This is a genomic window from Bacteroides sp. AM41-16 (genome assembly GCF_003603495.1).
GTDB lineage: Bacteria > Bacteroidota > Bacteroidia > Bacteroidales > Bacteroidaceae > Bacteroides > Bacteroides uniformis.
On sequence record NZ_QTNE01000017.1, the window covers coordinates 56,574 to 114,244 of the forward strand.

At 42.9% G+C, this 57,671-nt stretch carries 58 protein-coding genes and 1 pseudogene (2 of these 59 cut by a window edge); 5 read left to right on the forward strand and 54 right to left on the reverse strand.

Features of this window, described 5'->3' with window-relative positions; genetic code table 11:
* The 43 genes and pseudogenes from DW896_RS14750 to DW896_RS21585 all read right to left on the reverse strand — a co-directional run.
* Positions 1-137 carry the 5' end (the start) of a helix-turn-helix domain-containing protein gene (locus DW896_RS14750; protein WP_008777759.1) on the reverse strand. 160 nt of this gene lie to the left of the window's left edge, so only the first 137 of its 297 coding nucleotides appear in the window; the start codon lies at positions 135-137; the stop codon falls past the left edge of the window.
* A gap of 15 nt (positions 138-152) precedes the next feature.
* Positions 153-470, reverse strand: coding sequence for a helix-turn-helix domain-containing protein (locus tag DW896_RS14755; RefSeq protein ID WP_119993468.1), 318 nt, complete (start codon positions 468-470; stop codon positions 153-155).
* A gap of 215 nt (positions 471-685) precedes the next feature.
* Entirely contained in the window at positions 686-1,102 is a 417-nt protein-coding gene (locus DW896_RS14760; RefSeq protein WP_025833677.1) for a hypothetical protein, read from the reverse strand.
* Positions 1,103-1,408: 306 nt separating this feature from the next.
* Positions 1,409-2,719 (reverse strand): sigma-54 dependent transcriptional regulator, encoded by a 1,311-nt coding sequence (locus DW896_RS14765; protein WP_005644210.1) that lies wholly within the window; start codon positions 2,717-2,719, stop codon positions 1,409-1,411.
* A complete protein-coding gene (locus tag DW896_RS14770; RefSeq protein ID WP_036657605.1) occupies positions 2,694-5,006 on the reverse strand; it encodes a hybrid sensor histidine kinase/response regulator in 2,313 nt (770 codons plus the stop codon). The genes DW896_RS14765 and DW896_RS14770 overlap by 26 nt, the downstream gene beginning before the upstream one ends.
* A gap of 225 nt (positions 5,007-5,231) precedes the next feature.
* Positions 5,232-7,505, reverse strand: coding sequence for a Helicase associated domain protein (locus DW896_RS14775; protein WP_005644214.1), 2,274 nt, complete (start codon positions 7,503-7,505; stop codon positions 5,232-5,234).
* Positions 7,506-7,829: 324 nt separating this feature from the next.
* Positions 7,830-9,176, reverse strand: coding sequence for a sugar phosphate nucleotidyltransferase (locus tag DW896_RS14785; RefSeq protein ID WP_098032687.1), 1,347 nt, complete (start codon positions 9,174-9,176; stop codon positions 7,830-7,832).
* Positions 9,177-9,194: 18 nt separating this feature from the next.
* Complete coding sequence (locus DW896_RS14790; RefSeq protein WP_036657607.1) at positions 9,195-10,139, reverse strand: GDP-L-fucose synthase; 945 nt, start codon at positions 10,137-10,139, stop codon at positions 9,195-9,197.
* A complete protein-coding gene (gene gmd, locus DW896_RS14795) occupies positions 10,136-11,224 on the reverse strand; it encodes a GDP-mannose 4,6-dehydratase (protein ID WP_098032686.1) in 1,089 nt (362 codons plus the stop codon). The genes DW896_RS14790 and gmd overlap by 4 nt, the downstream gene beginning before the upstream one ends.
* Positions 11,221-11,991 (reverse strand): glycosyltransferase family 2 protein, encoded by a 771-nt coding sequence (locus tag DW896_RS14800; protein ID WP_008777768.1) that lies wholly within the window; start codon positions 11,989-11,991, stop codon positions 11,221-11,223. The genes gmd and DW896_RS14800 overlap by 4 nt, the downstream gene beginning before the upstream one ends.
* A gap of 242 nt (positions 11,992-12,233) precedes the next feature.
* Entirely contained in the window at positions 12,234-13,151 is a 918-nt protein-coding gene (locus DW896_RS14805) for a glycosyltransferase family 2 protein (RefSeq protein WP_229035879.1), read from the reverse strand.
* A 15-nt stretch (positions 13,152-13,166) separates the two neighbouring features.
* Positions 13,167-13,805, reverse strand: coding sequence for a thymidylate kinase (locus DW896_RS14810; RefSeq protein ID WP_098032685.1), 639 nt, complete (start codon positions 13,803-13,805; stop codon positions 13,167-13,169).
* Entirely contained in the window at positions 13,798-14,964 is a 1,167-nt protein-coding gene (locus tag DW896_RS14815; RefSeq protein ID WP_008777771.1) for a glycosyltransferase family 4 protein, read from the reverse strand. Before DW896_RS14815 ends, DW896_RS14810 begins: the two co-directional genes overlap by 8 nt.
* Complete coding sequence (locus tag DW896_RS14820) at positions 14,961-15,491, reverse strand: DapH/DapD/GlmU-related protein (protein WP_098032683.1); 531 nt, start codon at positions 15,489-15,491, stop codon at positions 14,961-14,963. Before DW896_RS14820 ends, DW896_RS14815 begins: the two co-directional genes overlap by 4 nt.
* The gene (locus DW896_RS14825; protein ID WP_098032682.1) at positions 15,488-16,612 is read right to left on the reverse strand and encodes a glycosyltransferase; all 1,125 of its coding nucleotides are present in this window, start codon (positions 16,610-16,612) and stop codon (positions 15,488-15,490) included. Before DW896_RS14825 ends, DW896_RS14820 begins: the two co-directional genes overlap by 4 nt.
* Positions 16,609-17,280, reverse strand: a complete 672-nt coding sequence (locus tag DW896_RS14830; RefSeq protein WP_034530101.1) for a hypothetical protein — start codon at positions 17,278-17,280, stop codon at positions 16,609-16,611. Before DW896_RS14830 ends, DW896_RS14825 begins: the two co-directional genes overlap by 4 nt.
* A gap of 16 nt (positions 17,281-17,296) precedes the next feature.
* Positions 17,297-18,337, reverse strand: a pseudogene (locus DW896_RS21890) (acyltransferase family protein).
* 3 nt (positions 18,338-18,340) lie between these two features.
* Positions 18,341-19,390, reverse strand: coding sequence for a glycosyltransferase family 4 protein (locus tag DW896_RS14845; protein WP_098032679.1), 1,050 nt, complete (start codon positions 19,388-19,390; stop codon positions 18,341-18,343).
* Positions 19,390-20,349 carry a glycosyltransferase family 2 protein gene (locus tag DW896_RS14850; RefSeq protein WP_098032678.1) on the reverse strand — a complete coding sequence of 320 codons (960 nt, stop codon included), beginning with the start codon at positions 20,347-20,349 and terminating at the stop codon, positions 19,390-19,392. Before DW896_RS14850 ends, DW896_RS14845 begins: the two co-directional genes overlap by 1 nt.
* Position 20,350: 1 nt before the next feature.
* Positions 20,351-21,259: a hypothetical protein gene (locus DW896_RS14855; protein ID WP_119993470.1), complete on the reverse strand. Its 909-nt coding sequence runs from the start codon at positions 21,257-21,259 to the stop codon at positions 20,351-20,353.
* Between the two features lies 1 nt (position 21,260).
* Positions 21,261-22,190 (reverse strand): acyltransferase family protein, encoded by a 930-nt coding sequence (locus tag DW896_RS14860; protein ID WP_119993472.1) that lies wholly within the window; start codon positions 22,188-22,190, stop codon positions 21,261-21,263.
* Positions 22,190-23,017: an acyltransferase gene (locus DW896_RS14865; protein ID WP_077154668.1), complete on the reverse strand. Its 828-nt coding sequence runs from the start codon at positions 23,015-23,017 to the stop codon at positions 22,190-22,192. The genes DW896_RS14860 and DW896_RS14865 overlap by 1 nt, the downstream gene beginning before the upstream one ends.
* Before the next feature lie 124 nt (positions 23,018-23,141).
* The gene (locus DW896_RS14870) at positions 23,142-23,849 is read right to left on the reverse strand and encodes an acyltransferase (protein ID WP_008777780.1); all 708 of its coding nucleotides are present in this window, start codon (positions 23,847-23,849) and stop codon (positions 23,142-23,144) included.
* A 3-nt stretch (positions 23,850-23,852) separates the two neighbouring features.
* Positions 23,853-24,911 (reverse strand): alpha-1,2-fucosyltransferase, encoded by a 1,059-nt coding sequence (locus DW896_RS14875; protein ID WP_243634829.1) that lies wholly within the window; start codon positions 24,909-24,911, stop codon positions 23,853-23,855.
* Between the two features lie 8 nt (positions 24,912-24,919).
* A complete protein-coding gene (locus tag DW896_RS14880) occupies positions 24,920-26,251 on the reverse strand; it encodes a hypothetical protein (protein ID WP_008777782.1) in 1,332 nt (443 codons plus the stop codon).
* 2 nt (positions 26,252-26,253) lie between these two features.
* Positions 26,254-27,690: a lipopolysaccharide biosynthesis protein gene (locus DW896_RS14885; protein ID WP_119993474.1), complete on the reverse strand. Its 1,437-nt coding sequence runs from the start codon at positions 27,688-27,690 to the stop codon at positions 26,254-26,256.
* A 22-nt stretch (positions 27,691-27,712) separates the two neighbouring features.
* On the reverse strand, positions 27,713-28,483 hold the full coding sequence (locus DW896_RS14890) for a hypothetical protein (protein ID WP_098032673.1): 771 nt from the start codon (positions 28,481-28,483) through the stop codon (positions 27,713-27,715).
* Positions 28,484-28,649: 166 nt separating this feature from the next.
* Entirely contained in the window at positions 28,650-29,144 is a 495-nt protein-coding gene (locus DW896_RS14895; protein ID WP_119993476.1) for a hypothetical protein, read from the reverse strand.
* Between the two features lie 741 nt (positions 29,145-29,885).
* The gene (locus DW896_RS14905) at positions 29,886-30,425 is read right to left on the reverse strand and encodes a hypothetical protein (protein ID WP_008777786.1); all 540 of its coding nucleotides are present in this window, start codon (positions 30,423-30,425) and stop codon (positions 29,886-29,888) included.
* A 117-nt stretch (positions 30,426-30,542) separates the two neighbouring features.
* Positions 30,543-31,259: a tyrosine-protein phosphatase gene (locus DW896_RS14910; protein ID WP_098032671.1), complete on the reverse strand. Its 717-nt coding sequence runs from the start codon at positions 31,257-31,259 to the stop codon at positions 30,543-30,545.
* A gap of 2 nt (positions 31,260-31,261) precedes the next feature.
* Positions 31,262-33,658: a polysaccharide biosynthesis tyrosine autokinase gene (locus DW896_RS14915; protein WP_119993478.1), complete on the reverse strand. Its 2,397-nt coding sequence runs from the start codon at positions 33,656-33,658 to the stop codon at positions 31,262-31,264.
* A gap of 9 nt (positions 33,659-33,667) precedes the next feature.
* Entirely contained in the window at positions 33,668-34,465 is a 798-nt protein-coding gene (locus DW896_RS14920; protein WP_008777789.1) for a polysaccharide biosynthesis/export family protein, read from the reverse strand.
* 12 nt (positions 34,466-34,477) lie between these two features.
* Positions 34,478-35,623, reverse strand: coding sequence for an MraY family glycosyltransferase (locus DW896_RS14925; protein WP_098032669.1), 1,146 nt, complete (start codon positions 35,621-35,623; stop codon positions 34,478-34,480).
* A gap of 10 nt (positions 35,624-35,633) precedes the next feature.
* Positions 35,634-36,170, reverse strand: a complete 537-nt coding sequence (locus tag DW896_RS14930; protein WP_098032668.1) for a UpxY family transcription antiterminator — start codon at positions 36,168-36,170, stop codon at positions 35,634-35,636.
* Positions 36,171-36,632: 462 nt separating this feature from the next.
* Entirely contained in the window at positions 36,633-37,841 is a 1,209-nt protein-coding gene (locus DW896_RS14935; protein ID WP_009276712.1) for a site-specific integrase, read from the reverse strand.
* Positions 37,842-38,340: 499 nt separating this feature from the next.
* Positions 38,341-39,129, reverse strand: coding sequence for a PRTRC system ThiF family protein (locus DW896_RS14940; protein WP_005644258.1), 789 nt, complete (start codon positions 39,127-39,129; stop codon positions 38,341-38,343).
* Entirely contained in the window at positions 39,126-39,827 is a 702-nt protein-coding gene (locus DW896_RS14945; protein ID WP_005644259.1) for a prokaryotic E2 ligase family D protein, read from the reverse strand. Before DW896_RS14945 ends, DW896_RS14940 begins: the two co-directional genes overlap by 4 nt.
* Positions 39,828-39,832: 5 nt before the next feature.
* Positions 39,833-40,741 (reverse strand): hypothetical protein, encoded by a 909-nt coding sequence (locus tag DW896_RS14950; RefSeq protein ID WP_225549662.1) that lies wholly within the window; start codon positions 40,739-40,741, stop codon positions 39,833-39,835.
* A 38-nt stretch (positions 40,742-40,779) separates the two neighbouring features.
* The gene (locus DW896_RS21745; RefSeq protein ID WP_225549661.1) at positions 40,780-40,947 is read right to left on the reverse strand and encodes a hypothetical protein; all 168 of its coding nucleotides are present in this window, start codon (positions 40,945-40,947) and stop codon (positions 40,780-40,782) included.
* Between the two features lie 5 nt (positions 40,948-40,952).
* Positions 40,953-41,174: a PRTRC system protein C gene (locus tag DW896_RS14955; protein ID WP_005644262.1), complete on the reverse strand. Its 222-nt coding sequence runs from the start codon at positions 41,172-41,174 to the stop codon at positions 40,953-40,955.
* Between the two features lie 4 nt (positions 41,175-41,178).
* Positions 41,179-42,129 carry a PRTRC system protein E gene (locus DW896_RS14960; RefSeq protein WP_005644266.1) on the reverse strand — a complete coding sequence of 317 codons (951 nt, stop codon included), beginning with the start codon at positions 42,127-42,129 and terminating at the stop codon, positions 41,179-41,181.
* Between the two features lie 37 nt (positions 42,130-42,166).
* Complete coding sequence (locus DW896_RS14965) at positions 42,167-42,385, reverse strand: hypothetical protein (protein ID WP_005644267.1); 219 nt, start codon at positions 42,383-42,385, stop codon at positions 42,167-42,169.
* A 384-nt stretch (positions 42,386-42,769) separates the two neighbouring features.
* Positions 42,770-43,006 carry a hypothetical protein gene (locus tag DW896_RS21585; RefSeq protein ID WP_172986019.1) on the reverse strand — a complete coding sequence of 79 codons (237 nt, stop codon included), beginning with the start codon at positions 43,004-43,006 and terminating at the stop codon, positions 42,770-42,772.
* Between the two features lie 19 nt (positions 43,007-43,025).
* Between DW896_RS21585 and DW896_RS21590 the strand changes: the two genes are divergently transcribed.
* Positions 43,026-43,199, forward strand: coding sequence for a hypothetical protein (locus tag DW896_RS21590; protein WP_173022524.1), 174 nt, complete (start codon positions 43,026-43,028; stop codon positions 43,197-43,199).
* Between the two features lie 5 nt (positions 43,200-43,204).
* On the opposite strand, the gene DW896_RS14975 is transcribed toward DW896_RS21590, so the two are convergent.
* From DW896_RS14975 to DW896_RS14985, 3 genes are all read right to left on the reverse strand, one after another.
* On the reverse strand, positions 43,205-45,301 hold the full coding sequence (locus tag DW896_RS14975; protein ID WP_207820225.1) for a type IA DNA topoisomerase: 2,097 nt from the start codon (positions 45,299-45,301) through the stop codon (positions 43,205-43,207).
* 98 nt (positions 45,302-45,399) lie between these two features.
* Positions 45,400-45,666: a DUF4099 domain-containing protein gene (locus DW896_RS14980; RefSeq protein ID WP_005644272.1), complete on the reverse strand. Its 267-nt coding sequence runs from the start codon at positions 45,664-45,666 to the stop codon at positions 45,400-45,402.
* Positions 45,667-45,708: 42 nt separating this feature from the next.
* Positions 45,709-47,469 (reverse strand): DUF3945 domain-containing protein, encoded by a 1,761-nt coding sequence (locus DW896_RS14985; RefSeq protein WP_005644274.1) that lies wholly within the window; start codon positions 47,467-47,469, stop codon positions 45,709-45,711.
* A 946-nt stretch (positions 47,470-48,415) separates the two neighbouring features.
* Between DW896_RS14985 and DW896_RS14995 the strand changes: the two genes are divergently transcribed.
* A complete protein-coding gene (locus tag DW896_RS14995; RefSeq protein ID WP_005644277.1) occupies positions 48,416-49,672 on the forward strand; it encodes an ATP-binding protein in 1,257 nt (418 codons plus the stop codon).
* Positions 49,673-49,858: 186 nt separating this feature from the next.
* Here DW896_RS14995 and DW896_RS15000 read toward each other — a convergent pair whose 3' ends face one another.
* From DW896_RS15000 to mobA, 8 genes are all read right to left on the reverse strand, one after another.
* On the reverse strand, positions 49,859-50,149 hold the full coding sequence (locus tag DW896_RS15000; RefSeq protein WP_005644280.1) for a DUF4120 family protein: 291 nt from the start codon (positions 50,147-50,149) through the stop codon (positions 49,859-49,861).
* Positions 50,150-50,160: 11 nt separating this feature from the next.
* Complete coding sequence (locus DW896_RS15005; protein WP_009276708.1) at positions 50,161-50,658, reverse strand: hypothetical protein; 498 nt, start codon at positions 50,656-50,658, stop codon at positions 50,161-50,163.
* A gap of 11 nt (positions 50,659-50,669) precedes the next feature.
* Entirely contained in the window at positions 50,670-50,924 is a 255-nt protein-coding gene (locus DW896_RS15010) for a hypothetical protein (protein WP_005644282.1), read from the reverse strand.
* 10 nt (positions 50,925-50,934) lie between these two features.
* A complete protein-coding gene (locus tag DW896_RS15015; protein WP_009276707.1) occupies positions 50,935-51,201 on the reverse strand; it encodes a hypothetical protein in 267 nt (88 codons plus the stop codon).
* A 24-nt stretch (positions 51,202-51,225) separates the two neighbouring features.
* Positions 51,226-51,762: a DUF4326 domain-containing protein gene (locus DW896_RS15020; protein WP_009276706.1), complete on the reverse strand. Its 537-nt coding sequence runs from the start codon at positions 51,760-51,762 to the stop codon at positions 51,226-51,228.
* A gap of 223 nt (positions 51,763-51,985) precedes the next feature.
* Positions 51,986-54,013: a conjugal transfer protein MobC gene (gene mobC, locus DW896_RS15025; protein WP_098032663.1), complete on the reverse strand. Its 2,028-nt coding sequence runs from the start codon at positions 54,011-54,013 to the stop codon at positions 51,986-51,988.
* A 34-nt stretch (positions 54,014-54,047) separates the two neighbouring features.
* Complete coding sequence (gene mobB / locus DW896_RS15030; RefSeq protein WP_005644299.1) at positions 54,048-55,301, reverse strand: conjugal transfer protein MobB; 1,254 nt, start codon at positions 55,299-55,301, stop codon at positions 54,048-54,050.
* Between the two features lies 1 nt (position 55,302).
* Complete coding sequence (mobA, locus tag DW896_RS15035) at positions 55,303-55,761, reverse strand: conjugal transfer protein MobA (RefSeq protein WP_005644301.1); 459 nt, start codon at positions 55,759-55,761, stop codon at positions 55,303-55,305.
* 608 nt (positions 55,762-56,369) lie between these two features.
* On the opposite strand from mobA, the gene DW896_RS15040 reads away from it, so the two are divergent.
* The 3 genes in view from DW896_RS15040 to DW896_RS15050 are tightly spaced (at most 7 nt apart) and all read left to right on the forward strand, a layout consistent with a single transcriptional unit that may run on beyond the window.
* The gene (locus tag DW896_RS15040) at positions 56,370-57,122 is read left to right on the forward strand and encodes a ParA family protein (RefSeq protein ID WP_005644302.1); all 753 of its coding nucleotides are present in this window, start codon (positions 56,370-56,372) and stop codon (positions 57,120-57,122) included.
* Between the two features lie 7 nt (positions 57,123-57,129).
* On the forward strand, positions 57,130-57,549 hold the full coding sequence (locus DW896_RS15045) for a DUF3408 domain-containing protein (RefSeq protein ID WP_005644303.1): 420 nt from the start codon (positions 57,130-57,132) through the stop codon (positions 57,547-57,549).
* Between the two features lie 2 nt (positions 57,550-57,551).
* On the forward strand, positions 57,552-57,671 hold the start of the coding sequence (locus tag DW896_RS15050; protein WP_005644304.1) for a DUF4122 family protein. Its footprint extends 669 nt past the window's final position; the window shows 120 of its 789 coding nt (coding positions 1-120); the start codon lies at positions 57,552-57,554; the stop codon falls past the right edge of the window.

The window sequence follows — 57,671 nt, forward strand, 5'->3', positions numbered from 1 at the left end:
ACCTCCTGGTTGTCCAGCCAGTTTTTCAGGCCGAGATCCTCGACCGGACGGCACAGGCGTGTCACCCGGTCCTCAAATTCGCAAAAACGGACACGCAGTTCTTCAAAAGTCTGTTTGTCAATACATACAAGTTCCATATTCTTTCATTTATATTAATTTTCCATCTGTTTTTTCAGTCTCGCCGGCAAACGCCTGCCCTTTTGGTTGAGGAACGCCTCGAGCTCGGAGGACTTGTAATAGGTACGCCCGTCTATCATGTAATAGGTCACGAGTTTCTTCTGGCGGTACCGCGCGAGAGTGCGTTTGGTAATGCCGAGCAGCTCGCACATGTCCTGGTTGTCCAGCAGCTTGTCTCCGTCAAGCGCGGAGGTCTGGCGGTTCATACGGCTCAGCCTGTCTTCAATCCTGTCGAACCTTTCCATAATCTGATGAAGCATCATCTGGAAGGTCTCACGGTCTGTCTGTATCATAATACGGTCTGTCTTTAAAGTGTAAATAATTGACTGGTTACACCTTGTCGCGCAACAGGTTATATTATGATATAGGGCTAACGGCGTGCCAATGGCTCTGTATTTCACGAAATAACATAGCTATTCCGTTGAAATACAGTACAATAAAAAATAAAGGAGAAATATTTGATGGGAAATTAACCTTGCAGGATGCAAGGATTCTCGCAATCTGCAAGTTACATCCTGCAAGGATTACGATAAATCAGACGGCAGATGCCACCAGGCAGGACAACGGCCTTGTGTAACTGCCATTGCCGGACGGGAAAGATGGCCTGTATGGAATTCCCTTTGCCGGCGGAATAAGGAAAAAGGTAGATAATAAGTTCTTCCACAAGATTGTAATGGAAGAGGCCACGCAGGAGATCCAATGTTTCTGCATCAGAAACTTCTGCCAGGTAGATAAAGGAATCGCCTTTAGTGTCTTTTTCACAAAGAAGGTCTAGTATGTAATGGGGTAAAATCCGGGCATCACAACGCTCCCGCCAACGGGCAAAACCTTTCCTGTGGTTCATTACCCATCGCATCAGCACGTTGTCGGTTTCCGGCAGGAAGCCGTCCAGTGTCATCGCCGTTACAGCTTGGACTTTTGGCATAAATTCTGTTTTGATACCGGACCGTAAGCCGTCAAAAAAAGAAGCGTGCAAACACGCTACTTCTAATGGAGGCTCTGGAATGCCTTTGAAAGGAATAGGTGAATGCACGCTATGCGTAGGCATAGCATAAGCAATCACGCAATAGTTCCTTTCAATGTTAATTTTCCAGATTCCCATTAGAAACACCTTGCGGTCTTATGTCATATACAGTCAGCAATTGTCTTAGAGACAATATGTCGATTTTTCTCTATTTGTTTGCAAATGTACACATATTCAGTGAGATTTGCACTAACGGCAGGCTCATTTTTATTTCACCCCATATTTCTTCATCTTCCGGTACAGTGTTGCCGGGTTGATGTTCAGCAGTGCGGCAGCCTGTTCCCGGTGTCCGTTGCAAGCTTTAAGAGCATTGATAATATTCATTTTCTCCAATGACTCATCCTTCAACGGCTGAATTGCCGGGGAGTGCGTATCTCCACTTTGGCGGATCTCAATATCCAATCCTTCCATATCCAGCATCGGAGTCTCCGCAATCAATACAGCACGTTTGATCCGGTTCTGTAAGTCCCGGACATTGCCCGGCCATGAATAGGTAAGCATCCTGCGCTTGGCATCTTCCGTAAAGCCTTGTGTTTCCCTTTTCAGTTCTTTCGAATGGCGTTCACGGAAAAACTCAGCCAAAGGGATGATGTCTTCCGGACATTCCGCCAATGAAGGCTGACGTATCTCGAATTCGCAAAGGCGATGGTAAAGGTCTTCCCTGAACCGCCCTTCCTTGATGGCCAGTTGCAAATTCTCATTTGTGGCGGTAACGATACGCACGTCCGCTACCCGTTCCTTGTCACTGCCTATCGGAGTATAGGTATTTTCCTGTAACACGCGCAGCAGCATGGACTGAATCTCATAGGACATTGTACCTATCTCGTCCAGAAACAGTGTTCCACCTTTCGCCATGTCGAAATATCCGGTCTTGGCGGTGTCGGCACCGGTAAATGCCCCTTTCTCGTGACCGAAGAACAACGAGGCGGCCAGTTCACGTGGCAGTGCCCCGCAGTTCACCGCCACGAAAGGCATCTCCCGGCGTTCGCTACTCAGATGGATGCTCTGTGCCACCGACTCCTTCCCTGTACCGTTGGCACCAAGTACCATCACTGACATTTCCGATGGAGCTACCAGTCTGGCAAGTTTCTCCACTTGCAGGATCTTCGGACTTGTACGGTGAAACAGTACCTTTTCCTGTTTCCGCACCGTAACCATGGGGCGGAACACATCTTCTGCCAGTTCCAGCAGATGTTCCTTGCGTACCGGCTTGGGAAGGTAGTCTATCGCTCCCAACTTAATAGTGCGTACCACATCGGGAACCGACACATACTCGGTCGTGATGATGAAAGGAATATCCTTTCTTTCCTTGCGCAGCCATTCCAGTAGAGATATTCCGTCCCCTTCGGGTAGACGTACGTCCGATAGAATCAGATCAAATTGTATTTTGCGTATCAGTGAACGGGCTATCGGTTCGTTCATAGCTGTCACGACATCATAACCAGCTTGTGCAAACCAGTCCTTCTGCATCTGAGACAGGCTGATATTGTCTTCAACTATCAGTATTTTCCGTTTCATTTGTCTGTCTTTTTATTTCATTTTTTGCTGCTGCCATCAACATATCGGTATGATTTATTATCCGTTGAGTATATTCTTTTAAAGCAGTGTCACTGGCCCTTTCATCTTTTAAAAGGGAACGATAAGCAAACAACATTTCTTCATTATGTAATAATTCCCACATCGGCAGCATACGGTGAACCGTTTCACGCAATTTCTTCCTATCACAATTTTCTATGGCCGAATTGAGTTCTTCAACATCTTTTTTCGACTGGTCAATAAAGGAACATAATAATTTTATCTTATCGCTCACCTCACACAACATCATGCTGAAATCTACATCATGCTTTTTGTCAGGGCAACCTCTTTCTATAGTTGACAACAGACCGATCAACTCTGTAGATGAGAACGGCTTATAAATACAGGCTGTAAATCCGGCATTCAAAAAAGCATCTTTCTCCTTCTCTCCACGTGCAGTCATAGCGACAATGGGTATAGTCTTTGAATTGCCAATACTTGAGTTACGTAACAAAGTCAACAATTCAACCCCGTTGGTGTAAGGCATCAGGATATCTGTAAGCAACAGGTCATAATCTTTTTCCCGCATGGCTTTTACTACCTCTTTGACTGTGGTACAAGTTGTACAGGCCATGCCATTACGCTCTAACATTTCTTTAATGACAGCTTGCAGCATACTGTCGTCATCAATAACAAGTACATTGTGATGCAGGTGTGTGGAATGCGTCGGGACATGTTTTTCGCTTTCCAACGGTTCATCCGTTTCCGGCATGGGAAGGGTCACACGAAATGTGCTTCCACAATTAATCAAACTTGTTACTTCTATTGTCCCATCAAGAAGATTGACAAGTCCTTGCGTGATCGGAAGCCCCAATCCGAATCCGTCCGCATTGGTTGCAGAGGTCTGGCGTTCAAAAGGACGAAAGATACGGGAAAGTGTCTCCTCACTCATACCAACACCGGTATCCACTATTTCCATGACCAGCAGTCCATTGAGATAGTGCACATTGAAATTGATTGTGCCGGTCTCCGTGAACTTAACTGCATTGGTAAGCAGATTGTCTATAATCTGTTCTATGCGGTCTGCATCACCATATAACTTGACTTCCGTATCCTTAAAATCACAATTGAACAGGATACCCTTATTATTGATTATATGAGAAAAACCGGCAGCGGTACGTTCCAATAATTCATGCAGGTCGAATGGGACATCGTTCCGTATTTCTTTCGCCTCGTTTAACCGGTACACATCCAACAGGTTGTTAAGCAGATGTACCACATGCTTGCACACCCTCCTTATGTTATTCAGATGGATATTCCTCCGTTTCTTTTCACGTGTATCCATTGCCAGATCGGCACTGCCGTCAATGACATTCAAAGGGGCACGTATGTCATGCGATATGGTCAGGATAATATTCTTGCGCATTTCCAACAGCGCAGTGTTTTGTTGTATCGTATCTTCCAAACGCTTCCTTGTTCTTGCCTTTTCCCGTAAATCTTTTTGAATAATCAGATAGGATATGACAAGCAGAATAATGGCGGAGATAATCAGCCAGGAGATGACACATATGGAACGGTTGTAAGATTCTCTAAGATGACATTCCTTCGCTTCAAGTACACGTTCTGTCTGGTTGTTCATCGTGGTTATCAGATGGCGAAGCTTTCGGTTAAGTTCCTTGTTGTGGTTGCGGAGGCTATCGGTATAAGCATTGATACTTTCCTGCCGTTCTTCCTGCATGGATAGCAATTCCTTGTTCAATGTCTTGAGAATTGTAGATGCGGAAGGAACTATCTCCAGAGTTTCTTTTGCCCCTAAAAATCCTGTAAAACCTTTCTTTTTACGAATAACAGTACGCGGTTGAGCTTCCGCTGGTAAATGAGAGAATTGCATACCTTCCTGACTGTTCTGACTATGGAAAAGTTGCATAATTTGGTATAAATGCTCTTCTTTACTGGATAATAGATAGCGCAGCGAGTCTATTTGACTTTGGCTGACAAATTCCTCATACCCCTTGTGCATGGCCTGCAACATGGAATCGATATGCAGACGAAGAGAATGATAGTTCGCAAAATCCTCCTCTTCCCAAGAAAGGGCTGTTTCACCATAAGTTGAGAGAATCGTGATGTGATGCTGGACTATATTTCCATTGTGTTGAACCCGATGAATTGTTTGTGCCTCAGTTTCAATCACCAAAACCCTATTCCGCTCACGTACCATGATTATAATCATACCGATTATAGCCACAATCAACACCATATATCCAAAGATGATTTTATATTGAATACTCATTTATCAATATTTGCTGTTTATTTAGACACTATATGTATGTGGAAAGCAACCAGTCCTTCTATCCGAAATTTAAGGGTGGCTTGTATAAACGGTAATATGTCTGTTAGTACGAAAACGATTGGGTATATTGTATTCTAAAATCATAGTGTACTTTGAACTGCGATAATAAGGCTGCGGAAACTCTATTGTTTCGTATGAAATGAGAGTATTTCCATTTCTTCTGTATTACTTGTCTCCTTTCAAGGGTATAAATCCTATTTGTTCCAATTGGGCGATTTTTTGATCCGACAAGCTTCCTCTTCGATAATTCCGTCTTTGAACCGTACACCAACGCCCCAACGCCCCTTCACGACATCCAGGCCACCGTCCATTTTGGACATGAAACTGGTGCAACTGTTCCAAGTAGCTTCGCCAGACCTGCTCCACCGACCAGACAAATCCTATTCGATCTAATAGTGTTTGACGATTAGGGGAAAGTTTCCCTTGCTTGCGCATTTTCCGCTGTGTACTGCACCACTCGCCCAAATAGCCTTCGGCTGATTTGGGAAAGCGCTGCTGTTTGTCGAGAAAGATTTTCAACGCTTCATAATTTTTCATCCATTCACCGTTCAAGTCCTGACTCCACACAAATCCGATCTCATCCAACACACGAATGCGTTCTTTGCTCAAACGTCCTTTCTTACGTCTTTCCCGTTGAGTATAACACCAGGTAGCCAAGGCACCATCCTCCCGTTTGGGCCAGCGACCTTGAGTCGCAAAGAAGACTTTCAATGATTGGAATTCCTTCATCCAGTTTGAATCCAGCAGGTTCCATTCAAAGCCGACAGACTCCAGCAGTTTGTAACGCTCCTCCGAGAGTCTGCCCCGTTTGTAAGCCATGCGCTGCGTATTGCACCACAAGCCCAGCTTCCCCTCTGTAACCGAAGGCCAGTCATTTTCTTTCTTACGGAACTCAATAAGCCTCTCATACATGATCTGCCAAGGTTCCAACTCTGTCAATATCTCCTCAATACGAAGCCGTATGTCTGATAGGAAACCTGTGGTCAGAAAAGAGGTCACCCCTTCAAATCCCTTGGGTGAAGGCTGACAGGCAAGGCGTTCCATGTGCAAGGCCATCATGTCATATACAGATTTGCCCGATAGGTTGTTCACAAAATCCAATACGACAGGCTGTTTCCCGCTTCCGGCATCCAAGCAACGGCCCAGCTGTTGCAGGGTAACAATATAGGATTCTGTCCGCCGTAGAAACATGACGGCATCTATGCCCTCCACATGCAGTCCTTCTATCAGCATATTGACAGAGAACAATACATGCAATTTCCCAGATTCTTTTTGGAAAACCTTTAGTATTTGATTATTAGTCCGTTCGCTTTGAGTGTGATGGATCTCAAATGGTATGATTACCCGTCCGGCTTGTGTCAGCCAGCCACACACCTCAGGAACCATCTGTTTCAGATCGGTAAGATCACGGCAAAAAACCAGCAGTTTACATACATCTTTGGGCAAGAACTTTCGGATTACCTCAGGAGCTCCTAACGCCCCTTTAAAATCAACGCGAGCCACATCCAGTTTCTTTTGGACTTGTTCTTTTCGTCGAATTGAACATCCGCTTCGATCCAATCGCTTTTGTAAACGATTCAGTTCACCGTCTAATCCATAGGCACTTTGTACCAGGATTGGGACTGGTAAAATACGGTAATACCAAGCCTGAGGTAAGGTAAGTTCATAAAACAGATTTCCCTCGAAATAAAGATCCACCGTATCAATCATTCCCTCCGGGCGAATAGGAGTCGCCGATGTTCCTAATATATAGGCCTGCGGATTGGATTCAATTACCTCCTGCAAAGCAGCCCCCCATATTTCTGCACCGAAATGATGAAACTCATCAATCAAAATATGATCTGCTTTGAGTTGTTTATCATTTTTTCGATAATATATCAATGACTGAAACGTTCGATAGCAGATATAAGGAGAGGTAAAGCCTACCGCTTTTTTGATCTCCTCCAGGATTGTGACATTTGGAGCAAATACGCAAATTCGTTCTGTGGCATGGTCTGATATATAACGAGCCAGCAGATATGACTTTCCCGTCCCGGTCGCTTGCACAACGGTACCGATACGATGCTGTTCAAAGCCTTTTATAATAGCACGATAAGCTTTCTCGTTATGCGGGTAAAGTTCTACATGTCTGCCGGAATTAAGGCTTCTGAGGTAGTTGTCGTCAGAAACAGTCAAACCATGCAACTCATAAGCCAACGCCTCTTTCAGAAATCCACCATGAGCTACAATCCGAAAATAAAGACTCCCTTTACCTTGGGTTAATACTGTAAACTCCTCATAATATCTCTCAACATCCGTTCGGGTCAAGGGGCGAATATTCCAAACCTCTTTAGCAATAAAATGTACCATTCCCGGCTTGAATCCGACCCATAGGAAGCCGTCCGATTCTATTACGTGATAAGCAAGTTTTCGATAATAAACCGATAACGAAGAAACCATGTTATACAATCAATGTTTTCAAGATATCAAAAGAACAAAAAGTGATGTACAAGACGCAGTTTGTTCCAACACTTCTTGTTCTTTCTTCATTCCCATACGAAATAGCATAAGATAAATTCTTAATGGATTAACACCGGAATATTTTGATACTATCCACTGAACATTTGCATTTTTGGAATGCAATATAAATTTTGATTCTCCCATAAACTCGATTTTCATAATCAATGGAAGAATCACAAAAGCCCTTGCCTTTTATAATACTGAATTTTGTGTAAAATATTTAATCGGATTTGATTATCTGAAAGTTCTAGCCAAACTTTGTATCTACTTTTGCCAATTCCAATCAAACAATTCCACATCATCTTCAAGAAGATCGCTTCCGGTTTGCGTTTCTATCAGGGTCAAGTCATTTATGGCTTTTAGACCGTGGCGCATATCTTGAAGGATACAAACAGTATCTCCCCGTTTAACTGGGGTAATTTTTCCTTCTATAGCCAACAGTCCCTCTCCGTCAACAACCGTCCATACCTCTTTCCGTAGATGATGAGCTTGATATGTGAGACTTTTTCCTGCCTTTATAATCAATTGCTTCGTCAACGACTGAAAGCCATCTGAATATTGAACATTATGAATAATCTTGTATTCTCCCCAATGTCTTTCCTCATACATTGGACAACACTGTAGCCGGTCTGCATATTTTTTTATGTTCTCGCTCTTGTTCTTTTCGGAAATTAAAATACCGTCATTCGATGCTGCAATCACCAAATCTTTGGTTCCTATACACATAATCGGAAGATCCAATTCATTAATGATATGTGTATTTTCCGCCTCTCCATCTGTGATAACATTACCTATTACATGGTCTTCCAACTCATCTGTAAGTGTATTCCAAGTCCCTAAATCTTTCCATTTGCCAGAGAAAGGAACTACTGCTACCAATTTGGCCTTTTCTGCCACCTCATAATCGAAACTGATTTTGGGGAATTCACTATATCTGTTACGGATTTCCGAAAAAGAAACAGTCCGGATATATTGCTCCACAATATTCATCATATATCCCAACTTAAAAGCAAATACGCCACCGTTCCAAAATGCATTTTCTTTTATAAGATATTCCGCTGTAGCTACATTTGGTTTTTCCGTAAACCGTTTGACCGAAAAGATTCCACCTTTCAGTTTCGATTCATCAGGCACTACATATCCATATTTAGCAGATGGATAGGTTGGAGTAATCCCCATAAGAACCAGCTCGGCTACATTGTCATCCACCGCATGCACCATCTGCTCAATAACTTTGAAATATCCAGCTTCCGTAAAAGGGTCACAAGGCATAACAACAACTACTTCTTCATCGGCACATGATTTCTCATATTTCAGATATGAAGCTGCCAAAGCAATGGCTGGAAATGTATCACGTCTTTCCGGCTCCACCACTACATCGATGTATTCACCCAGCTGATTGTAAATAACATCAGCCTGAGACAAGCTGGTAGCCACGGTTACATGACCTTTTAAATCGGATTCTCCCAATTGACGAATAACCCGTTGTACCATCGACTCTTTTTGACCATCGGGAGAATTGAGTAATTTTATAAACTGTTTGGAACGGCTGTTATTTGACAGAGGCCAAAGGCGTTTCCCAGAGCCTCCGGATAATAAAAGAATTTGCATAAATAATGTTTTAAATCGTTACCTTTCTGCACGCATGGGATTATGCAAGAAATCATCATAAGCCAATCGGATACCATCTTCCAATTCAGTTTGGTAAGACCACCCCAAAGCCATGGCTTTCGATACATCCAAAAGCTTTCGGGGTGTACCATTCGGACGTGTCGTATCCCACTTGATTTCGCCTGTAAATCCTACAACCTTAGCCACCAATTCTGTAAGATCTTTAATGGTCAATTCTTTACCGGTTCCTGCATTCACAGTTTCATTCCCCGAATAGTTGTTCATCAAGAACACGCACAGATTAGCCAAATCATCTACATATAGAAACTCCCGGAGCGGGCTGCCGTCACCCCAGCAAGTCACTTCATCCAGACCCGCCTCTTTCGCCTCATGGAAACGGCGAATCAAAGCAGGAAGTACATGACTATGTTCAGGATGATAGTTGTCATTGGGACCATAGAGGTTAGTCGGCATCACGCTGATGAAGTCTGTGCCATACTGTCGGTTCAAAAATTCGCAATACTTCAACCCCGATATTTTAGCCAAGGCATACGCCTCATTCGTTTTCTCCAGTTCTGATGTCAGTAAACAAGATTCCGGCATGGGCTGAGGGGCTAAACGCGGGTAGATACATGAAGAACCTAAGAACTCCAATTTTTTACATCCGTTCTTCCAAGCTGCGTGAATCACGTTCATCTCCAGTATCATGTTGTCATACATGAAATCAGCCAATGCAGATTGGTTGGCAATGATGCCACCTACTTTGGCAGCAGCCAAAAAGACATATTCCGGTTTTTCTTCCGCAAAAAACTTTTCCACAGCTTCTTGCCGTGTCAAATCCAATTCTGCATGAGTACGAGTGGTAATATTCATATACCCTTGCCGATGCAACTCACGGACAATGGCAGAACCCACCATTCCACGGTGTCCTGCCACATATATTTTTGCGTTCTTATCCATCATTTTACAATCCCTTTCTCCAGGTATTCAGCTAAGTTGGTATGCATTACACTGGCTACATGCTCCGCTGCCACCTTCCGCATATCATGTGCGACCATAATTTTCACCAGTTCCTCGAAAGAAGTAGATTGCGGATTCCAACCCAATTCATTCTTAGCTTTCGTAGGATCGCCCCACAAATTAACAACATCCGTAGGACGATAGAAATCTTCACTGACAGCTACCAGTACTTTTCCTGTTTTCACATCAATACCTTTCTCTTCTATACCTTCACCTTCCCAACGCAGTTCAATGCCGGCATAGTGGAATGCCAATGTAGCAAATTCGCGAACGGTATGCTGTACACCTGTTGCAATAACGAAATCCTGCGGTTTGTCCTGTTGAAGAATCAACCACATACATTCTACATAATCTTTAGCATATCCCCAATCACGTAGGGAATCCAGATTACCCAAATACAGACAATCCTGTTTCCCTTGTGCAATACGGGAAGCAGCTAATGTAATCTTGCGCGTTACAAAGGTTTCGCCTCTGCGTTCCGATTCATGGTTGAACAGGATACCCGAGCAGCAGAACATATTATAAGCCTCGCGGTACTCTTTTACAATCCAAAAACCATAAAGTTTAGCGATAGCATAAGGACTATAAGGATGAAACGGTGTATTTTCATTTTGAGGAACTTCTTCTACCTTGCCATAAAGTTCGGAAGTTGAAGCCTGATAAATCTTACAGGTTTTCTCCAGATGATTGGTACGAACCGCCTCCAATATGCGGAGCACTCCTACAGCGTCCACATCAGCTGTAAATTCAGGTGCATCAAACGACACCTGTACATGGCTTTGAGCAGCCAAATTGTAAATCTCAGTAGGCTGTACTTTACCCACTAATTTCACTAAAGACATAGAGTCCCCCATATCCGCATAGTGCAAGTGAAAATGAGGTTTCCCCTCTAAATGAGCAATACGCTCCCGATAATCAACTGATGAACGACGGATGATACCATGAACATCATATCCTTTGTCCAATAGAAATTCTGCAAGAAACGAACCGTCTTGCCCGGTAATTCCGGTGATTAAAGCTGTTTTCATCTTGTTATTTTTGTTAGTAATACTTCATGAATTTTATAAATATACCTCAATGATTCCAAAAAGGCATTACTGTATATGCCATTACGTTTGAATGCTTTTTGATGATCGGATATAATTTGTTTATGGCTGGCAAAGCCACTGGTGGAAGTCCCTCCTGTGCGCATGGTTACAAAATCCATTGGGATATATGTTGTCTGTATTTTATGTACGAAAATAAACCGTAAAAGACATTCAAAGTCGGAAGCAATCTTATAAGACAAATCAAAGCCACCATACTTATCATATATAATTTTGCGGCAGTAGAAACTTGGGTGTGCAGGCATAAAGCCAAGTCGCATCCAGCTACGGTGGAAAAGTCTTGACGAATAATAACGGACACATTTACCCAGGTCATTGCCATCCACGAAATGAATATCTCCATATACTGCATCCACTCGGTTGGTAGCAAGCTCTTTCTCTAATTTTTCCACTACATCCGAAGAAGTATAAAAATCATCCGAATTCAAGATACCAACCACCTCCCCCGTGGACATCCGAATCCCCTTGTTCATAGCATCATAAAGACCTTTGTCCGGTTCACTTATAAACCGCAATCGTCCATTATAACGAGGTTCATACTCCCGGACTATTTCCATCGTATTGTCTGTACTTCCCCCGTCCACGATGATATGCTCTATGTCGGGATAACTTTGGCTGAGTACACTATCCAAGGTCGTGCAAAGTGTTTTACCGCTGTTCCATGTAGCGGTAATAACTGATACTTTCATGTAAGTTATAATGTAATGTTATGTTTTGGGCTTCTATGCGTTCTCTCTTCTATATTGTTAAGTATAACTAACAATGTCGGTATATTTGCCATAATTTATAAATCATACTTAATAATAGAATACATGAAACTGCCCCAAATATGTCGTCAGCCTTGATGAATGGACGATAGGCAGCAATTACGAAGGAATCCACCACATTCATTTGCTCGATTTCCTGCAACGGCAGGAGTTATAAACCTATATTACTCCAAAGATATGCCATAATGATCTTTCAAATATTGGCATATCTTTTTCTTGTCATTTCCACAAGCTCTTTTTATTTCAAAGATCTTAGCATCCACCAAAGTACGGTACCACCAACCTTGCAAGAAGTCCCAGAGGAATCCTTCCTTGCCATCTAAGAACCCCAACTTTATGATATAACGATAAACAAAGTAGCCGAAAGCCCTCCAAAATAAAGGCATCTTCGCATATCGGTTTTTCTGTGCCCGCTTTCGTTCAACCTCTTTCCCATGATCTTGTGATACGATTTGAGAACCCGTCAAATGAAACTCTGCATCCAGCAACAAAGCCGCTTCCCGCGAAGCATAATTATTATGCTTATCTGTAAACTGCCCGAAAGTCATTCGGTTGTCATCCACAAATTGATGTTTCAATTCTGCCGTCTCGCCGTCCAATATCTCCAAATGCTCATCCATCAACCGCTGCTCATAACGAGCCATTCCTTTCCGGAAAACACGCACGATCTTGACATTATTTACAATGCCATGATGTAAGATCTTACCACAATAAGCGCGCGCGCGAGAGAGAGAGAGGGCTGAAACGCCCTCCGGCATTACAGGTAATCTCTCTTTTAATTCTTCAACCAATTCGGGTAACAAATACTCATCCGCATCCAGACGAAGAATCCATTCGGTCTCTATCTGCAATGTATCCAACGCCCAGTTGAACTGTTCGGCTTGATTACCCGGATACTTATGTACCACTACCTCCACATTCTCAAACTCCCGGCAAATCTCTACTGTCCTGTCAGTTGAAGGCGAGTCAACCACAAATACCTTCTTGGCAAAAGGTGTTACATTCTCCAAGCACCTACGGATATGTATTTCCTCATTATAGGTGAGGATAATTACCGTAATATCCAATGTCTTATTCAACATAACTACATTTACATGTTACAATTTTTCTTTTGTTCTTATGGATTCTATAACCAGGGAAACGCTTTTTTCGATACTTCCTGTATTATCTATTTTTATGACTTCTGGCTTTTGAGCTATCTTTTGATATAACCTAAACCGATAATCAAAAGCCTCATTAAAGGTGTTTTCAATTCTGCAATTCAAAACATCTTCTCGATTACGGCTTATCACAAACTGAAAGCTATCATTAGGCAAAAGCCGTTGGTATAATTTATACCATTTGCCGTCAAGTATGTCGAGGTTATGAGTTTCACTTCCCATATCAATGATTATGTCATTTACCCATCTGTCACAGATTACATAATCAGTTCTTAACTTAGTTGGTTTTTTGCGAGCAAACCAACTATCTATATAAGAACTATATAAGTAGAACCAGCAAAACAAAGGGCTTTTATAGAAATAGTGCAACCACATTTCTCCCATTGCGGTATTCTCCTTTTTACTTAATCCTGTAAGTTTAGCTATGGCATGCATTATTTTTATCAATTTATGATGATAACGCATCCAAATATATCCAACAGTCTTACCTTCTGCTTCCAATTGGGCACGCACACCTTCGATGACTGTAGTTTTTCCACTGCCATCCACGCCTGATATGATGATGTATTTAGTCATTTTGTTTCAATAAGTTAATCCATTCCATCCCCACTTGACTCCATGTAGGATGCGCATTCATTATTATTTTACCCTTATCAGACCTTGAATTTCTCAAAGCAACATCGCTCCAAGCCTTTTCGATTGTAATGGCCAATCCTTTGATTGACTTATCAGCAGTCAGCAGTCCATACTTAAGATATTCCGTAGTACCTCCATTGACAAAGGTGATTACAGGTGTACCGCAACTCAGCAACTCAAAATATGTCAAAGGCACCTCACTTGGAATCACGATGAAAGGCAGAATTGCATACCAAGCAGAGCCAAAAAAAGCCCTAAGCTGTTCTCTCGTCAGTCTATCCTTGATAATCTTTACTCGTTCCGGATGTTTCAGTCCGGACAATGTCTTTTCAAACCGCTTATATTGGGAACCCACATCCGTACGCATCAACATGACAAGCCGGACACCATCATCCTTCACGCTGTCTAAAGCCTCCAGCAACACCTCTGCCCCACGAGTAGGTGCAGGAGCGCCACTAAATAGTAGCCATTTTCTTCCCTTCAAATCATATTTATCCAAGACACTGTTGTCTGGTACAATTTCATCAAACGAATCCTTGCCAGGGTATATGGTTGTCACATTTTTAAAGCCGCCTCTCTTCACTGCTTTGGCACTCACATCGGTCAAACCAATCACATGGCTCACACCAATATTTTTCAATGTATGAGCAAAAATGCACTTGGACGTTATAGCCTCCATCAGGTAAGGCTTTGCAGCGGCTAAACCACCGTTCTTCTTCAGCAGCATTCCACTCTTCAGGTCATACACCCCTCCTGTCATGTAACCAATCTTCTTGCAGTTGATTTGAGCAATCCACTTGGCTGGTGTCAGCCCATCACGAAAAGTAAAAGGGATGAAAAGTATCTCCGGTTTTAGTTCCGTGCATTGGACAAAGATTGCCTCATTATTCTTTATCACGGAACACACATGGACAGGTTTCGACGAATCGCTTCCTGCCCAATCATAATCAATGACATCCTCACTGTTGCTGCAAGCATTCAAAATGCTTGCCTCATAGCCGTATTCCACCATCACCTTGGCAACCTCCAATATTGTTCGCCAAGGCATGAGATGTTCCCTTCCCTTAAAACAGTCAATCGTAAAGAATATAATTTTCATTTTCTCATTCTGATTACATTTGCAGGATTACCTCCTACAATGGCGTAATCGGGAACATCATACGTTACAACGGCACCGGCAGCCAAAATAGATCCAGTACCAATGTGCCTACGTTTCGAAATGATGACATTTGCTCCAATCCACACATCGTCTCCTATGATGATGTTCGAGTCCTTGGTTTTTTCCACGTGACCTTGGAAGCACATCGGGGTTGATGTATCAGACACCTCATGTCCAAAAGTAATGCAATACAGGAACGGCCCCATCATTACATATTTACCTATATGGATGTCATTGGGAATGCTACAATTGGCACCAATACCACTATAATCACCTATCACGATATCCTTTCCGTTCCCAAAATAAATATTTCTGTTTATTGTTGATACTTTCCCGCACTCCTTAAATATGCGCTTGCACAGGAAAATACGGATTCGATTACTTACCCCCCCCAATACAGGAGTGTACGAATCTGGCAAATGGTTTGCGAAACCATAAAACAAGACCAGCCAAAACTTTCTCATCATATTTTGTTTTGATTTATTGTTGCATTCTTTAATACCTCACACAACTTCTTTTTCATTATATCCTCCGTAAAGTTTCTGAGGAATCTTTCACGTGCATCATGTCCCATCTTCTTTCGTAGGGATTCCGATTCGATAAGTTTCACAAGAGCATCAGCAATAGCTTCCGAATTCCTCGCCGGCACAACAAGAGCTTCCTTCCCATCCTCGACCGTTTCAGGGTTGCCACCTACAGAGGTACATACAATAGCCTTTCCTGCCCGCATTGCTTCCAGTAATGCAATGGAATGATTTTCTTGAAGAGAAGGCAGACAGAATATGTCCCATGCTTTTAACCAAGCAGGTACATTATCCTGATATCCCTCGAAACAGATTAACTCCTCAACTCCAAGTTCTCTTGCCAAATTGCGCAAAGCCTCCTCCTCTGGACCGTCACCAATGATATAGATGTGGAATTTTTCATCCACACGCTTCCTGACTTCCGGGATAGCTTTTATTAAGAAATTCAATCCCTTGATAGCGTCCAGTCGTCCGGCCATTCCGATGCTGACCCCATCGGATTTTAGCACAACAGGTTCTAGGGCAGGCTCGTTTTCCACAATACCATTATACACCACTTCCAGTTTGCTTTTGGGCACTTTGCGCTCCAACAGGTACAGTCCGCTATATTCCGCCACCAGAACCACCGTTCGTGCAAATCTTTTATACATCCAGGCTTGCAATTTATTAATGGCGTCTGCAATATACCGCCTGCCCTCAGTCGGAGGATTGTACAGACCATGGTAAGTACATACCATCGGCACCCGAAGAGACCGCTCCAAACATGCTACCAGCTTGATGACCACAGGCCCGTTAAAACCATGACAGAACACAACATCAGGCTTTACTTCGCGGGCAATGCCGCCCAAACGTTTCACCCAACTCATATCTTTTCTGTTTTTTATGGCGATTACCCGTATTCCGGCCTCAGTCAGAGGTTTTCGGTCATACTCACAATTCTGTAGGTCAATGCACACAGAAGAAATCTGCAATTCGAGGTCATATTCTCCCAGTGCAGCATAGGTCAGAAACAACTTGCCTATACCACCCGTACCAAATGCCCAAATAACGTTTAAAACTTTCATCCTTTATAATCTTTTCTATATGTTAAAGGATTTGCTTTCAAGGCTTCGTATGAATCACCTTTCATATCATAAAAACTGTCATACTTATTATATGCTATTATTGGATGCTCATCCTCGCGCATCTCCTTACGCAGATAATCCTGGCTGTCAACAATCTTCAAATCCATTGGAATTTTGTACTTCCAGATACCGACAGCCCTCAATTTGATACCTATTAAATACGTTTTCAAGCTTGAATAATCCTGTACAATGCGCAGGTCAAAATCACTACGGTCATGGTACATGTGTCGGCAGATACTTCCGTATATAGTAACAGCACCGATGTTATCACAATCTTTCAGTTCCTCAACAGCCCAATCTACATAATCTATTACTGACTGTATGCCCTTACCTTTGAAACCGGTATAGACTTCACGGAACCCTACCAGCCATGTAGAATCAAACAGCCAGAATAACGTATGTAGCACTACAAATAGAGCCAAGGCCACCCACCACGAATAAATACAAACTGAAGCCAATGTCACTATTACTGCAACGGGTATCAGCTCCAATCCTATACGAAAAGCTCTTTCTTTCCTGTCCAGGACATGTACCGCCTGCAATGTCCAGCTAACGGGGAACCATCTGAAAAACAGAAATTTGCCCCAGTTAATTGAATAACTACGCATATCTTGAATTATTTCATTAAACCAGTCTAAAGATTTCCTTCCATCTGAAATCTTCTTTTTCAAATAGTTGCTTAAATGTTCTACCTAATGTCCTCACGGCGTATGCCAATAGAATAACCTCAACAACCAAGATGATAATATTCAACGGGAACAGGTAATTTATTTTATCTGTAAACAATACATACTGAACAATGTATGATTCCAAACACAATGCAGCAATAGCCTGAATACCATACCCAACATTAGACTTCATCAGTAGTTTAAATATATCCGCCTGAAACAGATTGTACAAATAGATACATGTGCCCATTAAGGGCACTAACGATAACATCTGGTAAGGGCAGAGATTTTCTTTTTTAGTACACGCCAACAAAAGGCCCAAGTGTAACCCGGTACACACTAAAGTCATAATAGCATCGCGCCAAACCTTCTGTTTCAGAATTACATTCTTCGAACCTATGTATGCTCCCATCAGCATAAATGGAAACCAATAAAAGAATCTAAAGGTATGGTTTCTATACATGTGATAACTGCCTATGTCTTCATACATTACAAACCTCACTATCGGTATTATGCAAGCCACAACAAATACCCACCACTTAAAACGCATCAGATATTTACGAACAAAGTACAGCAGTACATAATACATCATAATGCAAGGGATAAACCATCTACTGGCACCTCCAACAATTTGTCCAATGTTCATGTCATCTGCAAAACAATAGAACGAGAATATCGCCTAAGCAAATACACTGGGGTATATTCTATTAATACGCCTCTTATACCAATTGTCGAATCGGTCTATTCTGCCAAGAAACAATGTGTATCCAGAACAAAACATGAATAGTGCATCACCAATCGTACCGCCAGTAGCAAACATTTCGTATTTGGGTGGATACATCATGTAACTATGCACATTTATAATCAATATCATAGCCACGAACTTTAACAGTTCAAGTGACAAGTCTTTACCCTTAGCTTGACTGTGATGGGGGGTAACCAAAACAGGGGAAGGAATGCCTGTTTGAATGGCATGCTCAAAAGTCATATACTCCATGGCTTATCTTCTCTTGTATTTATCAAGATAAGTTTTTACGGTAACTTTGATATCATACAGGTCCAGCACTCGCTTGTAAGCAGCTTCTACCTGCTGCTGATCGTTTTCATGTTTCAGAAATACCTCCAGTTTATCTGCACAATCAATAGGATTGCCATTCTTGAACACATAGCCGTACTTACCATAATCAATAACCTCTTCAGGGCCTTGGCCGGAAGATACCACCACAGCCACTTTTGCAGCCATTGCTTCGGCTACAGTATTTCCGAACCCCTCACGTATGCTTGGCTGAACGAATACATCATAATCACATACATGCTCAAAGATATACGATTGGGATTTCATGCCATGGAAGGTTACATTCTGTCCTAAGCCAGACTTTTGCACCATACCTTCAAGATATGGGCGTGAAGATCCATCGCCTATAAAATTGATCATAAAGTTATGGTAACCACGCTTCAAAAGTTCTGCACCAGCCTGTATCAAGATATGTTGTCCTTTGTCATCATGGTCAAGACGTCCAACCTGTACTATCTGCAACATATCTTTCCAATCACCCGATTGCCGTTGTTTGATAAGTTCCGGACGAATACCATTGGGATTACAGATACTCTCCGTTCCATTATATGCAAGAAGGGCTCGTCGAACGGAATCAGAGATAGCAAACACACGAGGTACAAGATCTATACTTTGGGTATTCTTCGGTTTGGGGAGTGCATGTAATGTAGCATTAGTAATCTTCTTATGCCAGGGTACAAGTATTAACTTATACATAGACGAACTATGAATATGAATTACATTGGGATGCAACTCGTACAGGAGATAATTCAGTCGCAACATCGGCAATAAAAGGTTAGCACCATTCTTGCGATGGCCATAATGGAGCTTTATTCGCTTGTCAAGACTGTCATAGAGCGTGCTCTCAACCGTAGAGTCCTCCATAACAATCAGATGCACATCATGCCCCAACTTTATCTGTTCATTACAGATGTTTACCAACATGGTCTCAATACCTCCGAATGTAAACATCCAAGTAACATGTACGATTTTCATTATTTTATATTTGATCTTAATAAATAATATCTGACATACACATAAATACAACCGGCATAAAAATACAAACCACCCAAATTGAATGTATATACGAATCTCAAATGTGTAGGAACCTTACCTCCAATAGATACTAGTTTTTGTTTACATACCATTGCATCTTTATAATTACCAATCAGAAGATTGCAATCCAGCATAACTTTATAAGCATTTCTAAGAATCGATACTCCTTTGGGCTTTTGCGAGAGTTCCTCACCATACCACTCAACAAGCAGTTGTTTAGAAAGAAGCCCCTTTGCAATCTGTTTTCTATCATTTCGAAGAACGTTTCTGGTTACGCTATCAGTACGATTTCTTTCGCGAATTGTAACAATTCTATTTGTATAAAGAATCTTCTGAGCCTCACGATAGAAACGCTTGAAGAACACTCCTTCGTATATTCTCAAATCTTCATCAAAAGGGTATTTCTGTAAAGTTTCCGTCTTGATGCAATGAACAAAGTCTCCAGTAACCTCCTCAAATAGAAAGTTCTCGAAAGTTAGCTCAGCCTTTTGCTTACCCATCAGCAACGAACAGCTCTGGTAGTATTCAACCATATCATCTGCGGCAAAGCAATAGTGCATATACTTTTGATTGCTAGCAATAGAATTTATAAAATTGATTGCCTCATTCACAAAATAGTCATCACTATCCAAGATGATACAATACTCACCAGTAGCCGCTGCAATAGCTGCATTACGGGCCGCATTGGTACCTCGATTCTGTGAAAATGGGATGAACTTAATATGTGGGTGTTTATCAGCATAGTTTTGCACAATCTTCGGAGTCTCATCATGAGAACCATCATCCACAACAATATGCTCCAGTTCCACACCCCATTGGAGGTTGCGAATCACGCTATCTAAGCATCTCGCGACACAATCAGCTCGATTATAGACAGGGGTTATTATTGAATATTTCATACTATTTCAATTTTAGCAGTTCCTTCTGACCATTCTTGCATAGATAAACAGTCTCGGGATATTGTTGGAATTCGAGGATCTCATCAGGCACGATATATTCCAATCGTTTGCCTTCGAGATAATAATTGTTTAAGTCCTCTATAGATATGCCCATGGATTCATTGTCGGCAATCTCCTGTACCATATTGATTGGGAAACTTAGAATGAAAGGATACTCGTATGTCAAGCCATGATCCATCAGGTTTCGAGGCATGACATAATGAACTATATTTGCTTCAAGTGTAGTGGGGTTGGCATAGATGATTTTTGACTGCAACTTCAAGCACTGCTTGGTGCTATAGATATGTGCGTCAACAGAGAAGTTATAACCCCAACTGCGAGCATCGCGGTGATTATGAAAATCCCATTCAAGCTTACCGTTATTAACAGGGATACTTGCTGGACGTTCTGTAATGTTCTTGCCTAAACGAAGTGAAATCTGATTTATATCCGGATTCTGTTCAATGAATGCAAGGTCATTCTTTGACAGTTCAACGTCACGGATGAATGCTGAATCATCGGTCAGGTACATGGTGTATTCACAACTGGAAGTAGCCAACATGTTATTAAGCAAATCGCGAAAGTTGGATTTTTGCTTACGTATGTGGTGATACTTCAATAGTTTTTTCAGATTGTATGGGGTCATGTAATCCGAGACGTGATAGCCAGAAGTCTTACGTGTTTCCTTAATAAACTCATATGCTGGATATTCCTTTTGAAGGATATCATAACCCTTCTGGAAATCATCACCACTGGTATTGTAAAGCACGGAGAGCTTATAGTTCGTCTTCTGCCAATGGCATTGGATACTTGATAGTAATGCCTCAAGCTGCAAAGCGCGATTGAACGAGAAAATAATAATATGAATCATACTATGATAGTTTTATCAATGGTTTGAAGCCACATATCTGTGGCAAATATTTAAATAAAAGAAACGAAACAAGGATGGTTGTTAGTGTGACGATTCCGTATGATAACCATATATTTAAATGCAATGGCGAAATTGCCAAAACAATATAAGGGTGTATTAGTAATATCAAAAGCGAAAATTTTCCGATGATTGCCAACTGTTTAGGAAGATAAGAACAAAACTGGATCAAAGCCAAACTTTCTATTGCACCAACTAATAACAGTTTCAACCAATTATCTTCATAATGATTCCAGTAGTTATCTTGAATACCAGACGGAATTATTACGACAATACATAAACCGGTAATTATCAGCAAGATAGAATACCACCCCCCCCTATATAGGAAATACTTCCTAACAAACTCACCTATTGCTAGATAACCCATGGCTGTTAATGCTGTACTACAAAATAGAGGAAGTACAAGTTTGTGGTCATGAAAAGAATACGTACTGGTGATATAATAGCTCACAGCGGACAAAACTATCATTGCAAGGAACAACAGTTTGCTATTATGTATGTATTTATGTAGAATATAGTTGATGACATAACACCACAATGTGCATATAAAGAACCACGAAACGCCATGAATCATACTATATGGATTTGCAACTTTCAACAATGTGGTCATAAAGCCTTTCTCAAATATGCTTATGATAAACATCGGAACTGAGAAAAAAGCCATTGGGATCACAATGGTGTTGAGTTTCTTTATAGCCATCACCTTGAAAGAAGACTCCTGCTTGTAGAATACGCCCATAATGATAAAGAAGATAGGCATTACCCAACCATCTGTCCATGTTGTATGCATGCCCACAACATGCCACTGAATGATGACAAGCATTGCTAACCCACGAGCAACGTCAATGTTATCGTATCTTACTTTTTCAGACATTATTTTGAAATGAGTATTTTGAATCTTTGATTGATAACTTTGATTACAGGTATCTCAACAAAAAGTAAAATGAAAAATCCAATGATGATGGATAATGAATTTATATGCAAGACCTTATTAACAAACACAGGTATATTAACAAACAACATGTGAGTACAGAGAACGATTAATGAGTTTGCTCCATAATGGCAGAATGCATTAGATGTAAACTTCGTATATTTGGCAATGTCACCGGAAAGAAGCACAATACCGATAGTGGCTAAAGAGGAAACCAAAGCAAACTGAAACATTGAGCATGAAATATAGCATTGACTGACATTACATGACGGTGTATTGGGTAAATAAAGAAACCACGATATCAGCAGTAACCCAATACCCACAAAAGGATATTTTTGCTTTTTCAAGAGAAAGTCCTTAAAAAAGGATCCTCCAAGGAAAAAGGGTATACACATTAATGATACATTCACGTAATATGGCTGTAACACATTATACTTTCCACAATAGTATCCTACTATTCCTAATACCATACTTACGACAAATGCAAATAGGTTAGGAAGATACCGCAACAGCACATAGCCTATTAATGAGATTTCTGCTAATGAAAGCAAGAACCATACAGGTGTATTTGCATACCCATGTGTTGCTCCTAAAAGGGGGTCAAAGAAATCCATTAAATCAAGCTGTCCGTGTTTGGTAATGGTCTTGGCTGCCTCAAAAGCATACCCGATTATGTAGAATGAGATGTATGGAACCATTAACCTCTTTATACGCTTCAGTGGTTTATCGGCTTTAAAGAACAATCCACTCAGGGTAAAGAATAGTGGCATATAAAAGGTTGTAATCCACCCCCCCAATTGTTAAAATATATTAATCTGTTAACACCTGGTAGGTGAAAGAATACGACTAGTAGGATACCTATACCCTTAGAAATGTCAATATGCTCGTAACGTTTCATTTTTCAATAAATTGGATGTCTCCATTAGTTGACTTTATTACATTATGTTTCTTTTCAATAGCAGGAGTACCTGCTAACAACGTATTGGGGGTGTTATACTTTTTATTTGCAGTTGAATTAGCAGCAAGAATACAACCATTTGGTATCAATGTATTCTTGAGAACTAAACTACGAGTTCCTATCCAACAATAGTCACCAATATAGACCTCGCCAGCGGCTTGATATAATTCTCCTGTTTCTGTATTCATAACGGAATGCCAGTCTGTATCCATTACCATTGCACTCCAGCCAATAGCCGTACCAACACCCATGTGCATTTTGTTGACACATACAAATGTGCTTTCCGCAGTACTTGAAAAACCTGCTCCAAGCGATAATGTTCCTGTTTTGCCTACACTAAGTCTTGTGCCTTGTCCAAAACATACAGGTCCTTCGAGTTCTATTAAACCAGCTATCTCTAATATTGTTCGAGAATACTTCTTGTCAAATATACCAGTTGATGAAAAGCCTATGCTCAACATTTTGGGTGTGATTGGAGTTTTCTTAACTATCACCTTTCCATCAAGACAATTAAGTACACAGTTATATCTTACGAATATAGGAAGTTTGAGAGCATATTTTACCCCCCCCCAGCCCAATAGTTTGACAGAAACGTAAATTGATTTAGGGATGGATAACAATTTCACGAAGCGAGAATCAGCCATATCTTAACAATGATTTGTGGTGTTAATTGTAATAGAAGGAGAAATAGTGATCTTATTTGGATTGGTGTTGAAGAAAGTACCCCACCACCCAAAAGAACTTGGAACTATAATATTATGCTTGCACATGGCCATAAGCTGCATATCACGGAAACTGTCTTCGCCCTTATTCCAGTCAACAAACTTGATGGTGTCCTTACGTATGTCAAGGCCGAATAACTTAGCGTTATCTCTGCACCATTCCACGCTACCTGGATTGGTGAAGAATACAAATTCCGGATTATCTACATGCTTTCGGATGTATTTTACAGCACGCTTGAAATAACCATACTTATAACACCATGCAAGCCCGCCAAGTGCATCACCTCTACGAGCATGAATAGCTACAGAATTGACGGTTTTGAGGTATTCAACCATCTGTAGGTTCTGTTCATCTACTATCTCGGGAAACCTGAATGACTCTCGTATCTGAGCCTCAATCAAATGGATATCATTTCCACGATTGCTAAATTTTAACCACTGGCCAGTGAAAATATCGCTATCTGTATGACAGAACAGTTTGTCACGAGAATCGTTTGCATAAGCGTATTTCTCTTCGTTGAGAGACTGAAGTACGCGCTTTACTGTATTTCCAATATATGACTCTCTGAGTCTGTCCTTCCACGTTTTATGCTGGTCTTCCGTACCTGTAATAATATTATGGTTAGGATCAAAGTCGCCACGAACATTTTCAAGTTGAAGACCATGACGATTCAGAACCTCCGTGAATACAACGGGATAATTCCAGTTGTGAATCCAGAATTTTGTTGCACGAATTTCTGATATTATCTGAGTCCACTCGTCGTCCGAAAAGAGAGACTTGATGTTCTTTGGTTCTTTGATACCAAAAATCTTCTCAAGTTCATAACCGTTCCATTGGCAAATGACCTCGTTACACTCAGGAATTTCAAAAACTATCGTTTCTATAAAAAACTCCTGATTCGGATTGGCATATTTCAGTGAAAGATATTCACAATAGGAAAGCATCTGGTTGCCCAGACCAGATTCTATGTGGATTATTATCATAGCTGCTACTAATAATTTTTGATAGATTTTTCATTTGTCGATGGCATTAGTGCCAAATTAGAGGATAAAAATGGTAGTATAAGCATATCTTGATATGATATTCCTGGTCCAGAGATACTCAATGCGAATAGAGTCAATAGATATAAATACATGCAAAATGTGATTGGGTGATATTCTCTATTTTCAAAATGAATTTTTACGAGCCTAACCCAAAGAGAGATAAAAAAGAATGCACCCAGAAAACCATATTGCGCAATGATATTACCATATCCTATGTCCGGCGTAAATGTTGGACTAATAATCTTGTTCTGGTCAACAAGACCTATTTTGAAATTATATAGCCGTTTTGCGACTTCCGGTTCTGATGGAGGCAGGAAACCCAATCCAAAAACCGATTCAACAATACCGTTTGTCAACATATATTCTGCCCTCTCATAAACCCAAGCAAAACGATATGTTAATGTCCCAACATCATCATGCGCTTTACCCGTGTGTGCATAATCTATAAACCGCCCATGAATAAATGCAAAAATATCACCTTTTGTACCAGCTTTTTCACCAAATCTTGATAGCAATGCATCTGACAATGGGATAAAAAGAATAGCACCAATTATTGAAAACTTTAGTATTGTAGATTTTTTACCACTTAAAAATATTCCAAGAAATGTAAATAAGACAACAAACACCATAATGGTTCTTGTCATTGTAATAAAGACTGCGGCAGCAAATACTATTGCTGAAAACTTGGAGATTTGTTTTCCTATGTAGTTGGGAAATAATAAAGACAGATAGAAAAACAAGGTCATGTAAACAGGATGATTGTTATATCTAAGCGTATGAGTGATTCGATCATACTCCGGTGTTGCCACTCCTAATACAGGCAAACCTGTTGAACACTGTATTATGTATAACAATGCATGAATAAGAGTAATATAATATAATGCCTTAAAAAGCCAAATGATATCATCTTTTGGTACGTCTCTTAGAAAAAAATATGCCGGAAACAGCCACAATTGGCGGCATCCCATAAAGGATTGAAAAGGAGTAAGACCATAATATATCATTCCCACTGCAAAAGATATAATTAGGAAAAGGGAGAGTCGGCTGATACAGAATAACAATTTAGAATCTTCTGTAAAAGCAAGCGTTTGGATACGTTGACTTACAGTTACTATTATCATATAGACAATAGCTAAATCAATACCATTTACGGCCATAACTGCCATTGGTACAATTTTCATGTAACGCAAAGCCATGAATACAAACAGCAATAGGCTATATCTTCTATAACCGGTAAAATGCAGAAGGAGCGCAATTAATAATACAACCAATCCCAGCATAATTACTTACGTTTTATTGGAAGCAGCTTTATACCCATTTTAAAATAAGGGTCTCTCACAAAAAGTAATAATAGAAGCGAACAGCCCAAAAGCAATGTAACGACTACTCTAAAATAGATATTTATATCCTCCATAAAATTTGAAACGACAAGGCAAAGCAGAGTTACAAAAATCTGTTTCAATAAAGTAGGAGAAACATCCCTTAACTGACTCCATATACCATAACCGATGGGCTTTCCACATACCGAAAGGTTGAGGAAAAGAAGTAGAAAAGAATATATAGATAAACCTGCGGCAAATAGATAGACGTTGAAATGTATTGTAATGAATACGATAATCAACATAATGCATCTCCTGCTGATTTCCAGATAAAGTATTTTTTTTGACTCTCCTTTTACAAGTAAAATATTTAGATTAACACTATGCAGTGGAAAGAGCAATCCACTTATACCTAACAACAAAAAATACACGCCGGCCTCACGCCATTGAGAACCCATCAATATTCCAAACAAATCTGAGGATATACCCATTAATAGCGACATTACAGAACCGACAAAAAGGATTGTTATCATTATTACTTTTTTATATGCTCCTTTTAAATCTCCTCCATCATTGTAGACTTTTGCTAATGTTGGATATGTTACATTTTGTATAACCCCTGTAGTTGATGTAGAGGCTATGGTTTTTATTCTGTCAGCTTGAGAGTAAAACCCTAAATCTGAAGCAGAATAATATTTCCCTATTAAAATGGACTGTATATTACCAATAATATTTCCTATAAGTCCAGAGATAAGAATATCCTTAGAAAAAGCAAAATATTTAGCAAAACTGACCTTTGAGAATTTTAATATAGGTACAAAATCTGTTGATATCCACAGAAACAACGATCGCAGGAACTGACTCAATACCATTTGGATTGCTAAAGCCCACACATTCTCATAAATATATGCAAAAATAATAGCAACAATTGCAGAAATTATAGATGATGATATAGAGATAATACATAGTTTTTTGAATTTTAGCTCTTTTTGCAATATAGTATTCTGAACAAGTCCTACAGCCTGAAACGGTAACATTAGGAACACTACCTTACTCAGATCAACAAGGATTGGTTGATTATAAAAATCCGCGATTAACCCCGAACATAAGTATAGTGCTATGTAAAAAACCATAGACAATACAACATTAAAATAAAGTATTGTAGAATAATCCTCTCGAGATACCATTTTTTCTCTGATTAGAGAAAGACCAAAGCCTGAATCTATAAAGCTATTTGCAACGGCATTAAATACTGCAAGCATACCAATTATACCATAGTCAGAAGGTGTGAGATATCTTGCCAAAATAAAGGTACACAATAGTTGAATACCCATATTAGAGAAGCGCTCTACACTATTCCAAATAGTATTTTTGGCTAGATCTTTCTTGATGCTGCTCATTGTGAATGGATTATTTGAATCATTATTCGTTTAACATTTGAGCGACTATTTCTTCCTTTTCCGGATAAAAGCTATTACCCATTATTAAATTGTTTTTCACGAACACAGCAGGATTCCCTTTAATGAGAATGTTATCACCATTTATAGAAAAGTCACCTGAAACATTTGAGTTACATGACACAATCGAACCATTTGGTAAGATCGTTCCTTTACCGATTGTAGAACGATTACCCACAAATACATCGTTTCCGATAATAACAGGTTTTAACCGGGGATAATACTTGTTTTTTTCTGTATTATAGACAAAATGAAAATCGGTGTCAAATATCTGGCACTCCCAAGACATTCTAAAATCATTTCCTATGGATATTTTCTTGTAACATACGACTTTACTTAGATGGCCAAATTTCACTTTATCAGCTACCGAAAAAACAGCACCTTCTCTAATTAATATTTTTACCCCCGTTTGGCATATAAAAAGACCACCTATTTCGATTGTTCCGCTATTTTTGACAACTAATCTTGAAAATCCATCCTCAATTACAGGGATAGGCTGTGTTCCCAATCGGACAAGAGAAGGTTTTATAGGGCAGTTAAACTTTATTGACCCCAGTTTAATATCCGTGTTCTTGCCAATCACAATAGGAAATTTTAAAGCATCAGAAATAGGGAAATACTTAAAATTAGTATATATTGTTTTCAGGAAATCAACATGCTTTCTGTATCTAAAAAGATAATGGATTCCTTTAGCCTTGTCTTCATCCAAAAGAATTGACAGAATTTTTTCAATCATAACCAATATGGAAGTTAAAATTAATCTACTTATTTTTTTACATTAGTTATTTTACAGCCAACCAGACTCGCTCAATATGTCATGGAAAAGTTTTCCAGTACCATTCAAGCAGCAACTTTTATGATTAGTCCATTCACCGCCGAGAAAATTATCTATAAGCCCAAGATTAATGAATGATTGATTGGGCTTCTATAGAAATGTTTGTATTCTCCTCCAAGTAGTCAGGAAGACTTTTGAGGTCAGGCAAGAATGCTTTGGCTACGACAGAACAGAGCCTGAGCATCTCGTTATTATTGATTCTATTCATTAATCTTGCCTTGTAGATGCTGCCCATAATCATCGCCTTGTTTTCTTCTGTGCTAAGCAGGTGAATCAAATATGCAGAGATGTGTTTATAATTTTCTTGACTCAGGCTAGAATAGAACTGATTCTTGATTTTATCGTCAATGTCTTCTGACACTATGAGAAATTTGGCCAGTTTCTTCGTAAAACACCAGTCTTTGACGTTGATAAAAACCTTCCCAAATTTAAGGAGAGAACCAACATACGGGACATCTTTGTATGTCTCGATAATGTCGGCTGCAACTTCCAACTCCAGTTCCCCATTCTGCTTTATAAAGTCGGCGTCTCTTTTACTTCTTTCTATTTCAAAAATATTCATGAGAATCACTAGTGTCTCTTAATAATTGTAAAGAGATACGTTAATTATTTGAATTACAATATTTATTTTCAAAAAATGCTTGTCGCACATTTGAATCAGCTATCTTAGGGACTGAGCCAAATTGCAATAGCTATGAATATTAAGAAATATGTTTTCAATCAAATGACTTCATTCCTTCTAAAACGCTATTTTGAGCGATATGCTAAGAGATTATCTTCTTTTTGAAGCTTTTGCCTATCACATGGTAAACATGGCTCAACAAAAGCGAATTGACAAGGAGTTCGATTTGAACGGAACTTTTTATGCTTTTGATTCAACAGCAATAGACTTGTGCCTGTCATTGGATGATTGAACCCGATTCAGGAGCACAAAGTCTGGTATCAAAGTCCATACCCAGTTGGATAGCAGCATCTTCGAGTAAAATCCTTTTGGGGAAACTCTGAGAATACAGTCAGAATACAAATATATGTGGCTATCATTATTTATTGTTTGGTAGCCATTATTGAGAGTGTATTAAAACTCAATAGGGACATTTATGAAGTAATGAGGACCTTGGTAGTTCTATACTTGTGAAAGACAATATCAAGGATTTATTTAGCTATGCTGAATACGACATTCTTTATAAAAATGACGGTCAGTTGGAATTGGATTTTACATCATAATGAGCCATATTGAGATGTTTTGCATTTTTTTAAGAGACACTAGTGATATTATCTACTAATTTTGAAGCATACGTATGCATCAAGCAATTTTAATATTCCACATCTTTTTCGCCAATGCCTTGATAGCCTTTTCCATGATTTTTTCTTGACCAGATTTGATTCTTGCCCCCAAACCATTTTTGATAAGCATACAATTGGCAAAGGCATTAGCGTCTATTTCAACCTGTTGGTTTGTATTCTTGTCCATACTATCTTCATCGCCCTCGTTTCTGATATAGTGCAGAAATTCATATTCCCATTGATTGATGACAGCAGGAAGTTCGCTTGATTTTCCTCTTTGCTTGAAATCTGCTATCACTTGATGTTGGTAAAGATGACGAGCTTCATGGCTGAGGATGTATCTCAAATCAAACTCGCAATCACTTCGCAAGCATAGTTCTACCCATTCTTCATTAATATACAAGGTGTTTCCACCCCATTCTGCAGAGTTAAATGCAGAAGGGAATCTGCCGTCATCTATGCAAAAACGTAAGGTGTACAAAGAACTGTCAATATGAAGTTCCTTACACGCTTCGTCAAAGTATTTTTGTATGCGTGTTTTAGTTTCTTGATTTATCATAATCTTCTACATAAAAAATTATCTTCCCACAGTGCCATAGTCCGAACCATCGCCGAGAATCTTCTTGAAACTGGGTAAATCATGGGAATCGATATAATTAGGAATTCTTTTCATGAATTATAATGTATTAGCATTCACCCCGTCCAAGAGCTTTGTCTGGTTATGTTTTATTGAAGAGAAAAGCATTTGCTGATAACGATGACAAGAATGTGTGTCGCATCCCATTCTATCATACATCCCATTTCTCAATATCCATTCCGCTTTCCCTTGCACACGCTTTCCGTACATACCCGCCAGCGATGGCAGATTCAACTGAAACGAAATATGTTCCTCTTTCAAAGTATTATAGTCTTCCTTCTGCATATATTCATACCGTTCCGGATGTGCCAGCAAAGGATAATAACCTTTCTTTTGAATGCGTTGCAGAACGGACAAAAAATCCATCGGAGGGTTGAAGTAGGAGGTCTCCACCAACAAAAAACGTTTTCCTTCTTCCAAAAGAAGCAAATCCTCTTTCTCCAATCGCTCTTCAAAAAGATTATCAAGCATATATTCCGCAGCAAGCTTCAGCTCCACCGCGCCACGGTACTGCTGCAACAGTTCCCGGAACTTACGCTGCAGCGCAAGGGTCTCGTTGGGGATGTCTTCCATGATGTGGGGTGTGAGCCATACTCTACGAATCCCTTGTTGCTCCATTTCCCGCAAAATTTGCAGAGACTCTTCCATAGATTGTACACCGTCGTCTACTCCGGGAAGCAGGTGACTATGGCAATCCACCATACCTTTGAGTAAGCCACTTCGAGAAAGGACTGTTGTTTTATGAAACAACCACATGATTACTTGGACCTGTCATTGTTTCCATAATAAGAACCGCTTCCATAACCATACTGATAGCCGTAACGATAACCATAACGTCCGCCAGAGCCTTCCGTCCCATTGAGGATTACAGACATATTCTTGTATTTCTTTTCTCGATAGATGTTTTCCAACTCCGGAAGCATGCTGCGTTCCAGCAAGCCTGCACGTACCACAAAAACGGTACGGTCGGCCAGTTTCTCTATGATTTGCGTATCGGCCACCAATTCAACTGGCGGGCAGTCTATCAATACAACATCATATTGCTGCTTTAAGGTATGGATTGCTTTCTGTAGACGGTCATCGAACAACAGTTCGGTCGGGTTGGGGGGGATAGTGCCGACGGGGATGAAACTGAATGAAGGGTGCTGCTCGTTCGTAACAATAATATCCGAAAGTTTGTCGATATGTCCTCCTAAATAATTACTCAAACCAATTTTGGGCGAATGGATATAAGCTGAAGCAGAGGCATGGCGAAGGTCGCCGTCAATAACCAATACTTTTTTATTTTTGATGGCAAGACTTATGGCTATGTTCATGGTCAAGAACGATTTTCCACTGCCCGGATTGAACGAGGTAACTACAATCACATTGGAGGATTGATCTTTGCCAATCATGAATTCCAGATTGGTACGCAAGACACGAAAAGCCTCATTCATAATATCACGGCTTCCTTCTTTAACCACAATGGTATGTGCCTCATATGATTTTACTCTTTTCTTACCACGTATAGACAAAGGAATCTCTCCGATAAAGGGAACACTTAGGCCATCCAAGTCCTTTCTTCCACGAACACGGGTATTCATGTTCTCACGAATGAAGATGATGACTACCGGTATCAATATACCCAAGGCAAAAGCCACCAGGAAAATGTTCTTCTTTACGGGAGCGGTAGGAATCATGCTTCCTCCAGGTTTTGTTATAATACGGGTATTGTAGGCCGTAAATGCCTGAGAAAGCTCGTTCTCCTCACGTTTTTGTAACAGATATAGGTAAAGTGACTCCTTCACCTTTTGTTGGCGTTCCACGCTAAGCAGGTATTTGGACTGCTTCGGGTTGGAGGCAATCTGCGAAGTTGCCTGTCCCCCAATGGCCTCCAAACTTCTGATTTGTGCACGCAAAGCTACCATTTGGTTGTCAATGGAAGTGATCAAAGCGCTTCGCATATCATCCAACGACTTGTCCATTTCCCTGACTAAGGGGTTCTTGGCACTACTGTGAGACACCAAGCTATTGCGCTCCAATAACTTGGTATTATATTCATTCAGTTGTGTGGCAAGGCTTGCATTTTCAATGCCGGAATTGGCAGGGAGTAACTGATGTTTATTGTTTTCATTGGTCAAATAGTTCTTTATGTATCGGGCCATATATGCCTGGTTGTTCAATTCACGAATTGCGGCATTGGCTTCATTGGCTTGAGTCATATACATATTTGCCGCCGCCTGTACATCCGGCAGCAAATGCTCACTTTTGAAAGAAGATATATCATCATCCACATTGCCAAGCTCACCCTCTATCACACCCAAACGCTCATTGATGAACATGGAGGTACTGACCGCTATCTGATTCTTGTCCCTTACCCAGTTCTCATTGTAAACGGATATAAGGGTATTGAGCACATCTTCCGCCCGTTGGGTGGACACATCCTGAAAAGACAACGTGATGATATTGGACTTCTCATCGTTCTGGGATATATTCAAGCGAGCTGAACAGCCAGCTGATGCCGCAGACAAAGACTGGCGGGTTACATAAATTGTGCTTACCGTTTTATCTGAATAAGCAGCCGATGGAATAACGACAATAGGGCCTAGGGGGCTTTGAATACTGTCATTCAAATTGCCTTTCACAAAACCATCATTTTCTATTTCTGTTCCATTCCGTGTAAAAGAGGATAATTCCACTGCACCATCCTTTGCCAGATGCAGTTCGAAAGTTGCGGATTCATTCTCGGAAAGATTAGGAATCACCACCTGGACAGGAAGTTGGTTTCCATACACAGTCTGTTTATGAAAACGTCCGTCTGTCTGATAATTCATTTCCAAATGCAATCGAGACACCACTTCACGCATGATGTCGGGAGACTTCAAAGTTCCCATCTCGTTATAGACATTGGTGTTGGTCGTAAACAGTCCCAGATCGGAAAAAGACTCCATATCCGTAGAAGAAGATTTCCCTTTGGAATCGTCCTTAATCAAAATAGAGGCAGTTCTGACATATACCGATGGGGTTCTCAACAGATAAAAGGTCGCAACCCCCAAACATAAGGCCAATGAAATGGCAAACCAGTGCCATTTGTCGAGACAGAGGTAAAACAAATCCTGTATGGTAATGAAATCCTGCGTATTTTGTACTGTTGATTTATTCTGAATAGTAGCCATTTCTCTTTTTTATTTAGCGATAAGTACAGCGATGGAGGTCAATAAAGAAGCCAGGGAAATCCAGAAAGAGGTGCTGCGCACATTGTTCCCGTTTACGGTAGACTGACGGGCTTTGGTGGCATTAGGCTCCACATATACCACATCATTCTGTTGCAGATAATAGGCAGGTGAAGTATAAAGATGCTCAGCCGAACAGAGATTGACACCATAAACCCGCTGTTTTCCTTCTTCTTTACGTAATACTAATACCTTTTCTCTCTTTCCGTAAATAGTGAGGTCTCCCGCTTGGCTTAAGGCATCCAGGATTGTAAGGTTATCCTTGTCGATACTAAAACGGCCGGGATTGTTCACTTCACCCATTACGGCTACGCTGAGATTCATATATTCCACCGTAACGACAGGGTCTTTAATCAAATCATGCGACTGTAGCTCTTTCTTAATATAGGCAGCCACCTCTTCACGGGTCATACCGGCTATGTGAATTTCTCCCAATACGGGAAAGTCAATGTTCCCTTTGGAATCTACCGTATAACCGGACACACCACGATTAGAACCGGAAGAGCCCTCCATGCCGATCTGTTGAGAAACAATCGGCAAGTTAAACAGGTTGGTCAGGCGCAAATCCTGGCTGTTGACTAAAATAGACAATTTGTCTTTCGGTTGAATCTTAATCTCTACCGGAGCAGTAAGCGCCAATTCGCTTTCGCCCGGACGTAAATCTTGAAAATAAGTGACTTCTTTTGAAGTTGAGCAAGCTCCTAAAAACAGGAGTAATATTGCCCCAATTAAATTTTTGCAAAAATTCATATTGATATAAAACTATAGTTTCGAATGAGCTATATGGATTCTACGGGTTAACCATAGATTACCCAAGATCCATATAAAGATGTCCAGTATTAAAAGCAAGGTTACATTTATATAACGTGAAAGCAGAATATTGCACAGTGTAAAACAGACAGATACCAGTACAATGGCAATCATAACTGTACGCTGTCTCATGCCAACAGCAAGCATTTTGTGATGGATATGGTTCTTATCTGGCAAAAAGGGATTCTTTCCGTTTCGCACACGGTGCAAATAAACCCGTACCACATCAAAACAGGGAATGATAAGCGGTGAATAGGCTAAAAAGAAAGCATTAGGCTGTTGCATAGAGTGATTTACCGGAAACCCGTCAAGCAGTTTCAGACTTAAAATGCAAGTCATCATACCAATCGTCAAGCTGCCGGTATCACCCATGAATATTTTGTTCTTTTTGGCAGGATCTCCAAATACGTTATAATAGAAAAAGGGGACGAGCACTCCAAGTGTCGCAAAAGCGAGCAGGGCATAAATGTATTCACCTATTATAAAAAACACCAAACCATAAAAAAGCATAGCTACTCCACACAATCCGGAAGCCAATCCGTCTATCCCATCTATCAGATTGATGGCATTGATAATAAATACCACGGCGAATAAGGTAATGGGGTATCCAATCCATTCAGGAAGAGCGTGAATAAACAGCAAACCGTGCAGGTTATTGATCCACAGCCCGCCTGCAATGACCAGTAATCCGCAAATAATCTGTATGGCGAACTTGGCACGGTAACGGATACCAATCAGGTCATCAGCCATCCCAACCAGATAAAGCATCATAATGGTACAGAAGCCGAATGCCAACGGGCGGCTTTCACTGCCGATATTACCAAGAAGCTGACCGTACCCCAACAACATATTGAGTCCCAAAGCAAGTGCCACCGAGAAAAAGACAACCGGTTTGAAGGCTATCCCTCCTAAACGGGGTACTACCCCCTGATGGATCTTCCGTTCATCAGGCACATCAAACAGACGCTTACGAAATGATATCAACAAGATTTGTGAAATCAAGACGCCGGCACAAAATACGCTCAAGGCGAATACAAATAAGGAATTGACAACCCAAAAGGCACTGGGATTGTCCATTACATTCGAAACAACAGTCATAAATATCGTATCAGACAAATTGAATATATTCAGGAAGAACCTCCACCGCAACAGCGAGATAACCCTTTAATTCGACAAGCAAGCGTTTTATCTTGCTGCCTCGTATTTTAAGCAAACAGCCCTCATATCCATTGAGAGAGCCTCCGATAATCCGAATTTTACGTCCGCACATCTGAGGGGTTATCTCTTCCGGCAAATAATATTTGGGTGAATCGGAACTGCTGACGGCTTGTATGAATCTGTCCATTTCCAAATCAGACACAGTCATAGGTTCCCGGAACGTATTCCGCAACCAACGGTATTGAAGCGTTTTGGTTCTTTCCACAATGGAGTCCAAATGCCGACGGGAATCATAAACAAAGAGCAAATCTTGAATGACCGGAACTTTCTCACGTACCTTTTTACCCTTTTGCAAAATGATTTGCCACTTCAAGGGGACAAATACCTTTACACCCGCTTCTTGCAATTGTTTGTATGCCGGCTTTTTAGCATTGCACCGTTTCAAATCACGCATGACATACCATTGTGCGTATTCAGTATTTTCCATCGAAATGCTTTAGTTTAGGCAAATATTACCAATCCTGCTTGATCGATCTATTTACTAATAATCAAGCAGTTATATAATACTTTCCAAAAGTAGGAATCTTTTGTTCCTTTAATCATCCCTTGCATCGCTATTCTAGAAGGCAAGTATTCACTTATACTAAAACATACTACTCTTCTTAAGAGAAGTACATCTTTTAGTTATAAAGCGATAATAACTTGATAAACAAAGTCATGTTAGAGGATATATGGGGATGATTGTTTTTCATTTTACGCATTATGTTGAAGATTCTTAAAAATAAGTAGTAAAAAAAGTTCGCTTTATGCCTTGATTTTTAGATTTTTTCGTACTTTTGCAAACGAAATATACTTCTCTTAAGAAGATAAAGTGACTATCGCTACTCTTTCAAGTTCATTATATAGATGTACTTCTCTTAAGAAGATATGTACCTTTTTCGGTATTTATTTATATAGACATCAAAATGAGACTATTTGCCTTGTCTACAATAGATGTGTCTAAAGAGGCAAGATAAATTCGGGTGGTTTGCTCCGAATCATGTCCCAGTGCCTCACTGATGACAGGCAAAGAAACATTTTTACTTTGAGCGATGCTGGCCCAAGCATGGCGGGCAACATAGGTGGTAAGTGGAATACCCAGACCCATTTGTTTGCCAATGTGTTTCAGATTTCTGTTGATACGGTGCGCTTCATTTTGGTATTGATGCCATTCGTCCACACCATTGTTCTGAATAATTGGTAGCAGGTAGGAAGTTTCAGAGGTATTGTATTTATCAATAAGTTCCTGCATGGGCTTTTCCCATTTGATAAACAATTGCTGACCGGTTTTTTTTCTCCGATAGGTCAGGATTCCATTCTGGAGGTCTTTCTTTTTCAGGAATGCCATATCCACAAAGGACATTCCACGTGTATAAAAACTGAACATAAAGATGTCTCTGGCAAAAATGAGAGACTTCTTATTAAGATCCAAATCCCGTATTCTTCGAATCACGCTGAGGGAAACCGCCCGTTTCTTCGTTTTGTCTATGCCGGTATAGACATGCTTGAAGGGATTTCGTTGAACAACAAGCCCTTCATTCACGGCCCGGTTATAAATGGCCCTGAGGTTACGCATATAATACGAACAGCTATTCGGGCAGATGCCATTCCCTTTGAGCCAGCTTTCATAAGCTATCATCTGATTGGAATCCATTTCATCCAACGGGACATCTCCACGGTTATTCAAGTAACGTTCAAAACTGTTCAAGGCACACTGATAGGTACCAGCTGTGCGTACCTTACCTATCTGCCTCAATTCTACCAGCAGTTCTTTTCCATATAAAAGGAAAGTGCAATTCCCTTCAGGAGCAGTGTAAAGTTCTATTATACGGTCCACAGTGAAAGGGCTGTCTTCCTGATTCAATCGGTTGATGCATTTCTTTATTCGGAAAAGGTCTTTATCAATTTGATTTTTTAATGCGGCAAGATAGCTTTTTCGGCCTTCTCCACTTCCTGCCGAGACATTGATTTCACCGGAAGCAGAAATCCACTCACTTGGAAACAGTTTGTAACCGGTGCGGATATGCCGTACTTTACAATGATGAATTATTTGATAATGAACCGTTCCCTCTTTAAGGATAACGGATGAAGGACTGAATTTTACTTTTACACTAGTCATAAACAATCAATTATTAGTTTAACATATGGAATAAAAACAGGAAGTAATTCAAAAAACTTCAAGCTGTTATGTATATCTCCAGCTAAACTATTCTTGATTGATAAAAGACGCTTTAATTATTTTTATCTAAAGCATTGTATTGAGTAATATGACATAATAAGTAGATGTTGAAAATTAGTTTATACTATTCTTAAGAATTAGTTATACTTAAAATCACGTTATTGCACCGCATCTGCTCGCCCTGCACTCAGTCACATAGCTGAGTACAGAACAAGCAGCTACAGTACAATAACGAAATTTTAATGTATAACTAATTTCCAACATCTACTTATGATAAAGTAAAAGACCGCGTTCTGTATATTGCGTGAAGACTTGAAACGGAGTGTCAGAGCCAATGCAAAGAATATCTTGCCATATAGAAAATGGAAAACTCAAAATGGAGAGGCTGTTTCCTGAACTCTTTCCATTCAAGCGAAAGAATTTATAACTGTTGACCTGTCTATATGATTATCGGGTTCACTTTCATCGTGTCCAGGTTCAGGTACAATCCGTTATGCTCGATCACTCCGTTTCGGAACATCTTCCATAGGATGCCGCATCCGAGTTGTGCCAGTGTGGAGTTAATAAACAGGTCCTGTCTTTCCAACGCTTCAGCCAGCGAACAACTCGGGCCGGAATCGGTTTCCTTCACTCTCGCGTATTTCACCATGCGGGTGATGACTTTTAGCGAATTGACGGTTTCATAAAGTTTGGACGCCGGCTGTTTGATTTTCTTCGGTACGGTACCCAGCACGACTTGCCCCGTGGTCTGCGTGTTTCCGAAATCCATCCAGTACAAGGGGGTCTCGTAAGTGCAGTATGTCGGTTGCGGCAAAGCCCTCAACAGATTCCACAAGTCGATCCGTGACTTGATGTTATCGGTACAGGTAATCGTGATATTGGCCAGGTTGTCCCGTCTGGTATCCTTCAATACTGCCGGATAGATGTCCGCTTGCGCCTTCCAGTCATTCCCGAAAAAGTTGTTTATCCGGGTGACGAGGCATTGTGCCTTGTTCTGTCCCAGGTCGGACGGTCCGAAAAGCTGGCGACCGATGTTGGCTTCCGTCACGGTGTCGGGGTCATACAGTGTAACGAACAGTCCCGGGTGTCCGAGTCCCCTCAGAGCTGTGTCAAGACGTGCCAGGCAGGTGAGTACCTGCGACCCGGTTCCTCCCGCTCCGATCAGGTTTACCGTTACCGGATGCTGCGGACTCATCAGGTAACTGTCGGTATAATGTACTCTTTTCATGTCAGTATGTCTTTAAGTTTCATATTGTTCAACGGTTTCAACTCTTTGAGGTCGAATGGTTTGTTCCTGGCCGCTTTCGTTACTAGCACAAGGTTCGACCGGGTCGGATTTCCGTTGCCTCCCAAGTGCGAAAACTCCGTCAGCCAGAATTTCTTTTCCCAGTATTGCAGCAGGCTTTCGTATGTCAGGTTCTTTGGCAAGTCTATATTGGCAGAGCCCAGGCATACGCTGGAGCCGGTCACGTTGAAGAACGGCGCGACATATAGCAGCGTATCCTTGCCGGGCATGTCATCCTTGTAAGCATATATCCTCATCCCATGTTCCCCCGCCTCGTAAATCACTCCCGGCAGGTTGTATTCCGCATTTTCTATTTTGAGGTCGGAGCTGAAGAACATCATCCGCTTATGCGGGGGATTGTACCATACATACCGCTCGCTGCCCTTGCGTGAATCGCAATAGATCAGGTTGGACGGTACTTTTCCGTAAGGCGTGCTGCTATGCCTTTCCGAATATCCCTTTACAAGCTCGTTCATGAATTCCTGCGTTATAGGCCTGCCTTCCGCCATGTTTCCACGATCGTTTATGTCCCGTATCTCCAGAAAAAAATTCTTGTCATCCTCTGAGGCGTAGGCTATCAGTGCCGCCTTGGGGATAAGCTGGGTCTTCAAAGTTCTTGTAAGTTCGTTTGTCTCCATCATAGTGTTCAAATTATTATGTTGATGAATTTGTCCGCCCATTTGAAAAAGCGTTCCGGGTAGTCATCCATGCGGAACAGCTCTCCCGTTTCGGGAGACAGGGCGAGTGTCGTGACCGGTATGATGTCGTAGGTCTCCCTACTGTGGGAATTGTAACAATTCACGAGATAGTCCGTCACCATATCGTAACTGTCATAGATTACACGTATCTGTTGGTAGAGGTACATGGGGTGGAACTCCGGTTCCTCCTCATAAAAAGGATCGTAGCAGTATTCCATGATGCCGCGTTTCGGTGACAGGAATTGTAACCCCTCCTTCATGGCGGAAACCAGCGATCGTTCGTAGTCGTTCCGGGCTTTATACCTGTCAAGTGCCTTCGGCAGGTTCTTGTAGTAGCACTTGCGTTCCACCCTTTGGAGCAGCCTCTTTATTCTGCCGTTCTCGTAGGAGTGCAGGAGCCTCAGCCGTTTTTTCCTTTCCTCCGGGACCTCTTCCGGTACTTCCTCTGAAATCCAGGTCAGAACATATTCCGTGTCGTCCTCGTCTAGAACGGTCTGTATTCCGTTTGCCTTCATCAATTCATGGATGAACGTGATGGAGATACGCCTCAATTCCGGTCCGAGAGCCTCCACGAATTTCATCGGGAAATAATACAGTGTCAGTTTTCCCCAATGATGGGCTTTCCAGAGCTTGAACAGCAACCGTCCGTCTTGCTCTTCAATATTGACGTTCAGCCCCTCACCGACAAGGTCATCCATCTCCTCGTGCAGCCTTGCGATCCCTTCCCCGAATGTCCGGCCCGGGGTATGTACCGCCTCCTTCTCCATCAGATAGGCATATCTGAAGAAGGAGTCACGCAGAAATCCGTAGTTCTCCCGCGTGATGAGATTATGCCTTTTCCCGTCGGAATCTTCCACGACAAGACTCGGTAAAGGTTTTGGCTGAAACGTGGCGTTCAGAAAAGAGGAACGGCACCCCCCGGTGCCGTAATCCTTTCTTTCCTGTCCGTACCGTAACGGATATTGCGTACGGTCTGTCCGATGATGAGCCTTGCAAGCCGTTCCACCTGCTGTTCGTCCAATGGTACACATGATTTCTTCTGTTTTTTATTGTCCTTTCCCATTACTTTTATCCTTTTGTCCCGATGGTAGTTTTGAATTCATACACCGCCTTGTCTTCCTTGATGACCGGCCCGTGCACCGTCGCCGTGGTCAGTTCCGGATAGAAGTTCGAGTAGTAGTTCATGACCATTTCGGGGCTGTCCGACGTGTTCGGGTCATCGAGTGTGACCATCCCGTTGCCTTTCTTGAATGTGAATGAACGTGTCATTCCCTTGATTTCTAATGCCATAATATTAAATGCTTTGATAATGTGAAACATTGGGTTCTAACATGGATTGCGGAAAATCGGGATATTCCTCATAATCTTCCGGGCGGTAGGTAGGGACTTCCTGTCCCCTCTGATAGTACGGATAGAGGTCTTCGGGATTTTGCTCCTGTTCCTGCCGGTATGAAATCTGTTGTTCCGCGTATGCAGGCTGTGGAGGGAGCTGGCGGCTCATCGGCCGTTGTCCGGCGTATTGCGGCTGTGGGGGAGCCTGATGCGGTGCCGGCCTTTGCGCAGGCTGCTGTGGCGGCCACATTGTCTGCTGCTGCCCGTCAGGAATTTGTCCGCCCGCCGGTCCTGATGCCTGGGATTGCGGTGGACAGTGCGGTGCAGGCTGCAACTGTTGTGCCGTTGCTGCCGGTGGTTGTGACCGAAGCTGTTGCGGCGCAGGCGGTTCTTCCATCAGCTCGAACAGGCTTCCCCGGTTCATGGCCTTTTTCTGCTGCTCAAGCATCTCGTCAATCTTCTTCTGGTCCTGCGGCTTGGCATAAAGTCGGGCCTGTCCGAGAGCCGTCACTGCATCCTTATGGTTTCCCGCGGCAATCAGTTCCTCAGCTTTCTTGAGATGCTTCTCGTACTTCTCCCGTTTCTCTTTCTCCTCTTTCGTCTCCTTGGCCTTTGCATCCTTCGCCGCCTTGCTCTCGGAAGCGGCCTTTTCCGTCTGTGCCTCGAACTGCGCCATGTTGGTGATCAGTCCCGTAGCTTTCTGCACCGGCCGGGCGACGGCTTGCAGGAATCCGGTATCCAGTTCCTGCGGAACTCCCTTGAGGGTCAACGGGATAATGTGGTTCTGGGCTTCGTCTTTCAGCCCGTTTGACTTCGGCAGTACGGATACCGCCATTTGTCCGTTCGCTTTACGGATGACGAGTGTCAGGTCGACTCCTTCTGTCATCATCTGGTTGATTGCTGTAAAAAACATAATTATATGGATTAAAGTGTGAATAACCGTATTCTTTCTATCTGTTGAAGAACTCCGCCAGCAGCCTGTTCCGGTCAGGATGACTGCTTATCTCCAGTATCGGGTCCAGCAGTGTGGAGATGTGTACGGGTCCGCCCTTTTCCCGTGGAGGGAATTTGACGGTCGGTTCCGGGACATGGTACTTTCTTCTTGCCGGTATCGGCATTGGTATCTGTACCGGTGCCGTCGGCGGTCTTGAGATGATTGCTTGATTCATGACTTTATCATTTTAATTGTGGATACTCGGGCTTTGGCAGCCCGTTGAACTACATGGGCTTTACGGCAGACGCTTCCGGAAAGGCAAGGCTTTCGGGAAAAATACCGCAAGCCCTCCGGGCGAGGATGATTTTTCCGCGAAACCCGAAGGGTCCCGGCCTTGCCGTCCGAAAAGAAGCGTTTGCCAACTTTGCCCTGTAGTTCCCGGTCTGCCAATGGCTGTATATGCCTCTCTTTCCTTTCCGTCCCTGATCCCGTCATCCTTGTCTTCATAAAGTATGGGATACCAAAAGAGCCGTCCGTTGGGACAGCCCTGTCCTGCAAGGTGTTGCAGTGGTTTATATGCCGCATTTGTTTCATTTCCCGATATTGTATGCCGGTGGAATCAGAATACCAGGCAGCTGAGGATGCAGAAAAGTATCGCCGCCGCTACCAGAAGGCAGGCGATTTTATAGAGGAACCTGAAGAATCCCCTGAAACAGACGATGGCGACTGCCGCCCATACCGGTGAAATCCCTCTTGAATAAAGATAACTGAACATTATGAAGGCTGCGGCGGCCAGTGCCATTCTTTTTATCCATTTGCCGGTTCTCGGTTTTTCGATACATTCCTTTGCTTTCATGATCATTTGCTATTAAAAGGTGAAACATGTCATTTCCAATTTCAGGGGCCAGGATGCGGACCGCCTCCACTGGCAAGGTTTTCGGGGAAAATACCGGAGCAGGGCGAGGATGATTTTCCCCCGAAACCTGCAAGGCCCGACCTTGCAGGTGGAAACGGGCGGTTCCGCTACCTTTGCCCCGGAATTGGAATGACGGTATCATTTACCTTTCCCGCCCTTGGATTTTGGAAAAGAAAGTTTCAGGTTAAAACTTTCGTCAAAAATGATTGCCGCATCGAAAGACACCCCTTTCTTGCCCTTGAAACCCTTGATCAGTCGGGTGGAACCGGAAGAGAAAAGCTGTTCGAGATGCTGGTCCGTCAGTTCCTTGTTCAGAAAATGGCGGAACACCAGCAGTCCGCATCCTTCACGGTCGCATTTCGCGACTTTGGACTTCACCACCACGTTGCCGGTCTTGCACTTGGGGCAGGCAAGGACGCATGATGACGGCTCCGGAAATTTGAGACGCAGTATCTCGCCGGTCACTTTTCCCGTGTATTCCCTGATGGAGAGCATGAAGCTTTCCGGATCGAGGGTACGCCCCTCTATCTGTTCCAGTGCTTTTTCCCATGTGCCGGTCAGCTTCGCGTCAGCCACCATCATGTCCTTTACCGATTCATAGAGATAAAGCCCCTTTTCCGTCGGACGGATACTCTTGCCGGAACGCTCGATGTAGTCACGTTTGAGCAGGGTCGTGATGATGGCGGCACGGGTGGCAGGCGTACCGATACCCGTATCCTTCACCGCTTCGCGTGCCTGTCCGTCAGTGATTTCCTTGCCGCAGTTCTCCATAGCCGTGAGCAGGGTGGCTTCCGTATAAAGAGGTTTGGGCAATGTCTTTTTCTGTGACAGTCCATGTCCCATGACCGGTATTTCCTCACCCTCTGTAAAAGATGCTGTGCCTTCGTCTCTTTCCGGCTCGTCCTTTTCCCGGTCCTCCTTTCGGGAGAACACCGCCCGCCAGCCCGGATTGGCGATAACAGTGGAACGGGAGTGGAAGTCCAGTCCCCCGCATACGCACTCCATGAGCAGCAGTTCTTTCTCGCAAGGGGGAGAGAAGGCTTCCAGCATCCTGCCGGCTATCAGAGTATAAACCGTGGATTCCGCTTCGGACAATCCCTCAGGGACGATACCGGTGATAATCAGCGCATGGTGGTCGGTCACTTTTGCGGCATCCACGCTTCGTGTATTCAGGGCGGAAAGGTCTAAGCTCCTTCTGTACTCACGAAACTCCGGCATGGCTGTTATCTTTTCCAACAATACCGAAATGTGCGCCATGACATCCTGCGGAATATACCTGCTGCCTGTCCTCGGATATGAAACCAGTTTTTTCTCGTACAGGGACTGTGTGATGGCAAGGGTCTTGTCCACCGGAAGGTCGTAATGAATGTTACAGTCCTTCTGGAGGGCTGTCAAATCGTATAGGAGCGGAGCCTGCTGGAATATCTTCCCTCGCTTTACTTTAGTGATTGTTACCACCGATCCGGGGGTAATACTCTTGTATGCCGCTTCCGCCATATTCTTGTCCTTGAACTCCTTCGTGTGGATGAACTGCCGGTGCCCGTTGTCCCTTTTCAGCACTATATGCAACTGCCAGTATGGTGTGGAGACGAAGTTACGGTTCTCCTTGAAGCGTGCGCATATCATGGCAAGGGTCGGTGTCTGTACCCGTCCGATGGAGTTGTTCACCGAACCGGAGGCTGCCGCCAATGCGCGGCTGGCATTCATGCCCACCAGCCAATCCGCCTTCGCCCTGCTGTCCGCGGCTGCATACAGGCTGTCATATCCGGTTCCTTCCTTGAGGCTTGCCATTCCCTCACGGATGGCCTCGTCGGTAAGCGAGGAGATCCACAACCGTTTGAACGGCTTGGTACAGCCCAAATAAGAATATATCCACCGGAAGATGAGTTCCCCCTCACGTCCGGCATCGGTCGCCACGATGATGCTCTCGCATCCGGCGAGCACTTCGCCGATGACCTTGAGCTGCCTGCCGGCTGCGATGTCCGTCACCATCCCCCTGTCAGTGCGTACCTGCCGCACGACAAGACGGAACGGATCGGGAATCATCGGAAGGTCTTCGGCGGCGGTTCTCGTGTAGCCGTATGCATCCGGTAAGGCCAGTGACACCAGATGTCCCAGTGCCCATGTCACCATGTAACCGTTTCCCACTATGTAGCCGTCCTTTTTTTCTGTAGCCCCGACCACACGGGCTATGTCCTGACCGACACTCGGTTTTTCTGCTATGATTGCTATCATGATTCGGATAAAGTCAAGCCGTTTCCCGCTTGCCGGTGTGTGGTGGAACGGAAAACGGCGGTTATACATTCAGTTTACATATTATATATAAGGAGGGGCTACTGTTGTCCGAAGGGTTTGATGCCGAGGATTTCGAGCAGCGGTCCGCCGTCCTTGCGCACCAGCTGTAGCGTGGCGTCCATCACCACGTCCACACCAAGCAGCACCAGGCTGAGCCGTATCACATTCGTTTTCTCCCCCTTGAGCAACGTGTCGAGTTCTCCCGACATTTCCAGCTCGTCTTTCAATATGCCGATACCTGCCAGTTCCTCCCAGTTTACGTCCTCTACCTTGAAAGGCGTGTTGTTTTCCTTGTTCATTTCCATATTTCTTTTCTTTTAGGATTCCACATTCATTTGATTCATGCATCATGCTATACTTGCGCCTTTGGATTTCCGGCTGCCCTGTTCCTGCCTCTGTGTTTCAGCCACGACATTTCGTTGCGAGGCGTCACGCTTGCGGTCGGGGTTCTCGTTGTAGAAGTCCAGCCTGCCCTGGTTGAAGTTCGCCTTGACATACTGGGAGATGGTCTTGCCGTCATATCCCTTGATACCCTCCACCAAAACAGCCTTGCCACTCTGCAGGTCGGAACGCTGCTTGCGGGTAAGCTCCACATCCCACACCTTATCCGGAATCTTGAATTCCGCACGCTGCTCGAAACCGTCCGGAGTGCGTGAATAACTGAGCCGTCCGGTTTCCAGGTCCGCCTTGATGAACGAGGAGAACTCCTCGCCCTTGCGGTTCACCATGTCATTGAGGAAGATGGTCCTGCCCTCCCGTAGTTGTTGCTGCTCCTCGGCGGTGATTTTCACGCCATTGATCTCGTTCGGGATATAAATTTCCCGTGCGCCCTCCGGGGAGTCGGGATTGTAGCGGGTATAGGCGGGCCTGCCCGTCACCTCGTCCAGCTTGACATAGGAGGAGAATCTCTCCCCGTCCTTACGCTCCATTCCCTCCACGAAAATGGCCTTTCCGGCATTCAGGTCTTCAACCTGCTGTTTGGTCAGTTCCACGCCACCCAATGACTGGCGGTTGAAGAGCTTGTCGTTATCGAAGATATATTCGATGCCCCTGCGCTCGGCGTTGATCTGGATGTGGGCGTCGAACTCCTTTCCGTTGTTGGAAATCATACCCTCGATGAACACCTTCTTGCCTTCGCGCAGGTCGTTCTGCTCCTGCTCGGTAAGCTTTACGCCTTTAATCTCCTTCGGGATGAAGACATTTTCCGCACGCATGGCGACCACCTCATTGGTGAGCTTGTCAATGCTGACAAAAGAGGGGATGTATTCACCGCCACGTCCTTTCAGTTCCACGACACGTCCCATATTGCCTGTTTCAAGCAGATTCTTCTTGTCCTCCTCGGAGAAGATATGCCCGAAGTACGGGCGGTCAAGTTCGGGTTTCTGCCGGATACCGTGGATGCCCAGCACGATGGGACCTCCCACGGACTGCTGGAGTGACAGCCGTGCGTCGGTACGCAATACGGCAGAACCGAAATTCATGCTGATGGGCACGACCTGGTTGGTCTTGTAGCCCCTGAGCATCTGGTCAAGGAGTCCGCGTTCCTGAAGATACTCGCGGGACAGCCCGTATTTCTTCAGTTCCTCCCAGTTGATCATGGATTCATTGTAGCGGTATTTCGGCTGCTGCGCGGTTTCCGGAGCGGCCTGTTGCTGTGTCTCAGTTTTTTTTGCCATTTCTTCTTGATTTTGATGGTTTATACTTTGGTTTTCTTTGGAGCGGGGAACAATCTCGTATTTCTTTAGAAATTCCTCCACCGCGTCTGATTTTCTGCCTGCGGCAAGATCCTCGATTGCCTGTCTGACTTCCGGGTTGTCCAGCGCATTCTCCTTGACGGAAAGGATGCCGAAACGAGTCGGGTCTTTCAACTGGCTCCAAAAGTTCTTCAGGAAATTCTCGAACATGCTGGCATATCGGTCAATTTTCAGGAAAGAGTTCCGGTGTTTTTTGTCTGCCGAAACCGTCTTGTACCTGCCGTTCTTGTCGATGTCGGATATTGCCTGTAGAAGCAGTTCCATCTTGTCGAGGATAAACACGATGTCGCTCAGCTGGGCGTTCTCGGTGACTTGCGTTTTTGGGGGTTCGTCCCTTACATTTTTCTTTGCCATAACTGTAATTTTTAGGGTTTATAACTGTTGTTGTCACCGCAAATATATAGTCATAAATTTGATAAATCACTATTTCTCAATGCGTTATACTATCTGTTTCATCGGATGTCATCACGTTTCACCGCAGAGGGAGAAAACGCAAGGCGGAAAAAAGGAAGAATCAAGGATAAAAGTGTGAGAAACGTACCGGGTCCGATAAAAGAAGAGAGAGAAATACGCGAAGGGAAAGCCAAAAACAAAAAAGGCGGAACGGGAAAATGGGAAAGGGTAGAAAAGCCGCAAACGACACGAAGCCGATAAAGAGAAACTGTATTATGCAGAGTGGAGAGCGAGCTGTCTTTAGTCCCCGCTTCCTTCTGTTACTCCATAGGACTGGATGAGAATTTACGTGCGGTTGATGTTGACAGCATAATCCATTAGGACATCAGGTGTCGGCAAAATACCGCCGCCGGATTGTATCTTGGTTTTGTCCTATGCGTCGTAGGTCGCTTCGCTTGCTAAGTCCCGGAACGTTTCTCCAACTCGGACGGCGATACCGGAACGTTTTTTCGGGTGAAAAATTACCGAAGGGAATTTTTTGCCCGAAAACCGCAGGCCTGAACGTAGAAGGTATCGTCCCTCCGAGTTATCTTCTTAAAGGGACTTGACAAGTGAAGCGTGGCTTATGATGGATTTTTATAGAGAAATATGGAAAAATGTACCTTTAGCCCAAGAAAATTGCAATCATTTCGCAGAAGTAATCAGAAAGTGATTACTCTTGCAGAACGATAATACATGAAAAAATGTTTTTGTTCACTCATCTATAGATGTTCATTTTTAATGAATGCGAGCAAATAATGAACATGGATTCGCTTATATCCGCCTTCTATTGGAGAAAATTGGTCTTTTACCCATTTTTCTCCAATAAAATAACCGTAATACTGATAATTTTCACTACTTTTGCAACATGATTATACCAAGGGATAAATATTTGCAAGAGCTAAGAAGTGTGATGCACAACGGAATGATTAAGATTATTACCGGTGTACGCCGTTGTGGAAAATCTTATCTTCTATTTGAATTATTCAAACAATCATTACTTGAAAACGGTGTGAATGAAGAGCACATTATTCAAGTTGATTTGGAAGACCGACGTAATAAACACCTCAGAGAGCCGGACAGATTATTGGATCACATCGATGGACATATCACAGATAACGATATGTATTACATACTATTGGATGAAATACAACTTGTTCCTGAGTTTGAAGATGTACTCAACAGCTATCTGAAAATTAAAAATACAGACGTATATGTAACAGGAAGCAATAGCCGAATGTTGTCCAGTGATGTAAAAACAGAATTTCGTGGTCGAGGGTATGAAATCAGAGTCCATCCACTGAGTTTTTCGGAATTTCTCAAGGCAGGACAGTACACAAATGAACTTTCTGCCCTACAGGATTATATGATTTATGGAGGAATGCCACAAGTCGTATCTTTTTCAAAGAAAACAGAAAAAGAAAATTATCTAAAATCCTTGTTTCAAGGAACTTATATACGCGATATAAAAGAGCGTTACAATATTAGGAACGATGATGATTTGAGTGAACTTATAGATATTATTGCTTCCAACATAGGCTGCTTGACCAATCCGACAAACCTTGAAAATACATTCAAGTCCGTAAAAGGTCATAGTATTTCAGATACAACCATACAGAGTTATCTTGGAATGTTACAAGATGCCTTTATGTTGGAAAAAGCCATTCGATATGACATCAAAGGAAAGCATTACATCAACACGCCTTCAAAATATTATTTTGAAGATGTCGGACTACGTAATGCCCGTCTGAATTACCGTCAAATTGATGGGGGTCATCTTATGGAAAATATCATATATAACGAACTGCGTATCAGAGGGTATTCGATTGATGTAGGGCAAGTGGAAGTGAGAATAACAAATGATGATGGAAAGAAAATGCGAAAACTACTGGAAGTTGATTTCATTTGCAATAGTGGGGATAAACGTGTGTACATACAATCAGCACTTGATATGCCCACTCAAGAAAAAATTGACCAGGAAACCAATTCCCTTCGTCATATCAAAGATGGATTCCCTAAAATAGTCATTGTGGGAGGTTTGACCCCTTCTCATGTGAATACAGATGGCATATCAATCATTAATATAATAGATTTCCTTAAAGATACAGAAGGAAATCTATTATGAATCCACCATAATATGTAGCATAATAGTGTGTAAAAATAGTAAGGACAATGTGCATAATGCACCCAAAATATAAATCCACCCCTGCTACAAATAGCTGTAACAGGGGTGGTTTTATCAGAAAGGGAGTTTTGACTTTACCTGCACCGTTTTTCACGCAATTGCAGATTAACTTGTGGTATAAAAATTTTATGTATGTATGCTCCAGCCGTGAAATGGTTCCATCATTACGGCAAAAGACTCATCCGGTCTGCCGTGATAGAGCAATCCACCCACAATGCCGTTTCTTCCATCCGGTGTCCTTTCCGCAAATCCGAATGAATACGGAGCGAAATCGTAATACAGTTCAATTTCATACCTGCCGCCAGAGTTCTTCTCCCATTGTTTGAGGCGTTCAATGCAATTCTGAAAGGTTGTGTCACCAATACTTTTGGCGTATTCCGCCACCTTGTCGTAGTGTTCCTGACATTTGATTTTCATATCCGGTAATTTTAAGTTGTTTGTAGCAATTCTTCGTATATTCCGAAATCGAGGCATCCGGCAACAGTAAAATCCTCCCCATCTTTGTCCGTCAATGATTTCAAGTCTTCCAGACTATTGCAGTAGAAGAATATCTCGTCATCCTTTTCCGTGTCGGATTCCATAGCCAAAGCGATCCTTACTTCTACTGTTTCCAGTGTGTCACACCATCTGATGACACAGTCCGCATAATGAGGTTCACATCCTTGCTCACTGTAGAACTTCAGATAAAGACCTCCTATTTCCTGTCTGACTTCATCGGGCTTTTTCCATGTACTGTCATCCACGATTTCAAAGCCTATTCCTTCAACCAACAGGCACGTGCCATTGTCATTGACCATCATGGTGCGCTTGCCGATATGTTTTTCTCGTATTTCCGCCCAATCTGGCAAGTCCCAACGTTCTACAGTCCAGATTCCACGGTAATTTTCCGGGATGGCATTGTATTCACTCAATATTATCTTTTTCATTTCAAATCGGTTTATGCTGTTATAAAAGTCACTTCATACGTTTTACATGGTTTCCCAAAGGCCGGGTAAGCATCAAACTCTCTGTATGCTTCCCAATCCACCGACATGGTATATCCGTTCGGAAAATTTTCACCGATGAATCGGGTTATCAGATCCTTGTCTTCATCGGTAAGGAACAATTCTTCTTCAATGCCGTACTCCAATGCAAAAATCGCCCATTCGGGAATGTTGTTCCAAACGAGCGGTGTATTATTGTTTTCCTTCATACTTTCAAGTTTATTGCGGTGATACCAGCAGTCTTTGGATGATGCCGTCAAGTTCCGTTTCCCATTTGTCCGTACCGTTAAGGAGAGACGGGTAAGTCAACTGTTGCCATTGCCGGTAGTCGAAGAGTTTCATCCGGAGCGGATAATAATCAAAAAGTTTCCGTCCTTCGGAGAATATTCTCAGGTGATTGACACCTACTTCCATCAGTTTCAGACCGTAATGGTCGATAATCTCATGAAATCTATTCATCGGTGTGAAATTGCTTCTTTTCCTCATAATTCATTTGTCATTATAATTCGTTCAACAATACATTTTATACAAATCGGTATCTGACAGCGTACACAACTCTTCATCCGTACAGTAACCGTCAATCTCTTCGCTGGCTTCCATTGCCTCATATATACCGTTACGCATATCGTTTGCCAGTTCATTCCGCAGGCTCTCCACTGACACCCTGAATATATGGTTGCCGGCATCTATTTCCCTGACGGGATAGACACATCCTTTCCAATGGATTTGCCCGATGACGATTGCTTCATTCGCATTTTCAGCCATCCAGTCCAGGTATTCTTTAATGATATCCCCATGACAAGGATCCGGTTTGCAGAAACATCCCAATGTCTTGCCCTGCAAATTCCCGATCCGCTTGCGGAACTCTTTATCCGTACTCAGGCGATGATAAAAGTATTTCCTGTATCGGCCAAGCGTACTGCCTTTTGCCATCGTTGCTTCCAGTCTGAACGGATTCCCGAAATAACCGTCCTTGCCATATCCAGCCCTGCCAATGTACACGTCACAGGTTTCCTTGCGGATATTGACCACTCTTGTTCTGCCCATAGCCATATTTCTTTTATTCAGTTAAACATTCACCGGCTCGTGAGCCGATATTTTATTTCTTGCCTGCATCACTGTCCCGTGCCGGATTGTGCAAGGCTTTCCGGAAAAATACCGCAAGCGGAGCGCGGAAGATTTTTGCGGAAACCCGTAAGGGCTTGGCCTTGCTCAATCCAGGCGGGCACGGGACTACCTTTGCAGGCTGAAATAAAAAAGCGGACTTGTTCTATTCGTCTTTTTTATCATCTTCCTTCTGCGGAATCAGGTGTTTCAGATCCGGATCATTGGCTATCCTTGCCATCTCTTCCTCAATGATCTGCAGTACGTCAGCCTTGATGCGTGAATAGTTGCGGTCTATCTGTTGCTGCATGATGTCGTTGCCGTCCTCGTCCTTGAACTCGTTGATGACGGGTATCTTCTTGTAGGCTTTTGTTTCCGCCGCCACTTTTTCACTGTCGACAATAATCCGCGCATGGAAAATCTTCTGTTCTATCTCTTCTCCGAAATTGTCCGCCACGCTGCCCACGAATGTTCCCTGCGAGAGATTGGCTATTTTGGATGCCGGTATCAGAGAATCCAACTGCGTGTTGATGGAGGTGGATGTATCCTGCCGGTTGATGGAGATGGATTGCCTTTGTTGCAGGATTTTACCGAACCGCTCGGAAAGGCTCTTTGCGGTTTCACCTACCACTTGGCCGCTGAATATATTGCCGACCGTATTTTGGATTACCTTCGCCTCTTTTTCACCGTAGTCACGGGTCAGCTGGGAGAAATCCTGGAAGCCGAGACAGACTGCCACTTTGTTGCTTCGGGCGGTGGCTATCAGATTGTCAATACCCCGAAAATATATCGTGGGTAGCTCATCTATGATGATGGAGGATTTCAACTGTCCTTTCTTGTTTACCAGTTTCACTATACGGGAATTATACAGACCGAGAGCCGCCGAGTAGATATTCTGCCTGTCCGGATTATTTCCCACACATAGGATTTTCGGATGTTCAGGATTATTCAAATCCAACGTGAAGTCATCGCCTGTCATGACCCAATAAAGCTGCGGTGAAATCATCCTCGAAAGCGGGATTTTAGCACTCGCTATCTGGCCCTGCAACTGATCTTGTGCTCCGCCCTGCCAGGCATCCATAAAGGGGGAAAGATAGTTTTCGAGGGACGGGTAAGAGGTGAGAATCGTGAAAATATCAGCATACGGCTTGTTAAGGAATTCTATCGCGTGAGGGAAGGTACAATACTTGCCGTCCTTGTAAATTCGCAGATACCAGATGATTGCCGCGAGCAGGATAATCGGTGATTCCACGAAAAAATCACCCTGCTTCTGTATCCAGGTCTTGTTCAAATTGAGCATTATCGTGTAGGCACTTTCATAAGCATCGGAAATATCCGCCATGAACTTGGGATTGATAGGATTACAGCGGTGGCTGCGCCTCGGATCGTCAAAATTAATGACATAGAACTCCGGTCTTACCTTGTAATGCTCCTTGTGCTTAAGCAAATGGTTGTATGCAATTTCGGACAAATCCGGAAATTTGTAATCATAAATATACATGGCAAAGGATTTCTCAATCTGCTGTTTTATGTAATTGTTTACCACTGCATAGCTTTTCCCCGAACCGGGCGTTCCCAGTACGATGGACGCACGAAAAACGTTTACAACGTTGATCCATCCGTCCCATTCCTTGCCCTGATAGACAAACTTCGTGGGCAAGTTGACGGAATACTCGTTCTCCATAAGCCTTGTTTCCTGTATGAAACTCTCGTTGGCAGTATTGAAGACATCTTCCATAAGGTTATGTTTCAGCATACGACTGATCCACATACCCGACATCAAGAGAAGGATATATCCTGCGGTAAGTGTTACCGTATATATGACAGCGTTGGCCGTCGGGCTGAATGGCAGGTCAAGCATCCACCAGTTCATGAAAAACAGCACCAATCCCGAAAGGAAAGCGGCGTATATCCTGCCCCATGTCATCTCCTGATTTTTCACTCCTTGGGTACCCAGGCATGAGAGGGCAAGGAATATGACGGCAAATACTTTCGTTATAAGCAGGTTGCTGAACAGTCCTGCCGTCCGTTGGAAATTGAGCAGTATCCTGTCGACCACACCTATATTTATACCCATATCCACAAATGACCGGTAGCAGAACCAGTACACGTGAATGACAATAAACACAATGGAGATAGCTCGCATGAATTCCATGACTTTGGCCAGTCCTCTCAAATCATCTTCCTGTTGCATAATGAACTAATTTTAATATTAGAAAAATCGGTAATTAGGAAATTCCGCGTGAGCGGCGTTTCTTCTTCTTTTTACGTTGCAGTCTTCGGGCAAGAGCCTCTTCCTGTGGGTCGGGACCGTTCTGTTCCATGGCGAATATACCGAAAGCCTGTTCGATGGCGCTTTCCATATCGGAGGAGAATCCGCTTTGCAGACCGATGTCCGGCATGTGAGCATCCACATTGGGGATGTTGTCAGGATTATTGAAGAGCCGTTCAAAGGCATTCGCCGAGAACTCCTTGCCAAGTCGGGAGCCGTTATAGACCTCGCGGTTCTTGTGGTCGATGAAGGTCGCTCCATAGATGCGTCCTTCATCGTTTTCACGGAACAGCGCGTCTATGCCTTTGTCGGCAAGCAGACGGACAAATTCCTCTCTGTTGCCACGGCAGCCGTGCATGGCAAGGGTAATCTCGTTCCGTATCTTCGGTTGCCATTTTTTTGCTTTATACTCGCGGGCGTTGTAACCGATACGTTTTTCCAACCCTTCGTAACCGTAGCGTTTACCGATAAGGGAAGACTTGATGGGTGTGCATACCGGTTTTCCCGTATCATCTGTCATGATATAGACGATACCGTTATAGGGTACTTCACCAAATTCGCCTTTCACTTGCTTCGCCTCGATATTGAAACAGGAAAGCAACGCGCTGTATTCTCCGAAAGACTGGTAACGGTAGGTACCGAATACGCTCTTGACGATATTGGATACCTGTTTCTTCACGTCACCGCTTTGGTAGTCCGCTTTTTTGAGATACGGTTCCAGCAGTTCCTTCCGCTTGTCTTCCACCTGTTTCAGGCCGAACTTCCGTTCCAGTTCCCGGCAGGCTTTCATCGAGCGGTTCCACTCGTAGGCATCGTCAATCTTTTCCCCTTTCTCGTTCACGCAAGTGGATACGATATGGATGTGCCTGCGGCTGATGTCCTCGTGTACATATACGATGTAGGGCTGGTCGCCATATCCCATCTTCTGCATATACTCTTTGGCGAGGTCGGCAAATTGGCTGTCTGTCAGCCGGTCATCCAATGAGGGGTTTAACGAGATGTGCAGTACGGGCTTCTCCGTGTTCTTGTTGGCAAGCAGGTAATTCTCGAACGCCCATATCGTCTGCCGCATGACCTGTTCAGGATTGCCCGTGACATCGGTAATCATGCGGTTCTCGTAAATGATACGTGCCGTGGCATCATCCACTTTCTGCTGGTTATAGACGATTGCCCCGTAAAGGGAAACGCCTCTGTTGATTTTCGCCACCATATCATCCTTCCTCCCTTTTCCTTTTGATAAGGTAGGCTTCTTCAAACTCGTGGGTAAGCATAATAATCCGCTTGCTCAGCACTACCAGGTCTATGGTCGCCTTTTCTAGATTTCGGAGCAGGGCATATGCCCGTTTTTCCCCGAAATTGGTCTTGACCGCCTTGACCGTCTGGTTGTAATTGTTGCCGATACCCTGGAACTGGTGGTAGAAATTGGTCAGGCGGATGTAGTAGTCCATCGTTGCCTTATCGATTTTAACCACCTTGATTTCGTGTCCGAAAAGCATCGCCTTGATAAATTTTGAATGTTCTTTCAATCCGGATTTCTGGAACTGGATGTTGAAACGCCCGTTTTCTTCCGAGTTCAACCGTACTACATAACGGTGCACGGCAGGGTCGGATTTTGGCTTCCGCCCCACACCTTTTGTCGATTTTTTCTTTCTGTTTTCTTCCATACGCATTGATGTTTCCTGTTTCTGATTTTCCGTCCCGGATTCACGACTTTGGAGTGAATCCCTCCCGAGCCGTCAGGCGAGCGGCAAGTTGTTTTGAGTGCCCGAATTTATTTCGGGTGCCTCAAAACACAACTTGCTATGTTCGCTTGAACATGAATTTTCCTTCGTCAAATTAAGTTTTGACCTTCAGCCTCATTCTTCGGCTTCGGGAAACCTCCGCAGCGGTATCCGTTCCGTTGTCGGTGCAAAGTTATGGCGGTTTATCCTGTTGTAAAATAGCGGGTTATATGTAACGTGATGACAAATGATGACACAGGTCGTCACCTCCCTTAAAACATAGTGCAGGTATGAAAAAATACCCTTTTATTTGCAGCGTAAACGGTAAAACAAACCAATAATCAAGTGACTGTCCGTTGTATTGTCGGTTAGCGAAAACACTTGTTGCAACAGGTGGGCAGTAATTGTTTACTTGCTTTGTTAGGGCAGATAACTATCGGTTGGTCGGTTTGCCGGTTGGTGAGCACAAAGTAACCATATCACTAACAAACCTTGTCACAAAGCAAACAACAGACAAGTAAAACAATAGTGTAATAAACCATTAAAAAAGTTCAGTTATGAAGAAGAATCCGTTATTCGTTGCGGTCAGCAACCAGAAAGGTGGGGTCGGCAAAAGTACAATGTTGGTAACACTTGCCAGTCTCCTGAATTATTCGATGGGCAAGAATGTGGCTATCGTTGATTGTGACGCCACCCAGCGCAGCCTGTTCAATCTGAGGGAACGGGACATGGAGATGGTGGAGATAAACAAAAAGTACATGGTGTTGCTGGAGGAACAGAGGCTCAGGGGATGCAGGATTTATCCTATCAGGCAGGCAAAGCCGGAGAATGCACGCCAGGTGGCCGGAGAGTTGGCGGCAAAAGCAGATTTTGATATCGTTTTCATAGATTTGCCGGGGTCTATGGACATATCCGGCGTTTTGCAGACCATTTTCAATGTGGATTATGTATTGACCCCCATTGCCGCTGACAATTTCGTTATGGACAGCAGTTTTGTCTTTGCCAAAAGTGTTATGAAGTGTGCGGAAAACCGGAAGAACATTCCCTTGAAAGACGTGTTCCTGTTCTGGACCAAGGTCAAGAAAAGAAGCAATACCGAAGTGCTTGACAATTATATGGCACTGATGAAGAAACAGGGGTTGAAAATTCTGGATTCAATGATTCCCGATCTCTGTCGCTATGACAAGGAACTCTCATCCCGGACCCGCACCTATTTCCGATGTTCACTCCTTCCCCCGCCGGCAGGACAGCTTAAAGGCAGCGGATTGCAGGAACTGGCAAACGAACTGATTGTAAAATTTAACCTGTAATTGAGATATGGCAAAGAAAATTGTAAAAGTGAATGAAGAAAAAATCAGGGGGTATATGGTCGGTGACATTCCTGATGCCATCGAGAACGAGGATATCATAGTGGTTGAGGTTCCGGAAGAGGAAAACAATGAAAGGCAGGATACGGAAAAAGAAACTGCCCGGAAAAATCCCAAACCTTGCAATATGCCCGAATGTGACAGTAACTTTCGTCAGAAGTATCTGGTGAATACCCCCATGCCCGGACGCATCCAGGTATACCTGAACCGCAAGCTGTACGACGAGATAAAGAATTATCTCCATGTGATAGCTCCCGAAGTAAGTATTGCGAGCTATATCAGTAACATCATCGCCGAGCATATAGAACTCAACATCGAGGAAATCACCCGAATGTATAAAGACCGTTTTTCACCCCCTAAAATTCAATAGTCATGGAAACAACATTAATTTATTTTTCAGTAAAAGTCCTGTCGGCAACCTACATATTATATAAGGTATGGATGTTCATTTTCAGTCCGAAAGTTTATAATTTTTGGGATAGTCAGCTTCGT

Bases quoted from the DNA above. Each gene is read 5' to 3' on its own strand.
- DW896_RS14995 (WP_005644277.1), top strand. From the start codon at position 48,416: ATGATTATACCAAGGGATAAATATTTGCAAGAGCTAAGAAGTGTGATG.
- DW896_RS14905 (WP_008777786.1), bottom strand. From the start codon at position 30,425: ATGATAAATCAAGAAACTAAAACACGCATACAAAAATACTTTGACGAA.
- DW896_RS14805 (WP_229035879.1), bottom strand. From the start codon at position 13,151: ATGTTGAATAAGACATTGGATATTACGGTAATTATCCTCACCTATAAT.
- DW896_RS14855 (WP_119993470.1), bottom strand. From the start codon at position 21,259: ATGATTCATATTATTATTTTCTCGTTCAATCGCGCTTTGCAGCTTGAG.
- DW896_RS14915 (WP_119993478.1), bottom strand. From the start codon at position 33,658: ATGGCTACTATTCAGAATAAATCAACAGTACAAAATACGCAGGATTTC.
- DW896_RS14830 (WP_034530101.1), bottom strand. From the start codon at position 17,280: ATGCGTAGTTATTCAATTAACTGGGGCAAATTTCTGTTTTTCAGATGG.
- DW896_RS14865 (WP_077154668.1), bottom strand. From the start codon at position 23,017: ATGCCACTATTCTTTACCCTGAGTGGATTGTTCTTTAAAGCCGATAAA.
- DW896_RS14800 (WP_008777768.1), bottom strand. From the start codon at position 11,991: ATGAAAGTATCAGTTATTACCGCTACATGGAACAGCGGTAAAACACTT.
- DW896_RS14775 (WP_005644214.1), bottom strand. From the start codon at position 7,505: ATGGTTTCTTCGTTATCGGTTTATTATCGAAAACTTGCTTATCACGTA.
- DW896_RS14765 (WP_005644210.1), bottom strand. From the start codon at position 2,719: ATGAAACGGAAAATACTGATAGTTGAAGACAATATCAGCCTGTCTCAG.
- DW896_RS14820 (WP_098032683.1), bottom strand. From the start codon at position 15,491: ATGATGAGAAAGTTTTGGCTGGTCTTGTTTTATGGTTTCGCAAACCAT.
- DW896_RS14980 (WP_005644272.1), bottom strand. From the start codon at position 45,666: ATGGAAATGAACAAGGAAAACAACACGCCTTTCAAGGTAGAGGACGTA.
- DW896_RS15020 (WP_009276706.1), bottom strand. From the start codon at position 51,762: ATGGGCAGAACAAGAGTGGTCAATATCCGCAAGGAAACCTGTGACGTG.
- DW896_RS14925 (WP_098032669.1), bottom strand. From the start codon at position 35,623: ATGACTGTTGTTTCGAATGTAATGGACAATCCCAGTGCCTTTTGGGTT.
- DW896_RS14940 (WP_005644258.1), bottom strand. From the start codon at position 39,129: ATGAAAAGAGTACATTATACCGACAGTTACCTGATGAGTCCGCAGCAT.
- mobC (WP_098032663.1), bottom strand. From the start codon at position 54,013: ATGCAACAGGAAGATGATTTGAGAGGACTGGCCAAAGTCATGGAATTC.
- DW896_RS14930 (WP_098032668.1), bottom strand. From the start codon at position 36,170: ATGGAAAATACTGAATACGCACAATGGTATGTCATGCGTGATTTGAAA.
- DW896_RS14825 (WP_098032682.1), bottom strand. From the start codon at position 16,612: ATGAAAGTTTTAAACGTTATTTGGGCATTTGGTACGGGTGGTATAGGC.
- DW896_RS15040 (WP_005644302.1), top strand. From the start codon at position 56,370: ATGAAGAAGAATCCGTTATTCGTTGCGGTCAGCAACCAGAAAGGTGGG.
- mobB (WP_005644299.1), bottom strand. From the start codon at position 55,301: ATGGTGGCGAAAATCAACAGAGGCGTTTCCCTTTACGGGGCAATCGTC.
- DW896_RS14955 (WP_005644262.1), bottom strand. From the start codon at position 41,174: ATGGCATTAGAAATCAAGGGAATGACACGTTCATTCACATTCAAGAAA.
- gmd (WP_098032686.1), bottom strand. From the start codon at position 11,224: ATGAAAACAGCTTTAATCACCGGAATTACCGGGCAAGACGGTTCGTTT.
- DW896_RS14975 (WP_207820225.1), bottom strand. From the start codon at position 45,301: ATGATAGCAATCATAGCAGAAAAACCGAGTGTCGGTCAGGACATAGCC.
- DW896_RS14845 (WP_098032679.1), bottom strand. From the start codon at position 19,390: ATGAAAATCGTACATGTTACTTGGATGTTTACATTCGGAGGTATTGAG.
- DW896_RS14985 (WP_005644274.1), bottom strand. From the start codon at position 47,469: ATGGCAAAGAAAAATGTAAGGGACGAACCCCCAAAAACGCAAGTCACC.
- DW896_RS15015 (WP_009276707.1), bottom strand. From the start codon at position 51,201: ATGAGGAAAAGAAGCAATTTCACACCGATGAATAGATTTCATGAGATT.
- DW896_RS14945 (WP_005644259.1), bottom strand. From the start codon at position 39,827: ATGATGGAGACAAACGAACTTACAAGAACTTTGAAGACCCAGCTTATC.
- DW896_RS14755 (WP_119993468.1), bottom strand. From the start codon at position 470: ATGATACAGACAGACCGTGAGACCTTCCAGATGATGCTTCATCAGATT.
- DW896_RS14880 (WP_008777782.1), bottom strand. From the start codon at position 26,251: ATGCTGGGATTGGTTGTATTATTAATTGCGCTCCTTCTGCATTTTACC.
- DW896_RS14885 (WP_119993474.1), bottom strand. From the start codon at position 27,690: ATGAGCAGCATCAAGAAAGATCTAGCCAAAAATACTATTTGGAATAGT.
- DW896_RS14760 (WP_025833677.1), bottom strand. From the start codon at position 1,102: ATGCCAAAAGTCCAAGCTGTAACGGCGATGACACTGGACGGCTTCCTG.
- DW896_RS14960 (WP_005644266.1), bottom strand. From the start codon at position 42,129: ATGTTTTTTACAGCAATCAACCAGATGATGACAGAAGGAGTCGACCTG.
- DW896_RS14790 (WP_036657607.1), bottom strand. From the start codon at position 10,139: ATGATGGATAAGAACGCAAAAATATATGTGGCAGGACACCGTGGAATG.
- DW896_RS14890 (WP_098032673.1), bottom strand. From the start codon at position 28,483: ATGATTGAAAAAATTCTGTCAATTCTTTTGGATGAAGACAAGGCTAAA.
- DW896_RS14910 (WP_098032671.1), bottom strand. From the start codon at position 31,259: ATGTGGTTGTTTCATAAAACAACAGTCCTTTCTCGAAGTGGCTTACTC.
- DW896_RS14770 (WP_036657605.1), bottom strand. From the start codon at position 5,006: ATGAGTATTCAATATAAAATCATCTTTGGATATATGGTGTTGATTGTG.
- DW896_RS15010 (WP_005644282.1), bottom strand. From the start codon at position 50,924: ATGAAGGAAAACAATAATACACCGCTCGTTTGGAACAACATTCCCGAA.
- DW896_RS14850 (WP_098032678.1), bottom strand. From the start codon at position 20,349: ATGAAATATTCAATAATAACCCCTGTCTATAATCGAGCTGATTGTGTC.
- DW896_RS15045 (WP_005644303.1), top strand. From the start codon at position 57,130: ATGGCAAAGAAAATTGTAAAAGTGAATGAAGAAAAAATCAGGGGGTAT.
- DW896_RS15005 (WP_009276708.1), bottom strand. From the start codon at position 50,658: ATGAAAAAGATAATATTGAGTGAATACAATGCCATCCCGGAAAATTAC.
- DW896_RS14920 (WP_008777789.1), bottom strand. From the start codon at position 34,465: ATGAATTTTTGCAAAAATTTAATTGGGGCAATATTACTCCTGTTTTTA.
- DW896_RS21585 (WP_172986019.1), bottom strand. From the start codon at position 43,006: ATGAAAGCAAAGGAATGTATCGAAAAACCGAGAACCGGCAAATGGATA.
- DW896_RS14965 (WP_005644267.1), bottom strand. From the start codon at position 42,385: ATGAATCAAGCAATCATCTCAAGACCGCCGACGGCACCGGTACAGATA.
- DW896_RS14895 (WP_119993476.1), bottom strand. From the start codon at position 29,144: ATGAATATTTTTGAAATAGAAAGAAGTAAAAGAGACGCCGACTTTATA.
- DW896_RS14870 (WP_008777780.1), bottom strand. From the start codon at position 23,849: ATGGCTGATTCTCGCTTCGTGAAATTGTTATCCATCCCTAAATCAATT.
- DW896_RS14875 (WP_243634829.1), bottom strand. From the start codon at position 24,911: ATGATAATAATCCACATAGAATCTGGTCTGGGCAACCAGATGCTTTCC.
- DW896_RS14935 (WP_009276712.1), bottom strand. From the start codon at position 37,841: ATGACTAGTGTAAAAGTAAAATTCAGTCCTTCATCCGTTATCCTTAAA.
- DW896_RS15000 (WP_005644280.1), bottom strand. From the start codon at position 50,149: ATGAAAATCAAATGTCAGGAACACTACGACAAGGTGGCGGAATACGCC.
- mobA (WP_005644301.1), bottom strand. From the start codon at position 55,761: ATGCGTATGGAAGAAAACAGAAAGAAAAAATCGACAAAAGGTGTGGGG.
- DW896_RS14810 (WP_098032685.1), bottom strand. From the start codon at position 13,805: ATGACTAAATACATCATCATATCAGGCGTGGATGGCAGTGGAAAAACT.
- DW896_RS14815 (WP_008777771.1), bottom strand. From the start codon at position 14,964: ATGAAAATTATATTCTTTACGATTGACTGTTTTAAGGGAAGGGAACAT.
- DW896_RS21745 (WP_225549661.1), bottom strand. From the start codon at position 40,947: ATGGGAAAGGACAATAAAAAACAGAAGAAATCATGTGTACCATTGGAC.
- DW896_RS14860 (WP_119993472.1), bottom strand. From the start codon at position 22,190: ATGTCTGAAAAAGTAAGATACGATAACATTGACGTTGCTCGTGGGTTA.
- DW896_RS14785 (WP_098032687.1), bottom strand. From the start codon at position 9,176: ATGCAAATTCTTTTATTATCCGGAGGCTCTGGGAAACGCCTTTGGCCT.